Raw genomic sequence first — 40,745 nt, 5'->3', positions numbered from 1 at the left:
GGGGGGGGACGCGGGCTGCCGGGCGGGGGTCAGGCGGAGCCGAGGGCGGCGCGGCGCGCGTCCTGGAAGGCCCGGCCCGCGTCCCGGTCGGGATAGGACCAGGGGGCGGGGGTGGCGTGCGGTCCTATGCGGGTGAGCAGGGCCGCCGCCTCGGCGAGCCGGCCTTCGTGGAGCTTGGCGTGGGCGAGGTAGTTGAGGTCGACCTTGCGCCGGGGGTGGGCGCTGCCGGTGCAGGCGCCGGTGTGCTCGTCGTTCTCGTCTATGTCCCATTCGAGCCACCAGTCGAAGGCGGCCTTCATCACCTGGCGGGCGCGGCGGCTGGTCCAGTGGCCGGAGCGGGCGGGGTCGCCGGGTTCGAGGCCGGCGCGGGCGAGGACGCGGTAGCGCTCGGCGTGGGCGACGACGGGCAGGACGGCCAAGGGCGAGTCGGCGGGCGCCTGTTCGGCGGCCCAGGAGGCGAAGTCGTAGACCTCGTGCAGGGGGTCGTCGCGGTCGCCCTCCTGGTGCTCGGCGAGGCAGGCGGCCATGAGGTGGTGGGCGTGGTGGTGGTCCCGGTGCCGGGCGCGGACCTGGTCGAAGGCGCGCACGCGCTCGTCGTCGGTGCCGGTGCGGCGGGCGAGGATGAGGACGGCGAGCCAGGGGGACGGGTCCGTGGGGGCCATCCTGGCCGCCACCAGGCACGCGGCGCGGGCGGTCTCGGGGCTGTCCTTGCCGCTCACGGCGCGGAAGACGGTGGCGCAGGCGAGGAGGGCCGCGGCGTCGGGGCTGTCGGGCTCGGCGAGCTGCCACTCGCGGGCCCAGGCGAGGCTGGAGGGGACTTCGGCCAGGACGACGAGGCGGTGGCCGCGGCGGTCCCAGTCGTCTCCGGTCTCGGCGAGCAGCCGGCGGGCCTCGGTCCAGCGGCCGCGGGCGAGTGCGTCACGGACGGTGGCGAGTGCGCCGTCGTCGAGGGCGGGGTCGAAGGCCACTCCGTCCTTGCTCCGGGAACGGGCAGCCCGGGCCGCTTTCCCTAGGGGGCGCGGGGGCGTCATCTGCGGGCTTCCTCCACGGCGTACGTCCCCTCCGGCCGCCTGGTCGGGGCGTCCGCATGCATCCACGTCAGTCACGCACAGCAAAGCGGTAGTCACTACTCCGAGTCAAGACCCGATCTTGGGACTGACAGTTCATCAACTCACAAGAGGTCAGTTCCGGTTACCGCGGTTCACTCCCCCGCACCGCGCGCCGTCGCGCGCATACTCGCACACCCACCCCATGGACAGCAGTTCGACGAACGGCGGGGCACTCCCGTGAGGTGTCGACCGTTGGAGGGGATGGCCGCCCGAAAGAGGGGTACTCGGCCGTCACACCGCCCACAAGGCGGCTATCGTTTTTCTGTCAAGTCCCCGACGACCGAATGGTCTTGAGGTGCGCGACGTGATGGTCTTCGCCTTCGCCGTGAGCGCGGCGTGCTGCCTGGGCATCGGCTTCGTCCTCCAGCAGAACGCCGCGCAGCGGGCCCCGATGAGCGACTTCCTCTCCCTCCGGCTGCTGCTCGACCTCGTCCGGATGCCGCGCTGGCTGGCCGGCATAGGAATGATGGTGTGCGGCATGGTCCTCGGCGCGATCGCGCTGGGGCAGGGCGAGGTGTCGCTGGTCGAGCCCCTCCTCGCGACGAACCTGCTGTTCGCGATGGCCCTCTCCCGCTGGCAGACCCGCCAGCCGCTGGGCCGCTCGGGGTGGGGCGGGCTGTGGCTGCTGGCCGGCGGCGTCGCCGCCTTCATCGTCGCGGGTCAGCCGCACGGCGGCGCCACCGTCACCGACCCGCTGCGGCACTGGCTGATCATCGGCATCATGGTGGGCGGCGCGCTCGCGCTGGCGGCGGCCTCCAAACGGGCGCGGATGAGCGTCGAGGCGCCGCTGCTGGCGGTGGCCGCCGGGCTGCTCTACGGCGTGCAGGACGCCCTCACGCGCGTCAGCGGCAAACAGCTGTCCAAGGAGGGCCTGACGGCGTTCTTCCTGAGCTGGCAGCCGTACGGGGTGCTCGCGCTCGGCCTGACCGCACTGGTCTTCGTGCAGAGCGCCTTCGAGACGGCCCCGCTGCGGATGTCCCTGCCCGCACTGACCGCGGCGCAGCCGCTCGCGGGGATCGCCTGCGGGGTGGGGTTCCTCGGCGACCGGCTGGACACCTCGCCCGGGGCGCTGGCCTGGGAGGCGGCCGGCCTGGTGGCCATCGTGATCGGCATCGTGCTGATCGGGCGGCATCCGGCGATGCCGTCGGGGACGGCGGAGGCGGACCGGGTGCGCGACCTCCAGCCGCACTGAGCGGTTGCGCTGCCGCGCTGCGTCCGTGGTTGACGGCGCTGCTTTCATGGGCGCATGAGCGATCAGACACCGCAGCCCGCGGATGAGGTGCTGGACATCGTCGACGAGCGGGACCGGGTGGTCGGGCAGGCCCCGCGCGGGGAGGCGTACGCGCGCGGGCTGCGTCACCGCTGTGTGTTCGTCCTCGCCAGGGACGGCGAGGGGCGGATCTTCGTCCACCGGCGCACCCCGGGGAAGCTGGTCTTCCCCTCGCGCTACGACATGTTCGTGGGCGGGGTCGTCGGAGCGGGCGAGTCGTACGACGAGGCGGCGCTGCGGGAGGCCGAGGAGGAGCTCGGCGTCTCCGGGCTTCCGGCGCCGACGCCGCTGTTCCGGTTCCTCTACGAGGGGCCGGGGGGATCGTGGTGGTCGGCAGTGTACGAGGTCCGGTGCGACTTGGCGGTGAGCCCGCAGGTCTCGGAGGTCGCCTGGCACGGGTTCCTCTCCGAGGGGGAGCTGGAGGCCCGGCTCGGCGAGTGGGACTGGGTCCCGGACGGCTTCGAGGCGTACCGGAGGCTCCGGGGGCGTTGAGCCCTGCCGGGCGGGGGGGGCGACGGGGCCGGCGCCTTCCCTCCGCCGCCGCGGCGGGCAACCACCACGCGGCCGGGCCGGCGGCGCCGAAACCAGCCGCGCCCGGCACGGCACCGCCGGACCCCGCCGTAGGGCCTGATCGCCGTCGCGGCGGAAGAGAACGGGCCTGACCGACCCACCGACCCAGCACCGGGGCCCGGCCGCAGCCGGCACGGCACCGCCGGGCCCCGCCGTGGGACTTGATCGCCGTCGCGGCGGAGGAAAGGTGCGCAGTCGGCAACCAGACTCCCGGGCCGCCCGGGACACCGCCGACCGCACGTCCCAGCCGCCGCCGCGGCGAGCAACCACCACGCGGCCGGGCCGGCGGCGCCGAAACCAGCCGCGCCCGGGACGGCACCGCCGGGCCCCGCCGTAGGGCCTGATCGCCGTCGCGGCGGAAGAACCGGCCCGGCACCGGGGCTCGGTCGCCCGGGCGCAGCCGGGACGGCACCGCCGAGGGAAGCGCGCTCGGGCACAAGGCCGGCCGGGGCTCAGTCGACCGTTACTACGATCTTGCCGCGGGTGTGGCCCTCCTCGCTGAGGCGGTGGGCGTCCGCCGTGCGGGCCAGGGGGAAGACCTTTGCCACCTCGACCGTGAGCTTGCCGTTCTCGGCCAGGTCGGTGAGGGCCGTGAGGTCGGACCGGTCCGGGCGGACGAAGACGTAGCGGCCGCCGAGGCCGAGGACGGCCGGGTCGGCGACGGAGGCGAGCCGGCCGCCGTGGGCGAGCAGCCCGGGCGAGACGGTGAGCGCGTCGCCGCCGGCGAGGTCGAGGACGGAGTCGACGCCCTCCGGGGCCAGCGCCCGCACCCGCTCGGCGAGCCCGTCCCCGTACAGGACGGGCTCCGCGCCGAGGGAGCGCAGGTAGTCGTGGTTGCGCTCGCTCGCCGTGCCGATGACGCGCGCGCCGAAGTGCCGGGCGATCTGGACGGCCATGGTGCCGACGCCGCCGGACGCGGCGTGGATCAGCACGGTCTCGCCCTCCCACAGCCGCAGCGCCTTGACCAGGGCCTGGTAGGCGGTGAGCCCGGCCAGCGGCAGGCCCGCGGCCTCCTCGAAGGTGAGGTTCTTCGGCTTGCGGGCGAGGGTCCGCACGGGCGCGGCGACGTATTCGGCGAAGGTGCCGCGGGAGAGGAAGTCCTCGCGGACGTAGCCGATGACCTCGTCGCCCTCGGCGAATTCGGTGGCGTCGGCGCCGGGCCGGACGACGACGCCCGCGACGTCCCAGCCGGGGATGACGGGGAAGACCGCGTCGAGCGCGGGGTCGAGGTAGCCGGAGCGGGCCTTCCAGTCGACGGGGTTGACCGCGGCGGCCTTGACCTTGACCAGGACGGAGTCGGGGCCGACCTTGGGGTTCGGCCGCTCGCCGTATTCGAGGACCTCGGGTCCTCCGTAGGTCCGGTAGCTGATGGCCTTCATGGGTGGTGCTCCTCGCGGGGGTGTCGGGCGCGCGTCAGGCGCCGGCGGGTGCGGTCTCAGCGTCCGTCGCGGCGGCGGGGTCCGCCACTTCGGCGCGCCGGGCGTGGATCGTCCGCAGGCCGAGCGCGGCGACGAGGGCGACCAGCAGGAACGCCGTGCCGGCGATGACGAAGGTGAGGGTGAACTGGCTTTCGGCGGGCAGCTTGGGCGCGCCCGGGGGCAGGTGCGCGAGGCTCTTGGAGGCGAGCACCGTGGTGATCATGGCGCTGCCGATGGCGCTGCCCGTGGAGCGGGAGATGGAGTTGATGCCGTTGGCGATGCCGGTCTGCCGGGGCGGGACGCTGGCGACGATCACGGCGGGCATGGCGGCGTAGCCGAAGCTGATGGCGGCGCCGACGAACATCCCGGCAGCGATCACGGAGACCGTGTGCTCGTGGTCGAGCGCGATCCACACGAAGCCGGCGGTGCCGATGAGGGAGGCGAGCAGCAGGACCAGGCGGGGGCCCTTGTGGCGGACGAGCTGGCCGCCGACCGGGGCGGCGAGCAGCGACACGACGGTGCTGGGCAGCAGGTACTCGACGGAGGCGCGCAGCACGGTGGCGGAGAACCCGTAGCCGGCGATCTTCTCCGGCATCTGGACGAGGTAGGACACGCCGATGAAGAGGGCGAAGGAGCCGAAGCCGACGAGGAGGCCGGCGATGTTGGCGAAGAGCACCGGGCGGTGGGCGAACATCTTCATGTCGACCAGCGGCTCGCGCACCGTGCGCTCGACCAGCGTCCAGAGCGCGGCCATCACGACGGCGCCGGCGAAGCAGCCGATGGTGCGGCCGGAGGACCAGCCCCACTCGTGGCCCTGGGTGATGGGCAGGAGGAGCAGGACGAGGGTGGCGGCCAGGGTCAGCGCACCGAGGACGTCGGTGCGGCCGCCGGTGGTCTCGCGGGTGGCGGGGACGAGGAGGACGACGGCGAGGAGCGCGAGCGCGGCGAGGCCGGTGGCCAGCCAGAAGGCGCTGCGGTAGTCGGGGTTGTCGCCGGAGGTGAGCAGGCCGGTGGCGACGAGGGCGAGGCCGCTGCCGAAGGCGAGGGTGCCGCTGACCATGGCCATGGCGCCGGGCAGCTTCGCGGGGCGGACCTCCTCGCGCAGCACGGAGAGCGCGAGCGGGAAGATCGCGGTGGCGGCGCCCTGGAGCACCCGGCCGACGATCAGCCACAGCAGGGAGTGGGTGACGGCGGCGAGGACGGAGCCGGCGACCATGACGACCAGCACGCCGACCAGGGTCTTCTTCTTGCCGTGCTGGTCGCCGAAGCGGCCGAGGAGCGGGGTGAAGACGGCGGCGGAGAGCAGGGTCGCGGTGGTGACCCAGCTGACGTTGGCGGAGCTGGTCTCCAGGTCGCTCTGGATGAGGCCCAGGATCGGGACGACCAGGGTCTGCATCATCGACACGACCATGGCGGCGAGGCTCAGGGCGAAGACGATGACCGTCTCGTTGCGCGGGGAGGCGGCCGGGGAGGCCGGGGAGGAGGTCAAGGGGAAGTCCTTCTGTTACTTCACGACGTTGATGCTTGAGATCGTCAAGCAACTCGGCCCACCGTAGGCCCGAATACTTCAGGTAGTCAAGTTAATGTTTTATTACCTCAACCTCTTGAGTACACTCGAACCATGACCGCCACCGCACCCCGGACCCCGACCAAGGCCCAGCTCCTGGAGCTCGTGGCGGCACTCGGCACCGCCCAGTGGCAGGACTTCGCCGCCGCCGCTGCCCGGCAGGGCCTCACCTCCGTCCAGGCCAAGCTCCTCGCCCAGCTCAAGGGCCCCGTCCCCATGCGGGGGCTCGCGACGCTGCTGGTGTGCGACGCCTCCAACGTCACGGGCATCGTGGACCGCCTGGAGGCCCGCGGCCTGGTCCGCCGCGAGCCCGACCCCGCCGACCGCCGCGTGAAGAACGTGGTCGCCACCGACGAGGGCCACGAGATCATCCGCCGCGTCCGCGCCGAGATGCAGGCCACCCACAGCGCGCTCGACACCCTCGACGAGGAGGAGCGCACCACGCTGTACGGACTCCTGGAGCGGCTGCGCCCCGGACTGGAGCACCGCGCCTGACGCTCCGCACCGCCTCCCCGGCGCCCGTATTCTGACGGGCAGTCGGTTCCGCGCACCCCGCGCGGAGGCAAGGGGAGGTCTTCCATGTGCAGCACGAGCCCGGTCACGCCCGTCGGAGCGGAGCCGGCCGAGCCCCGCACCGTCCGTCTCGCTCCCGGGGTCACGGCCTTCGTCCAGCCCGACGGCGGCTGGTGCCTGAACAACGCGGGGATCGTGACCGGCGGCGGCCGGACGGCGCTGATCGACACCACGGCCACGGTCCGCCGGGCGCGGCTGCTGCGCGACGCCGTCACGGACGCCGGCGCGCCCCTGCCCACCACGATCGTCAACACGCACCACCACGGCGACCACACCTACGGCAACTGCGTCTTCCCCGAGGCGACCGTCGTCGGTCACGAGGAGTGCCGCCGTCAGACCATCGACTCGGGCCTGCAGTTGCACGGCATCTGGCCCGAGGTCGAGTACGGTGACGTCCGCATCACACCCGCCGAGGTCACCTACACCGACACCCTCGCCCTGCACGTGGGCGACACCGAGATCCGGCTGATCCACCCGGGCACGGCGCACACCACCGGCGACACCATCGCCTGGCTGCCGGAGCAGCGCGTCGTCTTCACCGGCGACCTCGTCTTCAACGGCGGCACCCCGTTCCTCCTGATGGGCTCCCTCGCGGGCTCGCTCCACTCCCTGAAGGTGCTGCGCGAGCTGGACGCCGAGACGGTCGTGCCCGGCCACGGCCCGGTCACCGACCCCGGCGCGTACGACGTCCTCGAACGCTACTTCCGCTGGCTCCAGGACCTGGCCCGCACCGAGCACGCCGCCGGCCGCACCCCCCTGGAGGCCGCCCGCGCCGCCGACCTCGGCGAGTTCGCGGCCCTCCACGAGAGCGAGCGCCTGGTCGCCAACCTGCACCGCGCCTACGCCGAACTGGAGGGCCGGCCCCTGGGGGAGCCGCTCGACCTGCCGGCCGTCGTCGGCGACATGATGACGATGAACGGCGGCCGGCCGATGGTCTGCCACGCGTAGCACCGTAGGCAGCGCAGAAACGCAGGCACACGGAGGCACGCATCGGAGCGCACGCACCCTGGACGGCATACCGACCGGTCGGCATGATGTCCCGCGGACGTACCGGTCAACTCCCCCGACGAGGAGCGTGCGATGAGCGAGGACAATCCCCCCGGGCTCGATCCGGAGCGGCTGCGGGCCCATCTGGAGCGGGAGCTTCCGGGGCTCGTGCGGGGGCCGCTGACGGCCCGGCTGATCGAGGGGGGCCGGTCCAACCTCACGTACGCCGTCAGTGACGGCACGAGCCGGTGGGTGGTGCGCCGGCCGCCGCTCGGGCACGTGCTGGCCACCGCGCACGACATGCGGCGCGAGCACCGGGTGATCAGCGCGCTGCACGGGACGGCGGTGCCGGTGCCCGGGGCGCTGCTGCTGTGCGAGGACGAGAGCGTGCTCGGGGCGCCGTTCTACGTGATGGAGTTCGTGGACGGGACGCCGTACCGGACGGCCGGGCAGCTCGCCGCGATCGGACCGGACCGCACGCGGCGGGTCGTGCTGGGGCTCGCCGACACGCTCGTCCGGCTGCACGCCGTCGATCCGGAGGCGGCGGGGCTCGCGGACTTCGGGCGGCCGGAGGGCTTCCTGGAGCGGCAGTTGCGGCGCTGGGGCAAGCAGCTGGAGGCGTCCCGCAACCGGGAGCTGCCGGGCATCGACGCGCTGCGCTCCGCCCTGGCCGCGGCGCTGCCCGCCTCCCCCGCCGCCGCGGTCGTGCACGGCGACTACCGGCTCGACAACGTCCTGATCGGCGCGGACGACACGGTCGCCGCCGTCCTGGACTGGGAGATGTCCACGCTCGGCGACCCGCTCACGGACCTCGGCCTGCTGGTGATGTACAGCGAGCAGGAGCCCGTCCCGGGCTCGCCCATCAGCACGACGCGCGAGGCCCCGGGGCACCCCGCCCCCGCCGAGATCGTGGAGCGCTACGCCGCCGCGTCCGGCCGCGACGTCTCCGCACTCCCCTGGTACACGGCCTTCGCCTACTTCAAGCTCGCCGTGATCCTGGAGGGCATCCACTACCGCTACACCCTCGGGCAGACGGTCGGCGCGGGCTTCGACCGCATCGGGCAGCTCGTCCCGCTCTTCATCGACAACGGACTCACCACCCTCCGGAAGGGCTGACCGGCCATGGACTTCGCCTTCGACGCCCGCACCGAGGAACTGCGCGGGCGGCTGCTCGCGTTCATGGACGAGCACGTGTACCCGGCGGAGGCCGTCGCCGAGGAGCAGCGGGCCGGCCTGGCCGACCCGTGGACCGCGCCGCCGGTCGTCGCCGAGCTCCAGGCGGAGGCCCGGCGGCAGGGGTTGTGGAACCTCTTCCTTCCCGGTGAGGAGTACGGCGCCGGGCTCACCAACCTCCAGTACGCCCCGCTCGCCGAGATCACCGGACGCAGCCCGCAGCTGGCCCCCACCGCCCTCAACTGCGCCGCCCCCGACACCGGGAACATGGAGCTGCTCGCCCAGTTCGGCAGCGAGGAGCAGCGCAAGCGCTGGCTGGAGCCGCTGCTCGACGGCCGGATCCGGTCGGCGTTCGCGATGACCGAGCCCGACGTCGCCTCCTCCGACGCGACGAACATCGAAACCCGCATCGAGCGCGACGGCGACGCGTACGTCATCACCGGCCGCAAGTGGTACATCTCCGGGGCCATGAACCCCGCTTGCGAGATCTTCGTCGTGATGGGGAAGACCGACCCGGACGGGGCCGACCCGCGGCGCCAGCAGTCGATGGTCCTGGTCCCGCGGGACGCGCCCGGCCTGCGGGTGCGGCGCGCCATGAAGGTCTACGGCTACGAGGACCACTACCACGGCGGTCACGCCGAGATCGTCCTCGACCGCGTACGGGTGCCGGTGGCGAACCTCGTGGGCGAGGAGGGCGGCGGCTTCGCGATCGCGCAGGCGCGCCTCGGCCCCGGCCGCATCCACCACTGCATGCGGCTGATCGGCATGGCCGAGCGGGCGATCGAGCTCATGTGCCGGCGCGCCCTGGACCGTACGGCCTTCGGCAAGCCGCTGGCCGGGCAGGGCGTCGTGCAGCAGTGGATCGCCGACTCGCGGGTGGCCGTGGAGCAGTTGAGGCTGCTGGTGCTCAAGACGGCGTGGCTGATGGACACCGTGGGCAACCGCGGCGCGCACACCGAGATCCAGGCCATCAAGATCGCCACCCCGCGGACGGTCGTGGACATCCTCGACAAGGCCGTGCAGCTGCACGGGGCGGGCGGTGTGAGCCAGGACTTCCCGCTGGCGGAGCTGTGGGCCGCGGCGCGGACGCTGCGCCTGGCCGACGGGCCGGACGAGGTGCACCAGCGGTCGCTGGCGCGGCGGGAGTTGCGGCAGTACCGGTAACTACGCACACCGGTAGCCGTGCGGGCCGCTCCGCCGCGTACCGGCCCCGCCCGGCGGGCAGGAATATCCACTACGGGCGAGGCCGGAGGGGGAGGTCGCATGGCCGCCAAGTGGAAGGTGCGCGGGCCGCGCGAAGCCGTGCGGCTCGGAGGGCTGCCGTTCGCGGCGGCGGCGCTCACCGGCACCGTCGCGCTCTACATCGCGCTCGTCGCCTTCGGCAACATCACCGACTTCGGGACGAACCAGGAGTTCGTCCGGCACGTCCTGGCGATGGACACGACCTTCCGGGACGACGACCTGATGTGGCGGGCCGTCACGGACCGCACGCTGCAGGACATCGCCTACCTCGCGATCATCGTCTGGGAGACGCTCGCCGCGGTCGTGCTCGTGGCCGCGACGGTCCTGTGGGGGCGCGGGCTCACGAGCCGCGGCGCGGGCTTCCGGCGCGCGCGGCGGCTCAGCACGCTGGGGCTGGTGATGGTCCTGCTGCTGTTCGGCGCGGGGTTCATCGCGATCGGCGGCGAGTGGTTCGCGATGTGGCAGTCCCAGAAGTGGAACGGCCTGCAGGCCGCCGGGCGGAACTTCCTGCTGGCGGGGTTCGTGCTCGTGCTGATCCACCTGCCCTCACCGCAGTGGCACTCCCCGGAGGGCTGAGCCGCCCCCTTCCTCCGACGCGCTAGGACGCGTCCTACGCGTCGGAGAACACCACGAGCGACCGCCCGCCCCGCCCCGCGAGCATCGCCTCGAAGGCGCCCGCGATGCCGTCGAGGCCGATCCGCGCCGTCACCAGGGCGGACAGGTCGAAGCGGCCCGCGCGCACGTGCTCGGCGATCACGGGCAGGTCCTTCGCCGGGTCGCTGTTGCCGTAGACGCAGCCCGAGAGCGTGCGCCCGAAGTGGAAGAGCTCCAGCGCGGAGAACGTCACCTGCTGGTCCAGGCCGCCGATGCCGACGACCGTCGTCCTGCCGCCCTTGCGCGTCGACGACCAGGCCGTACGGATCGCGTCCGCCCGCCCCGCGCACTCGACGGCGACGTCCGCGCCCCAGCCGCCGGTGAGCCCGCGGACGGCCTTGGCCGTGTCCGCGCCCGCGACGACGAACTCGGTGGCGCCGGCGGCCCGGGCCAGCTCCTCCTTCTCCGGGGAGACGTCCACGGCCACGATCGTGCCCGCGCCGGCGATCCGCGCGGACTGCAGGGTGGCGAGCCCGACGCCGCCGACGCCGTAGACCGCGACGGACTCGCCCGCGCGCACCTTCGCGGAGTGGTGGACCGCCCCGTAGCCGGTGAGCACGGCGCAGCCCAGCAGGGCCGCTTCGACCGGCGGTATCCCGCCGGGGAGCGGAATGGCCGCATCCGCCCGGACGACGGTCTCCTCGGCGAACACGGCCGTGCCCAGGCCCGGGTAGAGCGCGCTGCCGTCGGCGGCGAGGCGCGCGTACGGGACGGTGGCGGCAGCGGCCGCGCCCGCGCACAGCCAGGGTTCGCCGAGCCCGCAGAAGTGGCAGCCGCCGCAGGAGGGCGCCCAGTTGAGGACGACCAGGTCGCCCGGCACCACGTGCGTCACTCCCTCGCCGACCGCGGTGACCCGGCCCGCGCCCTCGTGCCCGAGGACGGCGGGCACCGGCTGGCGCAGCGTCCCGTTGGACAGGGAGAGGTCGGAGTGGCACACCCCGGCGGCGGCCAGGCGGATGCGCACCTGCCCGGGGCCGGGCGCGGGCAGGTCGATCTCGGCCATCTGCAGCGGAGCACCCACGGCGGGCAGTACGGCGGCGCGGACCATGCCATTCCTCTCGACGGTGGCGGCAGGGGCGGGACCCGGGTGTCAGAACTGGAGCGACTTGGTCTGCAGGTACTCCCCCAGCCCGTGGACGCCCAGCTCGCGCCCGACGCCCGACTCCTTGTACCCGCCGAAGGGCGCCAGGATGTTGAACCCGCCGCCGTTGATCTCCACCTGGCCGGCGTCCAGGCGCCGTGCGAAGGCGGCGGCCCGCTCCTTGTCGGCGGCCCAGACGGCGGCGGCGAGGCCGTAGGCCGTGCCGTTGGCGATCCGGGCGGCCTCGTCCTCGTCCTCGTACTTGATGAAGGAGAGCACGGGGCCGAAGATCTCCTCCTGGGCGATGGTCATCTCCGGCGTGACGTCGGCGAAGACGGTCGGGGTGACGAAGTAGCCCTTGTCGTGGCCCTCGGGGGGCGTCGCGCCGCCGGCGACGAGGCGCGCACCCTCCTCGATTCCCTTGTCGATGTAGCCGCGCACGCGCGCGTGCTGCCTGGCGTTGACGAGCGGGCCGACCCGGACCCCGTCCTGCGCGGGATCGCCGGGCGCGAAGTCCGCGACCGCGGCGGCGGCGAGGGAGACGGCCTCCTCGTACACGTCGGCGTGGACGAGCGTGCGGGTGAGGGCGTTGCAGGACTGGCCGGTGTTGCGGCAGACGTCGGCGACGTTCGCGGCGACGGCCTTGGCGAGGTCGGCGCCGGGCAGGATGACGTTGGCGGACTTGCCGCCCAGCTCCAGGGCGACGCGCTTGACCGCCGCGCCGGCCACCGCGCCGATCCGCTTGCCCACGGCCGTGGAGCCGGTGAAGGAGACGAGGTCGACCCCCGGGTGCTCGGCGAGGGCCTGCCCGGCCACCGGCCCGAGCCCGGTGACGAGGTTGAAGACGCCCGCGGGGAGCCCGGCCGCGTCCACGCACTCGGCGAAGAGCTGCGCGGTCAGCGGGGTGTCCTCGGCGGGCTTGAGGACGATCGTGCAGCCCGCGGCCAGCGCCGGGGCGACCTTGGACACGACCTGGTGGAGCGGGTAGTTCCAGGGCGTGATCGCGGCGACGACGCCCACGGGCTCGTGGAGGACGGTCGAATTGCCGATCCGCTCCTCGAAGGGGTGGCTCGCGGCGAGCTCGGCGTACGAACCGGCCACGGCGATCGGCAGCCCGGTGTGGACCCGCTGCGCGAAACCCTTGGGCGAGCCGAGCTCGGCCGTGACCGTGGCCGCGATCTCGTCCTGCCGGGCCGCCATCGCGTCGCGCAGGGCGGCGATGTGCTCCCCGCGCCGCGCGGGCGGCGTGGCCGCCCAGCCGGGCAGGGCCGCGCGGGCCGCCCGGACGGCCGCGTCGACGTCCCGGGCGTCACCGGCCGGGACGGTGCCGATGACCTGCTCGTCGGCCGGGTTCACGACCTCGATCGTCCCCGCTCCCACAGCGGGTCGCCAGGCTCCGTCGATGTACATGCCGTCGTGCGGGTTCACGGATCGTCTCCTCGCGGAAGCGGAACGGGATCGGAAACACGCTAGCGCCGGGCGCACCGCCCGTACCAGAGTGCGCCCCCCGCGGCGGTGTGGCCGTCGTCTCAATGCCGGGAGCCGCCGGTCACGTAAGGTCTGAGCTGTGCCGCAGATTTCGTACACGATCCAGGAACTGACCGTAGGCCAGCTGTCCGCGCGCAGCGGCGCGGCCGTCTCGGCGCTGCACTTCTACGAGACCAAGGGCCTGATCAGCAGCCGCCGCACCGCGGGCAACCAGCGCCGCTACGACCGTGACGCCCTGCGCCGCGTCGCCTTCATCCGGGCCGCGCAGCGGGTCGGCATCCCGCTGGCCACGATCCGGGAGGCGCTCTCGGAGCTGCCCGACGAGCGCACCCCGAACCACGAGGACTGGGCCCGGCTGTCCGAGACGTGGCGCGGCGAGCTGGAGCAGCGCATCAAGCAGCTGACCCGGCTGCGGGACCACCTGGACGACTGCATCGGCTGCGGCTGCCTGTCGCTGGAGACCTGCGCGCTGTCCAACCCCGACGACCGCAACGGCCTGCGGGGCGCGGGCTCGCGCCTGCTCGTCGAGCGCTGAGGAACGCCGCTCCCCGGGGCTGCTGCGGGCCGCTCACCACAGGGCGGGCCGCCGCCCGGCCCACGGCCGGGCCTCCTCCAGCTGGGCGGAGAGCGAGATGAGACCGGCCTCGTCGCCGTAGCGCCCGCCGAGCATGATCCCGACGGGCAGGTCCTCCGGCGTCCAGTGCAGCGGCACGCTCACCGCGGGCCTGCCGGTCGCGTTGTAGAGCGGGCAGAACGGAGTGAAGCCGGCCAGGTCCGCGAACTCCTGCTCCGGGTCGTCGTCGTTGCGCAGCCCGCCGACGGGCAGCGGAGGCCGGGCGAGGGTGGGCGACAGGAGCACGTCGTAGCCGGTGCCGGGCGCCTGCAGGACGTCGTCGACGAGCTGGGCGATCCCGCGCATCCGCTGGAGGGCCGTGGCGAACTCCGTGCCGGTGGCGCGGGCGCCGCGCTCGCGCAGGTGGCGGGTGAGGGGCAGCAAGTGCTCCTCGCCGCCCGGCGGTACGGGGATGAGCGTCGACAACACGTCCCAGACGGTGGTGAAGGCCCGGGCCAGGGACTCGTCGCCGGGGAGGGTCAGTTCCTCCACGTCGTGGCCGAGCTCCCGCAGCAGGTCCGCCGTCTCCCGCGCGGCGCGCCGGCACTCGGGGTGCACCTCCACCCCCGGAATGGGCGCCTCCGTGATGTGGGCGATGCGCAGCCGGCCCGGGGCGCGCCGCGCGTGCTCCGCGAAGGTCTCGCCGGGCGGGAGCGCGGGCGCGGCGTACGGGTCGCCGGGCATCGGCCCGGCGAGGACGTCGAGGAGCGCGGCGGCGTCCGCGACCGTACGGGCCAGGGGCCCGTGCGTCACCAGGCCGGTCACGTCGTGCAGGACCGGGCCGGGGCTCACCCGGCCGCGGCTGGGCTTGATGCCGAACAGGCCGCACGCGGACGCCGGGATGCGGATGGAGCCGCCCCCGTCGCTGCCGTGCGCGAGCGGGGCGAGCCCCGCGGCGACCGCGGCCGCGGCCCCGCCGCTCGATCCGCCGGCCGAACGGCCGAGGTCCCAGGGGGTGCGGGCGGGCGGCACGAGGGCGTTCTCGGTGTGCGAGGACAGGCCGAACTCGGGCGTGCTGGTCTTGCCCAGCAGGACCGTGCCCGCCTCGCGCAGCCGCGTCACCAGGTGGTCGTCCATCGTGGCGACGTTGCCGGCGTACGCGGCCGAGCCCATCGTGCAGCGCACGCCGGCGACCTGGCTGAGGTCCTTGACCGGCACGGGCACGCCGTGCAGCGGCGGCAGCGCGCGGCCCTCGCGCCGGGCGGCCGAGGCCGCGCTCTCGGCGTCGGCCGCCTGCTTGCGCGCCGTCTCGGGGGTGACGGTGACGAACGCCCCGACGGTGGCGTCCAGCCGTCCGATGCGCTCCAGGTAGTGCTCGGTCAGCTCGACGGGCGAGACCTCCCCCGCCCGCACCGCCGCCCCCTGCTCCAACGCGGTCAGATCGTGCAACTGCGCCATGCCGTCCGCCTCTTCTCGCACACCGGTGGGCCGTGCTGCATCCTCGCACCACCGGCGGACGGCGGACACCCCCTTCCCGGCCTCCTGCGGGTCCCCTCCCTGCGGCCGCGGCCGCGCTCACACCGCCGCGTAACGGTCCTCCAGCACCCGGCGGCGGGCCGCGGCCAGCGCCCCCGGGGTGAGTACGGGCCCGGGCACCACGATGCCGCAGTCCGCGCAGACGGGGCCCTGCGCGGGGCAGCGGTCCAGGTCGGGGCGCCATTCGAGGCGGTCCTGCGAGCAGACGGGGCAGACGTCCCCGGGCTCGGCCTCCATGGCGGCGATCACCCGGCGCAGCACGTCGGAGAGCCGGGCGGCCGGGTAGACGTCGGGGCTCACGCAGGGCACGATGTCGCAGCCGCCCCAGGTGTTGCGGTGCCACGCGTCGACGGCGGCGGGCTGCCGGATGCCGTCGTGCTTCTCACGCTTGCGGCGGTCGGCGAAGGACGCCTCGTAGGCCAGCCAGACCGCGCGGGCCTCCTCCAGCTCGCTCAGTGCGACGACCAGCCGGGCCGGGTCGGGGGCCCGGTCGGCCGGGGCGATCCCGGCCAGGTCGCACAGGTGGTGCCAGGTCGCCCGGTGCCCGTACGGGGCGAAGCGCTCGAGGCACTTGCGCAGGGAGGTCCGCCGCAAGGCGATGGTGTTCCGTGGATTGCGCACCTCTCGTGCGAGTGCTCTGAAACCTGCCACTGCATCCCACCTCCGACAGCGCGGACTCGGATCGACATGGAAGGGACGTAACTCATCGCCATTCGGATCCCTCGGCCGCGGTGTGCGGCCGACTCCGCTCTGCTACCCCGAAGTCGCGCCGGGATGTGGAACCCGGTCCATTCGGCTCGGTTCAGTCGGCCCGGCTCATAGGCCCCGGCTCGTTCGGGCCGGTCCGGTGGGCACGGCTCACGGCCCGGCCGGCAGGACCCGGCCGGCGTGGAGGATGACGCGGGCCAGCTCCTCGTGGCAGATGTCGCTGTGGGCGCCCGACGGGGGGCCGCCGCGGGCGACCACCGACGAGGCGTCCACGCTCACGCACCCCTCAGTGGGCAGGGCGCCATGCAGCGCCTCGTCCAGGGTGATCCGGGCGCTGGGGTCCACGGCCCGGATGCCGTTGTGGCCGACGGCGCCCCACCGGCCGTCGTCGAGGCCGAGAATGCCGTCGTCCTCGCGGGACATCATGGACGCGAGGGGATAGAGGGTGCCCAGGGCGGAGTCGTGGCGCGAGTGGCAGGCCACCAGCGGCCCGCGGATCCGCCGGTGCAGCCCGTCGAGCGCCCCGCCGCGGCCGGTGTCGAACGGCAGGCGGGACGCGAAGGCGTAGTGCGAGAAGGCTCCCTGGAGGAGGGTGACGCCGCCCAGGGCGGTGCCGTCGTCGGGCAGCGCGCGCAGCGCGAAGGACACGAGGCGGGCGCCGAAGCTGTGCCCGGCCAGGTGGACGCGCAGCCCGGTGGCGGATTCGGCGAGCAGGGCGAGCGCGGGCCCGAGGCCCTTCTCGCCGACGACGCCCGCGCGCCGCTTCATCGTGTAGTACGACATCTGCCGGAGCACTTCGAGGGCGCCGCCCCACAGCCGCTTCAGGGCTCCGCCGAGGAAGGCGGGCGGCAGTGCGCCCATGCGGTCCAGGGCGGCGGCGAAGCTCTCGCACACCTGCCGGGCGTCGCCCGTGAGCAGGTAGGAGGCGTCGTCCTCGCCGGCGTCCGCGGCCGCGAGCCCGTGCGGCGGCGCGGGGGCGAGGCCGCGGACGAGGGAGACGAACTCCTCCAGGCGCACGGGGTCCTCGGACTGCTCCGCGGCCAGCTCCGCGAGCCGGTCCATCACGGCCCGCTCGCACGGCAGGATCCTGACGAGGGCCTCGCGGGTGGCGGCGTCGAGGACGGGCGGGGCGGGCGGCGCCTCGGGGGCCGCCGACGGGAAGTCGGGGACGGCCTCGCCCGGGAAGCGCATCGACGGCCAGATCACGCCCGCGTAGCCCATGCGGACGCCGGGCGCGCGGGCGACCAGGCCGGGGAAGGGCGCGTAGAAGCGGGAGTAGAGGGCCGTGGCCATCGGCCTGTCGTTGTTCCACCCGTGCGCGAACACCACGAGGTCGGTGAGGCCCGCGCTCACGGCGCCGCGTATCAGGGCGTCGCGCTCGGTCGCGTCGGCGTCCCCGTCGGCGTCGAACGTCAGCTCCCAGTACGGTTCCGCACTCATGCCGGACATGGCGTTCCCCCTTGAGCAGCCCGGTGCCGGCGCATCGTCCCGCTGCCGGGAGTGACTGTCCAGACTCCCGTCACGCCGTTCACGCTTCCGGGGCCGGGAACCGTGCGTACCGCTGATCAGGGCTTCGTCAGGGGGCCAGGAGTTCGGCCGGGGAAGGCCTCGGCGGCCGTGCGGTCAGTCGTAGAGCAGGTGTTCCTCGCGCAGGGCCCGGAAGTCCTCCAGCCCGGGCTGCCAGGCCGCCACGATGTCGTCCACGGGCGCGCCCGCATCGGTCATGGTCCGGACGGACGCGGTCCCCGCGAGCCGGTCGATCCACCGGTCCGGGCGCCACGCGAAGCCCGGCCACACCTGTCTCGCCGTCACCAGCAGCGCGATGCCCGTCCGTACGGGCTGGAAGGCCCGGGGGTCGTGCACGTGCAGCTGCACCCCGCCGGTGGTGCGCCCCTGGAACTTGGAGAAGGCGGGCACCGCGTACGCCTCCCGGAAGCGCACGCCGGGCAGCTCCAGGGCGTTCAGGGCGTCCGCCCAGCGGCCGTCGACGCCCTCGGCGCCCACGTATTCGAACGGGAGCGTCGTGCCGCGTCCTTCGGACAGGTTCGTGCCTTCCAGCAGGCAGGTGCCCGCGTACGCGAGGGCGGTGCCCGGCGTGGGCATGTTGGGGCTGGGCGGGACCCACGGCAGCCCGGTGTCGCCGAAGAGGGCGTCGCGCCGCCAGCCGCTCATGGGGACGGTGTCCAGCCGCGCGGGCCGCCCGGCCGCCGCCGGCACGTACGCCGCGTTGAACAGCAGCGCCAGCTCGGCGACGGTCATGCCGTGCGCCTGCGCGATCGGCTCGCGGCCCACGCCGGAGGCCAGGGAGCGCTCCAGGACCGGGCCGTGCGCGCCGCGGCCCGTGACCGGGTCGGGCCGGTCCAGGACCACGGTCCGCAGGCCCGCGAGCGCCGCGGCGATCAGGCAGTCGTACAGCGTCCACACGTACGTGGAGAAGCGCGCGCCGACGTCCTGGATGTCGAACACGACGGTGTCCACGCCGGCGCGGCCGAACAGGTCCGCGAGCGCGCGGCCGCGCTTGCCGTGGATGTCGTGGACCGGGAGGCCGGTCGCCGGGTCCGTGCCCGTGGGCTCCGAGCCGCCGGCCTGTGCCGTGCCGCGGAAGCCGTGTTCGGGGCCGAAGACCGCGCGGAGGTCCACGCGCCGGTCCTCGTGCAGGACGTCCACCACGTGCCGGAGGCCTGCGGTGACGCCCGTGGGGTTGGTGACGACGCCGACGCGGTCCCCGGCGAGCAGGGCGTAGCCGCTGTCCGCCAGCCGGTCGAAGGCGGTGCGGACGCGCGGGGCGGACGCGGCCGGCGCGGGTGCGGCGGCGGGGCCGGCGAGGGCGCCCGCGGCCGCCGCGCCCAGCACCCGGCGCCGCGTCACATGCCGTGCGTTCGGGGTGCGTCCCCCGGAAGAGTGCCGCATGGTCATGCACGCTAACGCTCCGGCGGCCCGGCCGGGAGAATGTCGGAGGGCGTGCCTCCGGGCGCGTTCGCGGCCTCTTCCCCCGGCACATACCGACTGGTTAGTCTGCGCGGTGCAGCCGAGCCGAGGGAGACCGAGCGTGGGCATCGTGCGGGACGCGGGAGTCGTCGTCACCGGAGCGGGAGGCGGCATCGGGGCCGCGCTCGCCCGCCGGTTCGCGGCCGAGGGGGCGCGGGTCGCGGTCAACGACCTCGACGCCGCCAAGGCCGAGGCGGTCGCGGCGGAGATCGGCGCGACGGCCGTGCCCGGCGACGCCTCCGACATCGTGCCGGCCGCCCGCGAGGCGCTCGGCGGCCGCGTCGACGTCTACTGCGCCAACGCCGGGGTCGCCCCCGCCGGCGGCCCGGAGGCCGAGGAGGACCTCTGGGAGACCGCCTGGGACGTCAACGTCATGGCCCACGTGCGCGCGGCGCGCAAGCTGCTGCCCGAGTGGCTCGACCGCGGCAGCGGCCGGTTCGTGTCCACGGTCTCCGCGGCCGGGCTGCTCACGATGCTCGGCTCGGCCCCGTACAGCGTCTCCAAGCACGCGGCCCTGGCCTTCGCCGAGTGGCTCTCGCTCACCTACCGCCACTGCGGCATCGAGGTCCACGCCATCTGCCCGCAGGGCGTGCGGACGGACATGCTGCGCGGCACGGGCCCGGCCGGGGACCTGATCCTCGTGCCCACCGCGATCGAGCCGGCGCAGGTGGCGGACGCGCTCTTCGACGGGATGGCCGCGGGCCGCTTCCTGATCCTGCCGCACCCGGAGGTCGCGGACTACTACGCGGCCCGCGCGACCGACCCCGACCGCTGGCTGCGCGGCATGAACCACCTCCAGCGCAAGCTGGAAGAGGACCTGTGAGCGACGCGCGCGCGGCCGGGGGAAGCGCCGTGAACACCGCGCCGGACGGCGAACCCGTGCCGCAGCGGCTCCTTGCCGCCGCCACCCGGCTCTTCGCCGACCGGGGCTACGACCGCACGTCCGTCCAGGAGATCGTGGAGGCCGCGGGCGTCACGAAGGGCGCCCTCTACCACTACTTCGGCTCGAAGGACGACCTGCTGCACGAGGTCTACGGGCGGGTGCTGCGGCTGCAGCAGGAGCGGCTGGACGCCTTCGCGGGCTCGCGGGCACCCGTCGAGAAGCGGCTGCGCGAGGCCGCGGCCGACGTCGTGGTCACCACCATCGAGAACCTCGACGACACGACGATCTTCTTCCGCTCCATGCACCACCTGGGCCCCGAGAAGCTCGCGCAGGTCCGGGCGGAGCGGCGCCGCTACCACGAGCGCTTCCGGGCCCTGGTCGAGGAGGGCCAGCGCACCGGCGTGTTCTCCGCGGCCACCCCCGCCGATCTGGTGGTCGACTACCACTTCGGCTCGGTCCACCACCTGGGCGCCTGGTACCGGGCGGAGGGCAGGCTGAGCGCGCAGCAGGTGGCCGGTCACCTGGCCGATCTGCTGATGCGGGCGCTGCGGCCGTAGCGGCGCGCGGCCGCCCGTGGCGCCCGGGACCGGTGGCCGGAACCGGTGGCCGGGGCTCCTCCACGGCTTCCTAAGCGCCCGCTCACCCCGGGGTATGGTGTTCGTTCCGCGGGCGCAGGGCCCGGGGCGGGCCGGGAGAGCGGGGCGTGGGATGGGTGCGGAGGGGCAGCGGGGCGGGCAGTGGGCCGACGTCACGCCCGATGCCGCGCGGCGGCTGGTGACCGCCGCCGTCGAGGCCTTCGCCGAGCGCGGCTACCACGCCACCACCACCCGCGACATCGCGGGACGGGCGGGCATGAGCCCCGCCGCGCTCTACATCCACTACAAGACGAAGGAAGAGCTGCTCTACCGCATCAGCATCGTCGGCCACCGGCTCGCCCTCGACATCCTGCGCCGGGCGCGGGACTCCGCGGGCGGTCCGGCCGACCGGCTTTCCGAGGCCGTGCGGTCCTTCGTCCGCTGGCACGCCGAGCACCACACGACGGCGCGCGTCGTGCAGTACGAGCTGGGGGCGCTCGCCGAGGAGCACTACGCGGAGATCGTCGCCCTGCGCCGGGACACCGACGCCGCCGTCCGCGCCATCGTGGAGGACGGCGTGGCGGCGGGCGAGTTCGACACCCCGGACGTCCCGGGGACCACGCTGGCCGTGCTGTCCCTGTGCATCGACGTGGCCCGCTGGTTCAACGCGGAGGGCAAGCGCACGCCGGACGAGGTGGGCGAGCTGTACGCGGACCTGGCGCTGCGCATGGTGGGGTACGCGAAGAAGTAGGGCGCTCGTTCCGCGGGCAGGTCCGGCGCGTTTCCCGGGCTGATCCATTGACGCGCCCCGCCGGGAATCCTACGGTCTCCCATAGGAATCCATCGGCGCTGGGAGCACGCGATGAGCGGTACGGGCAACGAGCAGGCGCGGAAGACCGCCGAGGGGCTCGCCTACTCGGCCGGTTTCGGCAACGAGCACAGCAGCGAGGCCGTTCCGGGGGCGCTGCCCGACGGGCGCAACTCCCCGCAGCGGGCCCCGCTCGGGCTGTACGCGGAGCAGCTGAGCGGCACGGCCTTCACCGAGCCCCGGCACAGCAACCGCCGGTCGTGGCTCTACCGCATCCGGCCCTCCGCCGCGCATCCGCAGTTCACCCGCACCGGCAACGGCCACCTGGCGAGCGCGCCGTTCACCGACGCCGTGCCCGACCCCAACCGGCTGCGCTGGAACCCGCTGCCCGAGCCGGCCGGGGGCACGGACTTCCTCGCCGGCCTGTGGACGCTCGGCGGCAACGGCGACGTCACGCAGCGCACCGGCATGGCCGTCCACCTCTACGCCGCGAACGCCTCCATGACCGACCGGGTGTTCAGCGACGCCGACGGCGAGCTGCTGATCGTGCCCGAGCGCGGCGGGCTGCTGCTGCGCACGGAGTTCGGGCTGCTGCGCGCCGAGCCGGGGCACGTGGCCCTGATCCCGCGCGGGGTGCGCTTCCGCGTCGAGCTCCTCGACGCCACCGCCCGCGGCTACGTCTGCGAGAACTACGGGCAGCCGTTCGTCCTGCCCGAGCTGGGGCCGATCGGGGCGAACGGGCTGGCGAACGCGCGCGACTTCCTCGCCCCGGTCGCCGCCTACGAGGACACCGAAGGCCCCGTCGAGGTGGTCAGCAAGTTCTGCGGGAACCTCTGGACGGCGACGTACGACCACTCGCCGCTGGACGTGGTCGCCTGGCACGGCAACCTCGTCCCGTACGTCTACGACCTGCGCCGCTTCAACGTCATCGGCTCGATCAGCTACGACCACCCGGACCCGTCGATCTTCACGGTGCTCACGTCGCCGTCGGACACCCCGGGGCTGGCGGGCGTCGACTTCGTCGTCTTCGCGCCGCGCTGGCTCGTGGGCGAGGACACCTTCCGGCCGCCGTACTTCCACCGGAACGTGATGAGCGAGTACATGGGCCTGATCGAGGGCGCGTACGACGCGAAGACCGCCGGCGAGGGCGGCTTCGTGCCGGGCGGCGGGTCGCTGCACAACATGATGTCGGCGCACGGGCCCGACCGGGACACCTTCGAGAAGGCGAGCGCGGCCGAACTGAAGCCGCAGAAGGTGGACGACGGGCTGGCCTTCATGTTCGAGACGCGCTGGCCGGTGACGCTCACCGCGCAGGCGACCGCCGCCGACCACCTGCAGACGGGCTACGACGGCGTGTGGCAGGGTCTGCAGCGCCACTTCCGTCGCTGACGCCCGCGGAGCTCCCCGTGACCACCTTCGCCCCCGACTCCCTCGCGCTCAACCGCAAGCTGCCGCTCTGGTACCAGGTGTCGCAGTCGCTGCGGGCCTCGATACTCGGGCGCTGCCCGGACGACCCGCTGCGCCTGCCCACCGAGGACGCCCTCGCCGAGCACTACGGCGTGAGCGTCCTGACCATGCGGCAGGCGCTGAAGGAGCTGGAGGAGGAAGGGCTGATCAGCCGGCACCGGCGACGCGGCACCTTCATCGAGCCGAGCGCACGGCGCGGCTCCCCCGTGCGGCTGCTCGGCTCGGTGGACGCGATCGTGGCGCAGCAGTCCGGCGAGCGGACGACCGTGCTGGACCACGGGCCCGCCCCCGTCCCGGCGGAGCTGGCCGGCCACTTCCCCGGCCTGGCGGAGGCGGTGGTCTTCCGGCGGCTGCGCTGCGACGGGGAGTCGGGCGAGCCGACGAACTGGGCGGAGAACCTGGTCCGCCCCGAGGTCGCCGGCCGCATCGACGTGGCGGACCTGGCCCGCTGGCCGATGACGAAGGTGCTGCGGGACGCCGTGGGCGTCCGGATCAGCCGGATCACGGACACGGTCGAGGCCCGGCTCGCCGACCCGGAGACGGCGCGGCTGCTGCAGGTGCCGCTGCTGAGCCCGATCCTGCACTACACGGGCGTGACGTACGACGAGTCGGGCCGGGTGGTGGACGTGGCCCGGATCCGCTACCGCGGCGACCGGTTCTCCTTCACCGTCACGCTGGAGACGGAGGACGCGCTGGGGACGGAGGAGCGGACGGACCCGGCGGCGGACTGACGCGCGCCGGGTCGAAGCCGTCGAGCAGCCGGCCGAGCGTGCGCGCGAACTGCGCGTCGAGGTCCACGGCGGCGAAGCCCGCGCCGAGGACGGCGGCCAGGCGCGGGTGGTCGCCGCGCGAGAGCTCGCGCGCCAGCAGGGCCATGCGCGCGGCGTGCTCCTGGCCCGGCGGGAAGGGCGAGGTGCGGGCGCGCTCGGCCTCGGAGAGCTCGTTGACCACGTAGGTGGAGACGACGCCGTTGACCATCGAGACGAGCTCCATCTTGGTGCCCCCGGCGGCGTCGAGGGGCTCCAGCACCCACAGGAAGTGCTCCAGGTACCGCAGGGCGTTCGGGCTGAAGCCGTGGGCGGGCGACATCAGCCGCGGCAGCCAGGGATGGCGGTGCATCAGGGCGCGGGTCTGCGCGGCGAGGGCGAGGGTGTCCGCCCGCCAGTCGCCCGACGGCTCCGCGGAGAGGTCGTACTCGGCGCTGACGGCGTCGACCATCAGCTCGTACAGGTCCTCCTTGCGCGGGACGTAGTTGTAGAGCGACATCGTGCCGCAGCCGATCTCGGCCGCCACGCGGCGCATCGAGACGCCGTCGGCCCCCTCCGCGTCCGCGACGCGCACCGCCGCCGCCGCGATCTCCGCGCGGGTGTGCGCGGGCCGCGGGCCGCGGGCCGCACGCTCGGGGCGGGCCCAGATCACCTCGGGGCGGGCCGTCCGGCCGCTGGCTGCCATGGATCATCACCTCGCCACCATCCTAGTTACGTACGGCGTACGTAGTGGGGTAGGGTCACGGCCATGACTACGTACGCTGTACTTAGTGAGGGGCTGGAGAAGCGCTTCGGCGCCGTGCACGCGCTGCGCGGGCTGGACCTCGCCGTGCCCGAGGGCACCGTCTGCGGGCTCCTCGGACGCAACGGGGCGGGCAAGACCACCGCCGTCCGCCTCCTGACCACCCTCATCGCCCCCGACGCGGGAACGGCGCGGGTCGCCGGGCACGACGTGCTCCGCGCCCCCCGGGAGGTGCGCCGCGCGATCGGCGTCACCGGGCAGTCGACATCCGTGGACGCCGACCTGACGGGCCGCGAGAACCTGCGGCTCTTCGCCCGCCTGCACCGGCTCGGCCGCGCCACGGCCCGCGCCCGCGCCGACGTCCTGCTGGACCACTTCGGCCTCGCGGACGCCGCGGACCGCCCGGCCCGCACCTACTCCGGCGGCATGCGCCGCCGCCTCGACCTCGCCGCGAGCGTGCTGACCAAGCCCCGCGTGCTCTTCCTCGACGAGCCGACGACCGGCCTCGACCCGGCGAGCCGCGGCGCCATCTGGGACGCCGTCCGCGAGCTGACCGAGCACGGCACCACCGTGCTGCTCACGACGCAATACCTGGAGGAGGCCGATCAGTTGGCCGACGAGGTCGTGCTCGTCGACGACGGGCGGGCGGCCGTACGGGGCACGCCCGCGCAGCTCAAGGCCCGGCTCGGCGCCCGCACCGAGGTGGTCGTCGCGGAGGAGGCCGCGCTCGCGGGCGCGGCGGCCGTCCTGGCCCGGCTCACGGGCGGCCGGCCGGCCCTCGACCCGGCACGGCGCTCGGCCGCCGCGGTCACCACCGACCCGGACCTGACGCTCCCTCACCTCGTGCGCGAGCTCGACGCGGCGGGCGTCCCCGTCGTCGACGCCGCCCTGCGGCAGCCCACACTGGACGAGGTCTTCCTGCACCTGACCGCCGGCGACGGCACCCGCACCGAGGCCGGGGAGGCCGCCGCATGAACACGCTCGCCCTGTCCGACACCCGGGCCGTGCTCGGCCGCCACCTGCAGCGGATGCGCCGCGTGCCCGGACTGCTCGTCATCACCCTGACCATGCCGGTCACGATGCTGCTGTTCTTCGGCTACGTCTTCGGCAGCGCAGTGGCGCTGGAGGGGGGCGCGAACTACCGGGCGTACCTCGTGCCGGGGCTGTTCGCGGTGACGGCCGTCAACGGCGTGATGACGGCGATGCTGGCCTCCGCGCAGGACCTCCAGCGCGGGGTGATGGACCGCTTCCGCACGCTGCCCATGAGCCGTTTCGCCCTTCCCGCGGGGCAGACGGCGGCCGATGTGGTGCTCGCGGCGCTCGGGCTCGTGCCGCTCGTGCTCTGCGGACTGGCCGTCGGCTGGCGGATCGAGGGCGGTGCGGCCGGCGCCGCGGGCGCCTTCGCCCTGCTGCTGCTCTTCCGGCTGGTCACGGCCTGGCTCGGCCACTACCTGGGCCTGGTGATCGGCAACGAGGAGAGCGCCGGCCAGCTGGCAGGAGCGACCTTCATGCTGCCGCTGCTGTCGAACGCCTACGTGCCGACCGAGGGCATGCCGGGCTGGCTGCGCACGGTGGCCGAGTGGAATCCGATCAGCGCGCTCACGACCGCCTGCCGGGAGCTCTTCGGCAACGGCCACCCCGCCGCGGACGCGTCATGGCCGGTCGCCCACCCCGTCCTGGCGGCGACCGGCTGGGCTGTGCTGCTGCTCGCGGTCTTCGTGCCGCTCACGGTCAGGCGGTACGCACGCGGCACGGCCTGACCACGGCACGCCGGCAACAGGAGCCGGGCATGCCTCGGCGCCGTGCGGCCGCGCCCTGGGGAGAGGGTGGAGGGCCGACGGCGTCGACGGTGGGGCGCTTGCGCTCGGGGCCGGGGTTCAGTCGTGGTTGCCGAACAGGGAGCGGCGCAGCCGTCTCAGCGGCGCGAGGAGGGAGACCTTGGCGGTCCGGCTCTGCTTGGCGCGCGCGTGATCACGTGTCGTCAGCTCGCGCATCAGCAGGGTCGCCCCCTCGACTTCGCGCTGGGGCACGGCAGGCCCGCCCAGCACCGCGAGATGGCGGTCGAGGCGCGCGCTGGACGCGCCGCTGTTGCAGCTGATGGCAGGCACCCGTGGCCTGCCGCGCATTGCTATCTGATCCATTGAGACTCCCCACCCGAACGAGGCACCCGGCTCAGGCAGGGTAACCCTACCGCCCTCTTCCGTCACCCGCGCATCGGCGGGGCGGATTCACCACTCCGTCAAGGGCGTTGACAGGGCTGGCGTGAACCTGCCGTCACTGTGGGCGAGTTAGCGGGTCAAGGATATGCAGAAGAGGGGGCAATCACGCTCCGTTGCGGTAGATTCACCCCGAATCGCTCTCTTGCTGGAGGGGGCCCGTCGATGAGCGGGATGTCCGGGGGCGGTCCGGAGGGGGCAGCGGTGCCGCCGGGCCGGGTGGTGGCGGGCCGGTACCGGCTGCTGGAACAACTGGGCCGGGGCGGCATGGGAGTGGTGTGGCGCGCGCGGGACGAGGTGCTCGACCGCGAGGTGGCCGTCAAGGAGGTGCGGGCCCCGGCGGGCCTGCTCGACCACGAGATCCGGCAGCTGTACGTACGGCTGGAACGCGAGGCCAGGGCCGCCGCGCGGATCGCGCACCCCCATGTCGTCACCGTCTTCGACGTGGCCTCCGACGAGGGCCGGCCCTGGATCGTGATGGAGCTGGTGCGCGGCCTCTCCCTGGCCGACGTCCTGGAGACGGACGGCCCGCTGCCACCGGCGCGCGCGGCGCACATCGGCGCCGGGGTGCTCTCCGCGCTCCGGGGAGCGCACGCGGCGGGCGTGCTGCACCGCGACGTGAAACCGGGCAACGTCCTGCTCGCCAACGACGGGCGTGTCGTGCTCACCGACTTCGGCATCGCGACGGTCGAGGGGAGCTCGGCGCTGACCCGGACCGGGGAGCTGGTCGGCTCCCCCGAGTTCCTCGCCCCCGAGCGGGCGCTCGGGCATCCGCCGGGCCCCGCCTCCGACCTCTGGTCGCTGGGCGTGACGCTGTACGCGGCGGTGGAGGGCGTCTCCCCCTTCCGCCAGGACACCCCGCTCTCCACCATGCGGGCCGTGGTGGACCAGCAGCTCCCGGCGCCCGTCCGGGCGGGGGCGCTCGCGCCCGTCCTGGAAGGGCTGCTGCGCAAGGACCCCGCCCTGCGGCTCGGCGCCGAGGAGGCGGAGGACATGCTGCGGGTGGTGGCGCGGGGCGGCACGGTGCCCGGCGCGGGCGCTCCGCCCGGACCCGAGGCCACGACCGTTGCCGCGCACCCCCCGCCGCACGATCCGGCCGGCAGTCCGGCGGGGCCCGCCGGGGAGCACGGCGGCGGCTTCGGACCGCCGGAAGGGGCAACCCCCGCCGGGCCGGCCGGTGACGGTGCGCGGCGCCGCCGCCCCGCCGTGGTGCTCGCGGTGGCCGCCGTCGTGCTCGCGCTGCTGGCCGGCGGCCTGGTGTGGGCCTTCACCCGGAGCAGCGGCCACAGCGACAGCAGCAGCGGAGCGTCCGCCGCCCCGGACAAGAACGCGGGGGCGGGGCAGGCGGGCAGCTCTTCCGGGACGGCCCCGGGCACCGGTGGTTCCGCCGGCGGCTCCTCGTCCGGGGTGCGGGCCTCCGTCGAGGCGGAGCGCGACGCGTACACGGGCCCCTGCCCGCCGCGGCCCGTGAGCTCGGGCCCCGCGTTCCGGGTGACGTTCACCGTCGATCGCTCCCCCGTCCGTCTCGTCTATCACTGGATCACCGGCAGTGGGCAGGTGGGCACCGACCAGTCCGTCGACGTGACGAACGGCAGGACCGTCGTGCTGCGGCACTTCGAGGCCCCCCGCGACTCGGGCAAGGACTGGATCGGCGTCGAGGTCACGGATCCTCAGAGGGTCACCTCCAACCATGTGTCGTTCACGGTCACCTGCCGGGGCTCCTCGTCCGGCGGGTCGTCGGACAAGCCGTCGTCGCCGGGCCCGGCGTCGCCGTCGCGGCCACCGGGCCCGTCGCCCTCCGCTTCGACGGGCCCGTCCTACGGCTACGGCTACGACCACGGGTCAGGCGGCTGAGGAGAAGACCGGCAGATAGCCTCCGGCCTGGCCCGCCGCGTTCGGGTGGTAGGAGCTGTCGATCGGGAAGGTCACGCTGTTCAGCCAGGGGCTGCCCGAGCAGAGCTCGTGACCGGTGAAGCCGGCGGCGGCGTCCCCGTAGGAGAAGCCGTGGTCGGCGACCCGTTTGGCGATCACGGAATTGAGCAGGTCCGCGGCGCTGTTGATGGCCGTCCGCTTGGTCTCGCTGAGGCCGGTACAGCTGGTGCCGAGTTTGTAGAAGCGCGGATATCCGAGGACGACGACGCGGGCGGCCGGGGCTCTGCCCTTGATGGCGGTATAGACCTTGTCGAGTTCCCCGGGAAGCGTGTTCTGGACATATGTGCGGGCCTGATTGATCCGGTCCAGACATGCGCTGTCACTGCTGAGGACGCAGGTGCTCATGGTGTCGGCGAAACCGGCGTCATTCCCTCCGATGCTGAGGGAGACGAGGCCGGTCGAGCTGTTCAGCGGGCCGAGCTGCTTGCTCAGAACATCACCCGTTCGGGCGCCCGAGCAGGCGGTGAAGGCGAAGCTCGAAGGGGCGTGCGCGGCCGCCCAGAGCGCGGGGTAGGACTTGGAGCTGCGCTTGCAGTCCCCGCTGTTCGTGTAGTAGCTCCCGGCCCCCAGACCGGCCGAGTAGGAGTCACCGAGCGCCACATAGCCGGGAGTTGCGGCCTGGGACGCGGCCTGGGCGGCGCCGGCTCCGGTGAGGGCGAGCGCGGCGGCGAGGGCGAACGCGGAGAGGGAACCCGCGAGGCGGGACAGCTTCATGGAACCTCCTTTACCAGGGTTTCTGCCGTACCCGTGGTAGCAGCAGTCCGCGATTCAAGGAAGTGTCCATGACAAAGGTGTGAGCCAATGAACGCTCAATCACCTACAGCAAGGGACAATCTGACGGTCCGACATATTCGTGCAGTATTCACCTGACCGAAAGCCTCCGGTTCTGTTCCGATGCGGTAACCGGAGGCTGTTTGCACGGCCTTCACATCTTGACGTCGCTCCGCCGATTGCGCGACATTGAAGCCTCGGCATCCGGCGCTTCGGGGGGCAAAGTCGCCAATGCAGAGCTTCACAGATCCCACCGGTCTCACCGGCACACCCGGCACATCCGGCACGTCCATTCCTTCCAGCCCGTCCGGCCCGCCCGGAAGCACCGGTTCTTCCGGCCCGCCCGGCACCGCCGAGCACCCCGGGCCCGCGGCCGCACCCGACCGGCCGGCAGCCGCGGGCGCGTCACCGGCCGGGGACTCCCTTCCCGTGGTGGCGGGGGCCGCCACGGCGATCGCGGGGGTCGGCGCCGTGCTGGCCCTCGCCGACATCGGCTCGCCACTGCGCGCGCCGTTCACGCTCTTCTTCCTGCTCGTCGCGCCGGCCTGCGCCGTGGGGGCGGCGCTGCGCGGCCTCGATCCGCTCAGCAGGTCCGTGGTGGCGGCCGGCGGGGCCGTCGCCGTCGACATGCTGGTCGCACAGACCATGCTCGCGCTCCATGCCTGGACGGTGCGGGGTGGCGTCGCCGTGATCGCGGCCGTCAGCCTCCTCCTGTTCCTGCTGGCACACGTGCGGCGCCACCGGGGCCGCACCGCGAAAAGTCGGGCTTCCTGACGTGAACATCAGCGTGTACCGGCCCGGCGAGCTCACCGCGGCCGACCGGGCGGCCTGGTCCGCCCTGCAGTCCAGGGCCGTGGAGGACGGCTCTCCGCAGCTTGCGAATCCTTTCCTCGCACCCGAGTTCGCCCTCGCGGTCGGCCGGTGCCGGGCCGGGGCGCGGATCGCGGTGGTGCGCGAGGACGGCGAGCCCGTCGGCTTCTTCCCGTACCAGCGTTCCGCCCTCGGGGTGGGCCGGGCGATCGGCCTCGGCGTCTCGGACGCCCAGGGGCTCATCCACCGGCCCGGCTTCCAGTGGGACGCCCGTGAGCTGCTGCACGCCTGCGGGCTGTCGGTGTGGGAGTTCGATCACCTGGTGGAGGGTCAGAAGCCGTTCGAGGCAGGCGCCTCGGGGTCCTACCGGTCGCCCGTGGTCGACGTCGAGCAGGGCTTCGAGCCGTATCTGGCGGTCCTGCGCAAGCAGTCGCCGAAGTTCACCCGCACCACGCTCGCCAAGGAGCGCCGGCTCGGCCGCGACATCGGCGAGGTGCGGTACGTGCACGACGAGCGCGACCCGGAGGCGCTGCGGACGCTGATCTCCTGGAAGTCCGCGCAGTACCGAAGAACGGGGCGCAGCGACCGGTTCGCGCGCCCCTGGATAGCGCGCCTGGTCGAGCAGCTCTTCCACACCAGGACGGAGTCCTTCGCAGGCCTGCTGTCGGTGCTGTACGCCGGGGGGCGGCCGGTCGCGGCCCACTTCGGGCTGCGGTCGCGGCAGGTGCTCGCCTGCTGGTTCCCGTCGTACGACCCGGCGTTCGCCAAGTACTCGCCGGGCCTCGTGCTGCACCTGCGGATGGCGGAGGGGGCGGCCGCGGCGGGGCTGGCCTACCTCGACCTCGGGCGGGGCGAGAAGGAGTACAAGAACTCGCTCAAGACGCGCGAGCTCTGCGTGTCGGAGGGGTGGGTGACGCGCCGGCACCCGGTGGCGCTGGGGCACCGCGCCCGGCGTGCGCCGGTGCGGGCCCTGCGCAACACGGTGCTGTCCCGGCCCGAGCTCTTCGAGCCCGCCGACCGGCTGCTCAAGCGCGTGGGCAGGTTGCGCCAGGGGGACTGACGGCGCACTGCGGCCCACGCGCGCCGTCAGCGGCGCAAAGCGTCAACACAGCACACGAGTTGGGCCCAAAAAACACCCAAAGGAGGAGTCACCGCACCAGCTCTTGCCATACAGTCTCAACCATCAATACCGTCGTACATCCACCCGCATCGGCCCATCATGCAAAGCGGCTCAAGGGGAGGGCAAGCGTCGCGATGGTGCCCGGGGCGGGGCGCGGTGGGGGGTGCCGCGTCCGGCTGATCAGAGTCGCCGAGTCGCGTTAACCGCGCGGCCAGCAACCGTTGCCAGCTCACCCGGCCCATGCGGCGATGGGTGCCGTCAGGGCGGGGTGAGTACCCCCTTTTCGAACCGGATACGCCACCGGACCGCTCGGGGCGGGCGGTCCACCGGACGAGAGGGACATCCGAGTCATGAGTTCTTTCCTGCGCCCGGCGGCTGATCAGGAGGGCCTGGTCGCCGCCCATTACCGCCCGGTGACGACGCACTTCGCCATAGCTCCACCGGTGAGCGTCGTCATCCCCGCCATGAACGAGGCGGAGAACCTCCCGTACGTCTTCAAGACCCTTCCGGAGTGGATCCACGAGGTCGTCCTGGTCGACGGCAACTCCACGGACGACACCATCGAGGTCGCCCGGGAGCTGTGGCCCGACGTGAAGGTGGTCCAGCAGCTCGGCAAGGGCAAGGGCGACGCCCTGATCACGGGCTTCGCCGCCTGCACGGGCGACATCATCGTGATGGTCGACGCGGACGGCTCCGCCGACGGCAGCGAGATCGTGAGCTATGTGTCCGCCCTCGTCGGCGGTGCGGACTTCGCCAAGGGCTCGCGGTTCGCCAACGGCGGCGGCACGGACGACATGACGCCGATCCGCAAGCTCGGCAACCGCGTGCTGTGCTCGATCGTCAACCACAAGTTCGGCGCCCGCTACACCGACCTGTGCTACGGCTACAACGCCTTCTGGAAGCACTGCCTGGACGACATCGCCCTCGACTGCGCCGGCTTCGAGGTCGAGACCCTGATGAACATCAGAGTCGTCAAAGCGGGCCTTCGCGTCCAGGAGATTCCCAGCCATGAGTTCGTCCGCATCCACGGCGCCAGCAATCTGCGGGCCGTGCGGGACGGGCTGCGCGTGCTGAAAGTGATCCTGCAGGAGCGCGGCACCCGGCGCCGCCGTCCGCAGCGGCCGGCCATCGCGCCCGCCGCCAACCGTGGGGAAGTGTCTTGACCACCACTGCTTCCCCGCACGGCTCCCCGGCCGGCGCCGCGGACGGCGCCGGCCCGGCCACCGGACCCGACGTCTCGGTGGTCATCTGCGTCTACACCGAGGACCGCTGGGACGACATCGTCGCCTCGGTGGCCTCGGTCCGCGCGCAGTCCCGGCCGGCTCTGGAGATCCTGGTGGTCGTGGACCACAATCCGGCCCTGCTGCGGCGGCTCGCCAAGCGGTACGGGGACGACGGCTGCGCCGGGGACGGGGTGCGGGTGCTCGCCAACGCGGGCCCCCGCGGCCTGTCCGCCGGCCGCAACACCGGCATCGCGGCCTCGTCCGGCGAGATCATCGCCTTCCTCGACGACGACGCCGTCGCCGAGCGCGACTGGCTGCGGCACTTCGCCGAGGCCTACGCCGACCCCCGGGTGATGGCCGTGGGCGGCCGCACCCAGCCGGTGTGGGAGTCCCGGCGGCGGCCCGCCTGGTTCCCCGAGGAGTTCGACTGGGCCGTCGGCTGCACGTACCGGGGGCTGCCGCCCGGCAAGGTGCGCGTCCGCAACGTCCTCGGGGGCAACGCCTCCTTCCGCCGGTCGGCCTTCGAGCTGGCCGGCGGATTCGCCAGCGGCATCGGCCGCGACGGCGACCGGCTGCCGCTCGGCTGCGAGGAGACGGAGCTGTGCATCCGGCTGACCCGGGCCGTGCCCGGGGCGGTCCTGCTGATCGACGACCGTTCGGTCATCCACCACCGGGTGCCCGCGGCCCGCGAGCGCTTCGGCTATCTGTGGACCCGCTCGTACGCCGAGGGCCTGTCCAAGGCCCTGGTGGCGCGGAGCGTGGGGGCGCAGGAGGGGCTGGCGTCGGAGCGCCGCTACACCACGCGGGTGCTGCCCGCCGGGGTCGCGCGGGGGCTGCGCGACGCCCTGCTGGGCCGGCCCGGCGGTGCGGCGCGGGCCGGGGCGATCGTGGCCGGGGTGACGGCCGCGGCCGGGGGCTACGCGGTCGGCACGCTCCGGGCCCGGCGGCGCGGCGGGCGCTACGCGGTGGCGGCGGCTTCGGAGCCGGCCGGACTCAGACCGGCAGAGGAGGCGGGCGCATGAGCGCGAGCCGGGTCCCGATACTGATGTATCACGCGGTGGCGCACGCTCCCGCGCGCGCCACCTACGGCCTGTCGGTCTCGCCGCACGCGTTCGCGCGGCAGATGCGGCTCCTCGCCGACCGCGGGTTCCACCCGATGACGACCGAGGAGCTCGCGAAGGCGTGGCGGGCCGGCTCCGGGCTGCCCCGGAAGCCGGTGCTGATCACCTTCGACGACGGCTACGAGGGCGTGCACCGGCACGCCCTGCCCACGCTGGTGGAGCACCGTTTCAGCGCCACGCTCTTCGCCTCCACGGGCTGGCTCCGCGGTGCGCACGAGACCGGGGGCGCGCTCGACCTGATGCTGAGCTGGGGGCAGGTGCGGGAGCTCGCGGCGTCGGGGGTGGAGATCGGCGGGCACAGCCACACCCACCCGCAGCTCGACCAACTCCCGGACGACCAGCTGTGGTTCGAGGTGCTGCGGTGCCGCGAGATACTGGCCACGGAGCTGGGGCGGGCGCCGGTCTCCTTCGCCTATCCCTACGGCTACTCCAGCCGGCGGGTGCGGCGCATCGTGCGTGCGGCGGGCTTCGGCATCTCCCTGGCCGTGGGCAACGGCCTGGCCGCCCGCCCCCAGGGCCCGTACGCCCTGGAGCGGGTGACGGTGCGGCGCTCGACGGGGATGGCCGAGTTCGAGCGGCTCGTCGAGGGCCGGGGGGTGGGGCGGATCTTCGCCCGGGACCGGACGCTCACCAAGGGGTACGCCCTCTACCGCAGAACCCGACAGGTCGTCAGGAAGGCAAGCGAAACCCGTGTCTGACACGTCCACCCGAACCGAGGAGCGGGAGACGGAGGGGCCGGCCGGCCGCAGGCTGCGGCTGCCGGGGCGGGGCGGCGGAAGCCCGCTGTTCCGCAACGCCTTCGCGCTGATGCTCAACACGGGCATCAGCGCCGTCCTCGGTCTCGGGTACTGGCTGATCGCCGCCCGGTACTACACGGAGGGGGCGGTCGGTCAGGGCTCGGCGGCCATCGCCGCGATGAAGCTCCTCGCGGGGCTCACCGCGGTGACCCTGACCGGGGGGCTGGCGCGGTTCATCCCGGTCGCCGGGCGGACGACGGGCAGACTCGTCTTCCGTACGTACGCGGGCAGTTCGCTGATCGTCGCACTCGCGGCGGGGATCTTCCTGCTCACCCTGGGGTCGTGGGGGCCCTCGTACCGCTTCCTGCACGGCTCCCTCAACGGCCTGGGCTTCATCGCCGCCGTCATCGCCTGGTCGCTGCTCACCCTGCAGGACGGGGTGCTCACCGGCCTGCGCCGGGCGCTGTGGGTGCCCGTGGGCAACACCGTCTTCTCGGCGGTGAAGCTGGCCCTGCTGGTGGGGCTCGCGGCGACGCTGCCCACCTCCGGCGTGTTCGTGTCGTGGGTGGTCTCGATCGCCGTGTCGGTGCTGCCGCTGGGCTGGCTGGTCTTCCGCCGGCTCGTGCCCCGGCACGTCGCGGCCACGGAGGCGACGGCGCGGCCCGCCTCGTACCGCGAGATGGGCCGTTTCCTCGCCGGGGACTACACGGGCTCGCTGTTCTCCCTGGCCGTGGTCTACCTCGTGCCGGTGATCATCGCCTCGCAGGTCAGCTCCGAGGACAACGCGTACTTCTACATCACCACCACCATCGGCGGCACGGTCAACCTGCTCGCGATCAACATGGGCGCGTCGCTGACCGTGGAGGGCTCGCACGACCCGGCGCGGCTCGCGGAGAACTGCCGGGCGGCGCTGCGCCGGATGGCCACGATCATGGTGCCGGTCTGTCTGCTGCTGTTCTTCCTCGCGCCGTACATCCTGGGCGTCTTCGGCCCCGGGTACGCCCACGCGGCCACGCCGCTGCTGCGCTGGTTCGCGGTGGGGGCGGCGCTGCGCGTGGTGATGGAGGTCTATTTCGCGGTGCTGCGCGCCCAGAGCCGGACGGCCGGGCTGGCCTACCTCCAGGGGCTGCTGTGCGTGCTGGTGCTGGGGCTGACGCTGCTGCTCCTGCCGCGCATGGGGCTCACGGGTGCGGGGGTGGCCGAGATCAGCAGTCTGGCGGTCATCGTGTCCATCTCGGCGGTCAAGCTCCGCCGGATCCTGCGCGGCGCCCGGCCCGCGCCCGCCGCGTACGCCCCCGACGTCGCCCCGGACGGCGATCTGGCCGACCTGGCGGCACGCGGCGACCGGCGGGACGCCCCGCGCACCGAGCCGCTCGGCGTCCGGCGCGGGATGCGGCACGGCCTCACCCGTGGCTTAGGGGGTGAGGGCGAAGAGGGGCCCGGGGAGAGAGACAGCGGCAGCTACGGCACCCGCTGGGCGCTGCGCGCCGCGCTCGACGCGGACACGATGCCGCTGGGCGTGCGGCTGGACTTCGACCACTTGGAGAGGCGCCCTGATCTCCGGCACACCCCGGAGGCAGTCGTCGTGTCCCACTCCGTCTCCCCGGCCGCGTCCGGCCGGTCCGTGACGCCGGCCGCGCGGGAGAAGGCCACCGACCAGGAGCCGGCCGACCGGGAGAAGGCCACCGCTCCCCCGGGGCCGCCGCCGTGGTGGCGCCGCCCGGAGGTGGCGGTCTGGCTGCTGCTGGCGGCGGCCCTCGCGCTGTACTGGGCGCCGCTGGCGGGCGCCGGCGAGGCGATGCTGGACCGGATGGGCGGGCTCGGCCTGATCTCCGTGCTGCCCGTGGCCACGCTGGCCGGGGCGGCCCTGCTGATCGGCGCGTTCGTGGCGGCCCTGTGCCTGGACGGCCAGCGGCGCCTGCTGCTCACGGCCGTCCTGGTGCTGACGGTGGTGTGCCTGCACGCCCTGCCGGCGGTGCTGGAGACGCAGCCGCGCTTCGCGACGGCCTGGCAGCACCTGGGCTTCCTGGACTTCATCGACCGCACGGGGGTGGCGGCCCCGGATCTGGACGCGCGCTGGAGCTGGCCGGGGTTCTTCGCCCTGATGGCGTTCGCCGCGAAGGTCGCCGGCGTGAGCGACCTGACGGAGGTGCTGCGCTGGTGGCCGACGGCGATCCAGCTGCTGTGCCTGGCGCCGCTCGCGCTGCTGCTGCGCGCCGTGCGCGCGGGGTGGCGGGCGAAGTGGACGGCGGCCTGGCTGTTCGTGCTGTGCGGCTGGGTCGGGCAGGACTACTTCTCCCCGCAGGCGCTCAACTACTTCTTCTACCTGCTGTTCGCCGCGGTGCTGCTGGTGTGGTTCCGCTGGCCGCGGCAGCTGCGCGGCACGCTGGTCCCGGGCGAGACGGAGCCGCTGCCGGCCGGCCGGCGGGCGCAGGGCGCGCTGCTGGCGGTGGTGGTCGCGCTGTTCGCGGCGTCGGTGGCCAGCCACCAGCTGACGCCGTTCGTGATGCTGGGCGTGCTGACCGCCCTGGTCGTCACCCGCCGTTCGACGCTGCGCGGCCTGCCGCTGCTGTGCGGCGTGATGCTGGTGGTGTGGGTGGGCTTCCTGGCGGAGCCGTACTGGTCGGGCCACTTCGACGAGCTCTTCGGCGGCCTGGGGTCCCTGGGCGGCAATGTCTCCTCGTCGGTCTCGGGCCGGATCGAGGGCGGCAGCCCGGTCCACAAGCTGGTGCTCTACACGCGGGTGCTGTTCGCGGGCGGGGTGCTGGCCTTCGCCGCGATCGGCTGGTGGCGCCGGCGCCGTGCCGGGATCGGCGACGTGGCGCTGCTGGTGCTGACCGCCGTGCCGTTCCTGGCCTTCGGCATGCAGTCGTACGGCGGCGAGGTGGCCCTGCGGGTGTTCCTGTTCGCGCTGCCGGGCGCGTGCATCCTGGCGGCGCTCGCGCTGTTCCCGCGCGCCGCCGAGGGCCCCGGCCGCCCGCTCGTCGCGCCGCTGGCGGCGCTGCTGGCGGGCCTGGTCCTGGTCTTCGGCTTCCTGGTGGCCCGCTGGGGGAACGAGCCCTTCGAACGGGTGCGGCCCGGCGAGGTCGCCGCGATGGACTTCGTGTACGCGCACGACAAGCCGACCGTACGGCTGCTGTGGATGAGCAGCGACCCGTCGAAGAACGTCACTCCGGCCATGCCGTGGGGCGCCAAGGACATGGAGCGGGTGCAGTACGACGCGATGCTCGCCCCGCGCGATCCGGCCCGCGTGGACGAGCTGGTCACCGCGCTCCGCAAGGCGGGCCCGAACGCGTATCTGATCGTCAACCGCGGCCAGTCGGTGTACCTCCAGCTCGACGCGGGCTATGCGGCCGGCTGGGACGGCCGGGTGCGGCAGGCGCTCGACGGCCGGGCGGAGCTGCGCCGGGTGTTCTGGAACGAGGACGCCGTGCTGTACGAGCTGAAGCAGAAGCCCGCCGGGGAGGCGCCGCAGCCCAGGCCGGGCCCGGCGGGCCCGCGGGTGACGTGGACGCCCGTGTCGGTGGTCGGCGCGCTGGCGGCGGTGGCGCTGCTGGTGCTGCTGACGGCGCGGGAGATGGTGCGGGTGATGGCCCGGCCGGGTGTGCGGCAGCTGCGCTGGCTGCAGGGCTCCTACTGGTTCGCACTGCCGCTGCTGCTGGTCCTGCTGGCGTCGCTGGTCCACCGCTTCGCGACCATGTCGTAGCCGGTGCCGCAGCCGCCGGGCCGGTTCAGCCGGCCCAGCGGATCTCGTTGGGGGCCAGGTCCACCGGCTTGCCGTCGACCTCGACGGTCAGCCGGCGGTCCTGCGTGTTGACCACGAGGACGGTGCTGCCCGCGGCGAGGGCGCTGACGGCGTCGCGGTTCTCCCCCGTGACGTCCGGGGTGCGCAGCTCCGCGCCGGGCGGGAAGGCCTTGCCGAAGCGGGTCAGCAGGTCCAGCATCGGCAGGCCGCCCCCGCCGCCCTTCAGTTCGGTGCTGCGCCACAGGCAGCCGGGGCAGTCGGCGCCGGTCTCCTCGGGGTTCCAGTAGAAGGCCGCGGAGGCGCCCGCCCGGGCGAGGTGCATCATGGCCGTGGCGTGCACGGCGAGGCGGTGCGGCTCGGTCCAGAGCTTGCGGTCGTCGTTGGCGTCGGCGGGCTCCACGTACCACTCGGCCCACCAGACGGGCAGGTTGGTGGTCCTGCGCAGCCAGGTGGTCACGTCGGCGAACTTGGCGGTCGCGGCGAACTCGTCGGGGAAGAGCCTGCTGCCCTCGCGGGTGTAGCTGGCGCCGTCGACCACGAGGAAGTCGGCGCCCTTCTTGTGGGCGTTCCAGTATGTGAGGGCGTCGACCGCCCGCTGGTCGACCAAGCCCCAGGGCCCGCGCAGGGACGAGGCGTTGGAGGAGGAGCCGGGCGGATTGCTGTCCATGCTGACGTACGGGCCGCCGACGACGTTGGCGCTGTTCTGTTTCTTCAGCTCCGCGTAGACGAGGTTGTACAGCTCCGTGTAGCCCTCGTAGTTCCAGCGGCCCTTGCGCTCGTCGTAGAAGCCCTTGAACTCGTTCCAGACGATGAAGTGCCGGATGTCCGGATAGCGCTTGGCGATGACGCCGGCGAGCTTGGCGAAGTCCTGGTAGTGGGCGCGGTCGGGCGCCTTCTCCAGCGACTTCTGCGACCAGTCGGTGCGCTCGCCGCCGCCCTTCATCCAGTCGGGCGCGCAGCACAGGGTGAGCACGGGCGTCGCGTTGGTCTTCCGCATGAAGGCGACGCGCCGGTCGAGGTCGCCGAAGTTGTACGTGCCGGGCCTGGGCTCGGGGTTGTCGACGCCCCAGCCCATGATGTGCTGGTTCTGCGGCATGGGGCCGGCCGAGAGGAGCCCGGCCGTGGTCCGGCGGGCGCTGTCGTCGCCGCGGTCGGCGCTGTACTGGGTGTGGGTGAATCCCCAGCCGAGCTCCACGGCCGCGGAACGGTCGCCGCCGGAGCCGTCGGAGAGGTCACCGCCGGTCTCCCGGCTCGTCGCCCACAGGACGAGCAGCGCGGCCAGCACGAGCGCGCCGGCCGCGACCAGCACGGCGAACCGCCACCGCCCCGCCCGCCGAAACGTCCGAACTGCGCCACGTCGTCCCATCACCGGCAAGCGTATCCGCGGCCAGATCTCCGTGGGTGCGTTCCGGACGAACATGGGCAGGTGTCGTGGTTCCGGTCGCGGACCCGGCGTGAAGAGGCCCGGATTCCTCCGGGAATCGAGCGAAAACCTGTGTGCGCAAGGGGCCGCGGTGCCGGATCATGGGGCGCATGTGTGCCGACCGCCGACCCAGCGCCAGGAGGCAGGCCCTGCCCACCGACCCGGACTTCACGCCGACCGAGAAATCGCTGCCGATCCGGTTGAACGTGGACGACAGCGACTCGCCGTCCGACGTCATCGACGCCCTCTTCCTGGGCCGGTTCGCCACCGGAGAGCAGCCGTACGCGCACAGCCACTCCGTGGACCGCGTCAAGTCCGGGGCCACCCTGCTCCCGCCGGCGGGCCGCGTGGTGCGCTCCGCGCGGGACGACGACCGCAGCGCGACCCTCGCCGAGGGCGACGGCTGGACGCTGCTCGTCTCCCGCTGGAACCGGGGGGCCGACGTGTCGGTCACGGCCACCACCGACGAGCTGGCCAGGAAGGTGCTCGGCCAGGCCGTCGAGGGCGCGGAGGACGAGCCGGAGCCGCAGCCGGAGCACGTGACCATGGGCTTCTGGTACGTCTCGCCGCGGCGCGGCCCGCACCGCACGACGCGGCAGATCTCCGCCGGCACGTGGGAGGAGGTCCGGCCCAACTACACGGCGCGGGTCGCCGACGCCATGGACCGGCTGATGAAGGTCACCCCGGACGACATCGCCGGGCGGCTGCTGCTCCTGCACGGCCCGCCCGGCACCGGCAAGACGTCCGCGCTGCGCACGCTCGCGCGGTCGTGGCGGGACTGGTGCCAGGTGGACTGCGTGCTGGACCCCGAGCGGCTGTTCAACGACGTCGGCTATCTGATGGACATCGCCATCGGCGAGGACGACGGCAGCTCCAAGGGCCGCTGGCGGCTGCTGCTCCTGGAGGACTGCGACGAGCTGATCCGCGGCGAGGCCAAGCACACGGCGGGGCAGGCCCTGTCCCGGCTGCTGAACCTCACGGACGGGCTGCTCGGGCAGGGCCGCAACGTCCTCGTCGGCGTCACCACCAACGAGGACCTGGAGCGGCTGCACCCCGCTGTCGTGCGGCCGGGCCGCTGCCTGGCCCGGATCGAGGTCGGCCCGCTGAACCGCGGGGAGGCGGTGTCCTGGCTGGGCACGGAGGAGGGCGTCGGTCGCGAGGGGGCGACGCTCGCCGAGCTGTTCGCCTTGCGGCGTGGCGGTGGGCCGGCGTCGGTGCCGGCGTCGCGCGACGGGGCGGATGCGGGGTTGTATCTGTGACGCGCCCGGCCTGACGGCGCTGCTCCGGCGCTGCGGCCGGTCCGGCACCGCCGGACCGTCACGTGGTGGCTGAGCGCCGCCGCGGCGGAAGGAACGTGCCCGCCACGGCGTCGCCCTACGGGCCCGGCCGGTCCGGCACCGCCGGCCTGCCTCGTCGTGGCTCAGCGCCGCCGCGGCGGAAGAAAACGCCCGCCGCAGCGGCGAGCAACCACGACGTGCGGGTCCGGCA

Annotated in this window: 36 protein-coding genes; 23 read left to right on the top strand and 13 right to left on the bottom strand. The window is 73.9% G+C overall.

The genetic code is table 11. The features are described from left to right. Window positions 1-29 precede the first annotated feature (29 nt). Window positions 30-1,031, bottom strand: a complete 1,002-nt coding sequence (locus ACOTKD_RS37750) for a hypothetical protein (protein WP_424893536.1) — start codon at window positions 1,029-1,031, stop codon at window positions 30-32. A gap of 385 nt (window positions 1,032-1,416) precedes the next feature. Here ACOTKD_RS37750 and ACOTKD_RS37745 point away from each other — a divergent pair, with 385 nt between their 5' ends. Further along, a complete protein-coding gene (locus ACOTKD_RS37745; protein ID WP_424893539.1) occupies window positions 1,417-2,301 on the top strand; it encodes a DMT family transporter in 885 nt (294 codons plus the stop codon). Window positions 2,302-2,355: 54 nt separating this feature from the next. Then, the gene (locus ACOTKD_RS37740) at window positions 2,356-2,871 is read left to right on the top strand and encodes an NUDIX hydrolase (protein ID WP_424893535.1); all 516 of its coding nucleotides are present in this window, start codon (window positions 2,356-2,358) and stop codon (window positions 2,869-2,871) included. Between the two features lie 530 nt (window positions 2,872-3,401). Here the strand turns inward: ACOTKD_RS37740 and ACOTKD_RS37735 are convergent. Next, complete coding sequence (locus ACOTKD_RS37735; protein WP_424893534.1) at window positions 3,402-4,328, bottom strand: NADP-dependent oxidoreductase; 927 nt, start codon at window positions 4,326-4,328, stop codon at window positions 3,402-3,404. Window positions 4,329-4,362: 34 nt separating this feature from the next. After that, a complete protein-coding gene (locus ACOTKD_RS37730; RefSeq protein ID WP_424893533.1) occupies window positions 4,363-5,856 on the bottom strand; it encodes an MFS transporter in 1,494 nt (497 codons plus the stop codon). Window positions 5,857-5,988: 132 nt separating this feature from the next. Between ACOTKD_RS37730 and ACOTKD_RS37725 the strand changes: the two genes are divergently transcribed. The 5 genes from ACOTKD_RS37725 (at window position 5,989) to ACOTKD_RS37705 (ending at window position 10,485) form a co-directional block, all read left to right on the top strand. Beyond that, on the top strand, window positions 5,989-6,429 hold the full coding sequence (locus tag ACOTKD_RS37725; protein ID WP_424893532.1) for a MarR family winged helix-turn-helix transcriptional regulator: 441 nt from the start codon (window positions 5,989-5,991) through the stop codon (window positions 6,427-6,429). An 84-nt stretch (window positions 6,430-6,513) separates the two neighbouring features. Next, on the top strand, window positions 6,514-7,455 hold the full coding sequence (locus ACOTKD_RS37720; RefSeq protein ID WP_424893531.1) for an MBL fold metallo-hydrolase: 942 nt from the start codon (window positions 6,514-6,516) through the stop codon (window positions 7,453-7,455). Between the two features lie 132 nt (window positions 7,456-7,587). After that, window positions 7,588-8,610, top strand: coding sequence for a phosphotransferase family protein (locus ACOTKD_RS37715; RefSeq protein ID WP_424893530.1), 1,023 nt, complete (start codon window positions 7,588-7,590; stop codon window positions 8,608-8,610). Window positions 8,611-8,616: 6 nt separating this feature from the next. Then, entirely contained in the window at window positions 8,617-9,831 is a 1,215-nt protein-coding gene (locus tag ACOTKD_RS37710) for an acyl-CoA dehydrogenase family protein (protein ID WP_424893529.1), read from the top strand. A 99-nt stretch (window positions 9,832-9,930) separates the two neighbouring features. After that, complete coding sequence (locus tag ACOTKD_RS37705; protein WP_424893528.1) at window positions 9,931-10,485, top strand: DUF2165 domain-containing protein; 555 nt, start codon at window positions 9,931-9,933, stop codon at window positions 10,483-10,485. A gap of 34 nt (window positions 10,486-10,519) precedes the next feature. Here ACOTKD_RS37705 and ACOTKD_RS37700 read toward each other — a convergent pair whose 3' ends face one another. Together ACOTKD_RS37700 and ACOTKD_RS37695 are read right to left on the bottom strand one after the other, a co-directional pair. Continuing rightward, window positions 10,520-11,611: a zinc-binding dehydrogenase gene (locus ACOTKD_RS37700; RefSeq protein ID WP_424893527.1), complete on the bottom strand. Its 1,092-nt coding sequence runs from the start codon at window positions 11,609-11,611 to the stop codon at window positions 10,520-10,522. A gap of 42 nt (window positions 11,612-11,653) precedes the next feature. Then, window positions 11,654-13,072, bottom strand: a complete 1,419-nt coding sequence (locus ACOTKD_RS37695; protein ID WP_424893526.1) for an aldehyde dehydrogenase family protein — start codon at window positions 13,070-13,072, stop codon at window positions 11,654-11,656. 139 nt (window positions 13,073-13,211) lie between these two features. On the opposite strand from ACOTKD_RS37695, the gene soxR reads away from it, so the two are divergent. Next, the gene (gene soxR / locus ACOTKD_RS37690; protein ID WP_424893525.1) at window positions 13,212-13,667 is read left to right on the top strand and encodes a redox-sensitive transcriptional activator SoxR; all 456 of its coding nucleotides are present in this window, start codon (window positions 13,212-13,214) and stop codon (window positions 13,665-13,667) included. A gap of 33 nt (window positions 13,668-13,700) precedes the next feature. On the opposite strand, the gene ACOTKD_RS37685 is transcribed toward soxR, so the two are convergent. From ACOTKD_RS37685 to ACOTKD_RS37670, 4 genes are all read right to left on the bottom strand, one after another. Then, the gene (locus tag ACOTKD_RS37685) at window positions 13,701-15,143 is read right to left on the bottom strand and encodes an amidase (RefSeq protein WP_424893524.1); all 1,443 of its coding nucleotides are present in this window, start codon (window positions 15,141-15,143) and stop codon (window positions 13,701-13,703) included. A gap of 117 nt (window positions 15,144-15,260) precedes the next feature. Beyond that, window positions 15,261-15,872: a hypothetical protein gene (locus ACOTKD_RS37680; protein WP_424893523.1), complete on the bottom strand. Its 612-nt coding sequence runs from the start codon at window positions 15,870-15,872 to the stop codon at window positions 15,261-15,263. 207 nt (window positions 15,873-16,079) lie between these two features. Beyond that, window positions 16,080-17,378 (bottom strand): serine-threonine protein kinase, encoded by a 1,299-nt coding sequence (locus tag ACOTKD_RS37675; protein WP_424893522.1) that lies wholly within the window; start codon window positions 17,376-17,378, stop codon window positions 16,080-16,082. A 174-nt stretch (window positions 17,379-17,552) separates the two neighbouring features. Continuing rightward, a complete protein-coding gene (locus ACOTKD_RS37670) occupies window positions 17,553-18,839 on the bottom strand; it encodes an exo-beta-N-acetylmuramidase NamZ family protein (protein ID WP_424893521.1) in 1,287 nt (428 codons plus the stop codon). A 139-nt stretch (window positions 18,840-18,978) separates the two neighbouring features. On the opposite strand from ACOTKD_RS37670, the gene ACOTKD_RS37665 reads away from it, so the two are divergent. The 5 genes from ACOTKD_RS37665 (at window position 18,979) to ACOTKD_RS37645 (ending at window position 23,381) form a co-directional block, all read left to right on the top strand. Further along, complete coding sequence (locus tag ACOTKD_RS37665; protein ID WP_424893520.1) at window positions 18,979-19,740, top strand: SDR family oxidoreductase; 762 nt, start codon at window positions 18,979-18,981, stop codon at window positions 19,738-19,740. A 29-nt stretch (window positions 19,741-19,769) separates the two neighbouring features. Continuing rightward, the gene (locus tag ACOTKD_RS37660; RefSeq protein ID WP_424893538.1) at window positions 19,770-20,357 is read left to right on the top strand and encodes a TetR/AcrR family transcriptional regulator; all 588 of its coding nucleotides are present in this window, start codon (window positions 19,770-19,772) and stop codon (window positions 20,355-20,357) included. A gap of 151 nt (window positions 20,358-20,508) precedes the next feature. Further along, on the top strand, window positions 20,509-21,126 hold the full coding sequence (locus ACOTKD_RS37655; protein WP_424893519.1) for a TetR/AcrR family transcriptional regulator: 618 nt from the start codon (window positions 20,509-20,511) through the stop codon (window positions 21,124-21,126). Window positions 21,127-21,237: 111 nt separating this feature from the next. Beyond that, the gene (gene hmgA, locus ACOTKD_RS37650; protein WP_424893518.1) at window positions 21,238-22,572 is read left to right on the top strand and encodes a homogentisate 1,2-dioxygenase; all 1,335 of its coding nucleotides are present in this window, start codon (window positions 21,238-21,240) and stop codon (window positions 22,570-22,572) included. 17 nt (window positions 22,573-22,589) lie between these two features. Further along, window positions 22,590-23,381: a GntR family transcriptional regulator gene (locus ACOTKD_RS37645; protein ID WP_424893517.1), complete on the top strand. Its 792-nt coding sequence runs from the start codon at window positions 22,590-22,592 to the stop codon at window positions 23,379-23,381. Here ACOTKD_RS37645 and ACOTKD_RS37640 read toward each other — a convergent pair. Beyond that, window positions 23,320-24,102 carry a TetR/AcrR family transcriptional regulator C-terminal domain-containing protein gene (locus ACOTKD_RS37640; protein ID WP_424893516.1) on the bottom strand — a complete coding sequence of 261 codons (783 nt, stop codon included), beginning with the start codon at window positions 24,100-24,102 and terminating at the stop codon, window positions 23,320-23,322. The two genes, ACOTKD_RS37645 and ACOTKD_RS37640, sit on opposite strands and share 62 nt — an antisense overlap. 63 nt (window positions 24,103-24,165) lie before the next feature. On the opposite strand from ACOTKD_RS37640, the gene ACOTKD_RS37635 reads away from it, so the two are divergent. Further along, a complete protein-coding gene (locus ACOTKD_RS37635; protein ID WP_424893515.1) occupies window positions 24,166-25,134 on the top strand; it encodes an ATP-binding cassette domain-containing protein in 969 nt (322 codons plus the stop codon). Continuing rightward, window positions 25,131-25,919 carry an ABC transporter permease gene (locus ACOTKD_RS37630; protein ID WP_424893514.1) on the top strand — a complete coding sequence of 263 codons (789 nt, stop codon included), beginning with the start codon at window positions 25,131-25,133 and terminating at the stop codon, window positions 25,917-25,919. The genes ACOTKD_RS37635 and ACOTKD_RS37630 overlap by 4 nt, the downstream gene beginning before the upstream one ends. 117 nt (window positions 25,920-26,036) lie before the next feature. On the opposite strand, the gene ACOTKD_RS37625 is transcribed toward ACOTKD_RS37630, so the two are convergent. Continuing rightward, a complete protein-coding gene (locus tag ACOTKD_RS37625; RefSeq protein WP_043189731.1) occupies window positions 26,037-26,300 on the bottom strand; it encodes a hypothetical protein in 264 nt (87 codons plus the stop codon). A gap of 240 nt (window positions 26,301-26,540) precedes the next feature. Between ACOTKD_RS37625 and ACOTKD_RS37620 the strand changes: the two genes are divergently transcribed. Then, window positions 26,541-28,229: a serine/threonine-protein kinase gene (locus ACOTKD_RS37620; protein ID WP_424893513.1), complete on the top strand. Its 1,689-nt coding sequence runs from the start codon at window positions 26,541-26,543 to the stop codon at window positions 28,227-28,229. On the opposite strand, the gene ACOTKD_RS37615 is transcribed toward ACOTKD_RS37620, so the two are convergent. Beyond that, window positions 28,218-29,021 (bottom strand): SGNH/GDSL hydrolase family protein, encoded by an 804-nt coding sequence (locus tag ACOTKD_RS37615; RefSeq protein ID WP_424893512.1) that lies wholly within the window; start codon window positions 29,019-29,021, stop codon window positions 28,218-28,220. The two genes, ACOTKD_RS37620 and ACOTKD_RS37615, sit on opposite strands and share 12 nt — an antisense overlap. A 288-nt stretch (window positions 29,022-29,309) precedes the next feature. Here ACOTKD_RS37615 and ACOTKD_RS37610 point away from each other — a divergent pair, with 288 nt between their 5' ends. The 6 genes from ACOTKD_RS37610 (at window position 29,310) to ACOTKD_RS37585 (ending at window position 37,795) form a co-directional block, all read left to right on the top strand. After that, window positions 29,310-29,852, top strand: a complete 543-nt coding sequence (locus ACOTKD_RS37610) for a hypothetical protein (RefSeq protein ID WP_424893511.1) — start codon at window positions 29,310-29,312, stop codon at window positions 29,850-29,852. A gap of 1 nt (window position 29,853) precedes the next feature. Further along, window positions 29,854-30,948: a GNAT family N-acetyltransferase gene (locus tag ACOTKD_RS37605; protein WP_424893510.1), complete on the top strand. Its 1,095-nt coding sequence runs from the start codon at window positions 29,854-29,856 to the stop codon at window positions 30,946-30,948. A 410-nt stretch (window positions 30,949-31,358) separates the two neighbouring features. After that, complete coding sequence (locus tag ACOTKD_RS37600; protein ID WP_106680652.1) at window positions 31,359-32,171, top strand: glycosyltransferase family 2 protein; 813 nt, start codon at window positions 31,359-31,361, stop codon at window positions 32,169-32,171. Window positions 32,172-32,248: 77 nt separating this feature from the next. Then, a complete protein-coding gene (locus ACOTKD_RS37595) occupies window positions 32,249-33,253 on the top strand; it encodes a glycosyltransferase family 2 protein (RefSeq protein ID WP_424893537.1) in 1,005 nt (334 codons plus the stop codon). Next, window positions 33,250-34,050 carry a polysaccharide deacetylase family protein gene (locus tag ACOTKD_RS37590; RefSeq protein ID WP_424893509.1) on the top strand — a complete coding sequence of 267 codons (801 nt, stop codon included), beginning with the start codon at window positions 33,250-33,252 and terminating at the stop codon, window positions 34,048-34,050. The genes ACOTKD_RS37595 and ACOTKD_RS37590 overlap by 4 nt, the downstream gene beginning before the upstream one ends. Next, window positions 34,043-37,795: a lipopolysaccharide biosynthesis protein gene (locus tag ACOTKD_RS37585; protein ID WP_424893508.1), complete on the top strand. Its 3,753-nt coding sequence runs from the start codon at window positions 34,043-34,045 to the stop codon at window positions 37,793-37,795. The genes ACOTKD_RS37590 and ACOTKD_RS37585 overlap by 8 nt, the downstream gene beginning before the upstream one ends. 25 nt (window positions 37,796-37,820) lie before the next feature. On the opposite strand, the gene ACOTKD_RS37580 is transcribed toward ACOTKD_RS37585, so the two are convergent. Beyond that, window positions 37,821-39,200, bottom strand: a complete 1,380-nt coding sequence (locus ACOTKD_RS37580; protein WP_424893507.1) for a xylan 1,4-beta-xylosidase — start codon at window positions 39,198-39,200, stop codon at window positions 37,821-37,823. 167 nt (window positions 39,201-39,367) lie between these two features. Between ACOTKD_RS37580 and ACOTKD_RS37575 the strand changes: the two genes are divergently transcribed. Continuing rightward, the gene (locus tag ACOTKD_RS37575) at window positions 39,368-40,516 is read left to right on the top strand and encodes a DUF5925 domain-containing protein (RefSeq protein ID WP_424893506.1); all 1,149 of its coding nucleotides are present in this window, start codon (window positions 39,368-39,370) and stop codon (window positions 40,514-40,516) included. Window positions 40,517-40,745: the final 229 nt, after the last annotated feature.

The sequence above is a fragment of the Streptomyces sp. XH2 genome (assembly GCF_049725035.1).
GTDB lineage: Bacteria > Actinomycetota > Actinomycetes > Streptomycetales > Streptomycetaceae > Streptomyces > Streptomyces roseoverticillatus.
The sequence above is the reverse complement of the archived record's forward strand: the minus strand, read 5'-3'. Positions and strand labels throughout refer to the sequence as shown.

Excerpts from the sequence above, each read along its gene's own strand:
- ACOTKD_RS37750 (WP_424893536.1), bottom strand. The coding sequence starts at position 1,031 with ATGACGCCCCCGCGCCCCCTAGGGAAAGCGGCCCGGGCTGCCCGTTCC.
- ACOTKD_RS37745 (WP_424893539.1), top strand. The coding sequence starts at position 1,417 with ATGGTCTTCGCCTTCGCCGTGAGCGCGGCGTGCTGCCTGGGCATCGGC.
- ACOTKD_RS37740 (WP_424893535.1), top strand. The coding sequence starts at position 2,356 with ATGAGCGATCAGACACCGCAGCCCGCGGATGAGGTGCTGGACATCGTC.
- ACOTKD_RS37735 (WP_424893534.1), bottom strand. The coding sequence starts at position 4,328 with ATGAAGGCCATCAGCTACCGGACCTACGGAGGACCCGAGGTCCTCGAA.
- ACOTKD_RS37725 (WP_424893532.1), top strand. The coding sequence starts at position 5,989 with ATGACCGCCACCGCACCCCGGACCCCGACCAAGGCCCAGCTCCTGGAG.
- ACOTKD_RS37720 (WP_424893531.1), top strand. The coding sequence starts at position 6,514 with ATGTGCAGCACGAGCCCGGTCACGCCCGTCGGAGCGGAGCCGGCCGAG.
- ACOTKD_RS37715 (WP_424893530.1), top strand. The coding sequence starts at position 7,588 with ATGAGCGAGGACAATCCCCCCGGGCTCGATCCGGAGCGGCTGCGGGCC.
- ACOTKD_RS37710 (WP_424893529.1), top strand. The coding sequence starts at position 8,617 with ATGGACTTCGCCTTCGACGCCCGCACCGAGGAACTGCGCGGGCGGCTG.
- ACOTKD_RS37705 (WP_424893528.1), top strand. The coding sequence starts at position 9,931 with ATGGCCGCCAAGTGGAAGGTGCGCGGGCCGCGCGAAGCCGTGCGGCTC.
- ACOTKD_RS37700 (WP_424893527.1), bottom strand. The coding sequence starts at position 11,611 with ATGGTCCGCGCCGCCGTACTGCCCGCCGTGGGTGCTCCGCTGCAGATG.
- ACOTKD_RS37685 (WP_424893524.1), bottom strand. The coding sequence starts at position 15,143 with ATGGCGCAGTTGCACGATCTGACCGCGTTGGAGCAGGGGGCGGCGGTG.
- ACOTKD_RS37675 (WP_424893522.1), bottom strand. The coding sequence starts at position 17,378 with ATGTCCGGCATGAGTGCGGAACCGTACTGGGAGCTGACGTTCGACGCC.
- ACOTKD_RS37670 (WP_424893521.1), bottom strand. The coding sequence starts at position 18,839 with ATGCGGCACTCTTCCGGGGGACGCACCCCGAACGCACGGCATGTGACG.
- ACOTKD_RS37655 (WP_424893519.1), top strand. The coding sequence starts at position 20,509 with ATGGGTGCGGAGGGGCAGCGGGGCGGGCAGTGGGCCGACGTCACGCCC.
- hmgA (WP_424893518.1), top strand. The coding sequence starts at position 21,238 with ATGAGCGGTACGGGCAACGAGCAGGCGCGGAAGACCGCCGAGGGGCTC.
- ACOTKD_RS37640 (WP_424893516.1), bottom strand. The coding sequence starts at position 24,102 with ATGGCAGCCAGCGGCCGGACGGCCCGCCCCGAGGTGATCTGGGCCCGC.
- ACOTKD_RS37635 (WP_424893515.1), top strand. The coding sequence starts at position 24,166 with ATGACTACGTACGCTGTACTTAGTGAGGGGCTGGAGAAGCGCTTCGGC.
- ACOTKD_RS37630 (WP_424893514.1), top strand. The coding sequence starts at position 25,131 with ATGAACACGCTCGCCCTGTCCGACACCCGGGCCGTGCTCGGCCGCCAC.
- ACOTKD_RS37625 (WP_043189731.1), bottom strand. The coding sequence starts at position 26,300 with ATGGATCAGATAGCAATGCGCGGCAGGCCACGGGTGCCTGCCATCAGC.
- ACOTKD_RS37620 (WP_424893513.1), top strand. The coding sequence starts at position 26,541 with ATGAGCGGGATGTCCGGGGGCGGTCCGGAGGGGGCAGCGGTGCCGCCG.
- ACOTKD_RS37615 (WP_424893512.1), bottom strand. The coding sequence starts at position 29,021 with ATGAAGCTGTCCCGCCTCGCGGGTTCCCTCTCCGCGTTCGCCCTCGCC.
- ACOTKD_RS37610 (WP_424893511.1), top strand. The coding sequence starts at position 29,310 with ATGCAGAGCTTCACAGATCCCACCGGTCTCACCGGCACACCCGGCACA.
- ACOTKD_RS37600 (WP_106680652.1), top strand. The coding sequence starts at position 31,359 with ATGAGTTCTTTCCTGCGCCCGGCGGCTGATCAGGAGGGCCTGGTCGCC.
- ACOTKD_RS37590 (WP_424893509.1), top strand. The coding sequence starts at position 33,250 with ATGAGCGCGAGCCGGGTCCCGATACTGATGTATCACGCGGTGGCGCAC.
- ACOTKD_RS37580 (WP_424893507.1), bottom strand. The coding sequence starts at position 39,200 with ATGGGACGACGTGGCGCAGTTCGGACGTTTCGGCGGGCGGGGCGGTGG.
- ACOTKD_RS37575 (WP_424893506.1), top strand. The coding sequence starts at position 39,368 with ATGTGTGCCGACCGCCGACCCAGCGCCAGGAGGCAGGCCCTGCCCACC.